Here is a 48,753-nt window from a genome sequence, read left to right on the forward strand (position 1 = left end):
CGCACACCCTTATAGAACATGGACTTAGCTGAACAAATGCCGCTAGATCAACAGGTTACCGATATCGGCAAAAGCAAGATTACCCCTATGATGCAACAATATCTACGCATCAAGGCCGATTACCCCACCATGCTGGTGTTCTACCGCATGGGCGATTTCTACGAGCTGTTCTTCGAGGATGCCGAGAAGGCCTCGCGCGTGCTCGGCATCACGCTGACCGCGCGCGGCAGCTCGGGCGGCAACCCGATCAAGATGGCGGGCGTGCCCTTCCACTCGCTGGACGGCTACCTGGCCAAGCTGGTCAAGCAGGGCGAATCCTGCGCCATCTGCGAACAGATCGGCGACCCAGCCCTGTCCAAGGGGCCGGTCGAGCGCAAGGTGGTGCGGGTGGTCACGCCGGGCACCCTCACCGACAGCGACCTGCTGCCGGAAAAAGCCGAGCGCCCGCTGCTGGCCATGTGCATGCACGGCCAGCGCAAGACCGTCACGGTCGGCATGGCCTGGCTGTCGCTGGCCAGCGGCAACCTGCGCCTGATGGAATTCGCGGGCGACCAGAAAGCGGTCGAAGCGCGCCTGGCACATGAACTCGAACGCATCTCGCCGGCCGAGATCCTGCGCGCCGACTGCGCCGACCTGTTCGAATCCGAACCGGTGGCGCACACCCAGCGCGTGCCGGAGTGGCACTTCGATGTCCTGAAGGGCCACGAGTCGCTGCTCGAGCAGCTCAAGGTCGCCACCCTCACCGGTTTTGGCGCAGACGGCATGGGCGCGGCCTTTGGCGCCGCGGGCGCGCTGCTGCGCTATGCGCAGGCCACGCAAGGCCGCGGCCTGCAGCACGTGAACAGCCTGTCCTGCGAGATGGAGAACGAGTACATCGGGCTGGACGCCGCCACGCGCCGCAACCTCGAACTCACCGAGACCATCCGCGGCCAGGAAGCGCCGACCCTGTTCTCGCTGCTCGACGGGTGCCGCACCGCGATGGGCTCGCGCCTGCTGCGCCACTGGCTGCACCACGCGCGCCGCAACCAGAAGGTGGCCCGCTCGCGCCATGAGGCGATCGAAGCGCTGGCCCAGGCGGATGCGTCGCGCAGCCTGTCCGCTACCCTGGCCAACGTGCCCGACATCGAACGCATCACCACCCGTATCGCCCTGCTGTCGGCGCGTCCGCGCGACCTGTCCTGCCTGCGCGACGGCCTCAAGACCCTGCCGGCCCTGCGCGAGGAAGTGGCGCGTTGCTTCATCCCGGGCGACACCAGCCTGCTGCGCGAAATCCACGACCTGCTGGCGCCGCCCGAGGCCTGCCTCGACCTGCTCACCCGCGCCATCATGGAAGAGCCGAGCGTGATGGTGCGCGACGGCGGCGTGTTCGCACGCGGCTACGATGCGGAGCTCGACGAGCTGCGCGCGCTGTCCGAGAACGCCGGACAGTTCCTGGTCGATCTCGAAACACGCGAGCGCGCCCGCACCGGCATTGCGAACCTGCGCGTCGAGTACAACCGGGTGCACGGCTTCTACATCGAAGTCACCAACGGCCAGGCCGACAAGGTGCCGGAAGACTACCGCCGCCGCCAGACCCTGAAGAACGCCGAGCGCTATATCACGCCCGAACTCAAGGCCTTCGAAGACAAGGCCCTGTCGGCGCAGGACCGGGCGCTGGCGCGCGAGAAGATGCTGTACGACGCCCTGCTGGGCGAGCTGGCGCCTTTCATCAGCGTGCTGCAGTCGGTGGCCAATGGCCTGGCGCAGCTCGACGTGCTGGTGGCCCTCACCAGCCACGCGGTGCGCAACAACTGGTGCGCGCCGCAACTCGTCGACGCCCCCTGCCTGAACATCGTCGAAGGCCGCCACCCGGTGGTGGAAAACCAGATCGAGCGCTTCATCGCCAACGACTGCCGCCTCTCGGACAATCGGCGCCTGCTCCTGATCACCGGCCCGAACATGGGCGGTAAATCGACCTTCATGCGCCAGGTCGCCCTGATCACGCTGCTGGCCTATGTCGGCAGCTACGTGCCGGCCACCAGTGCCACGATCGGCCCGATCGACCGCATCTTCACCCGCATCGGCGCCAGCGACGACCTGGCCAACGGCCGTTCGACCTTCATGGTCGAGATGACCGAATCGGCCGCCATCCTCAATGGCGCCACCGAGCATTCGCTGGTGCTGATGGACGAAGTGGGCCGCGGTACCTCCACGTTCGATGGCCTGGCGCTGGCCTGGGCGATCGCGCGCCACCTGATCGACACCAGCCGCAGCTTCACGCTGTTCGCGACTCACTACTTCGAGCTCACCCAGCTGCCGGACGCGCACCCGAGCGCGGTCAACGTGCACCTGTCGGCGGTCGAGCACAAGGACAGCATCGTGTTCCTGCACGCGGTGCAGGACGGCCCGGCCTCGCAAAGCTACGGCCTGCAGGTGGCCCAGCTTGCGGGCGTGCCCCCGCAAGTAATCCGCGCCGCGCGCAAGCACCTGGCGCGCCTCGAATCGCAGGCCCTCGACGCCACCCCGCAACTCGACCTGTTCGCCGCGCCCAGCCCCGACGTCGACGATGCCGACGAGGCCGCGCCGCAGCACCCGGCGCCCAGCGCCCCGCAGGACGGCTTGCTGCGCGCACTCGACGCCATCGATCCGGACGCCCTGAGCCCGCGCGAAGCCCTCGAGCGGCTCTACGAGCTGAAACGGCTCGCCGCCTGATGCCGGCGCGCCGTCCACTCCTTCTTGCCGTGCTGCTGGCGGCCGCGCTCAGCGCGGCGCCCGGCGCCGCGCGCGACAAGAAGAAGGAGAAGGACAAGGTGGAGGAGCTCGGCGCCCACCACTTCGGCATCGTCGGCCACCGCGCGGCGGACGGCGGCGAAGCGGCGCTGCAAGCCCTGCTCGACGACGCCAAGGACGACAAGCTCGACTTCCTCGTCGTCACCGGCATCAAGGGCGCGGCGGAGCCTTGCGGCGACCGCGTCTACCAGAAGCGGCGCGACCTGTTCGACAAGGCCAAGCGCCCTGTCATCCTGTCGATCACCGGCAGCGACTGGACCGGCTGCCGCAATTCGCTGGGGCGCACAAACGCCATCGAACGCCTGAACCGGCTGCGCGAACTGTTCTACGGCGAGCCGGAATCGCTCGGCAAGGAAAAGCTGCTGGTCTCCCGCCTGTCGAGCAGCCCGCGCTTTCGCAGCTATGCCGAAAACGCCCACTGGCAGGTGGGCAAGGTGCTGTACGCGACCATCAACCTGCCGGCTGCGAACAACAACTACCTGCCCGCGGCCGGACGCAACAGCGAGTACGAAGACCGCGCCGTGGCCAACCGCTTCTGGCTCAACCGCCTGTTCGCGATTGCGAAGCAGGACAAGGTGGACGCCGTGGTGCTGTTCGGCGAAGGAAATATGCAGCCGCTGCTGCAGCCGGCCAACGGCCTGCGCGCGCTGCTGCAGCGTACCCCGACCGGGCATGACGGGTTTGCCAACACGCGCCGCCAGGTGCAGCAGCAGGCGGCCAAGTTCAAGGGACAGGTGCTGGTGGTGGACAGCGCAGGGCTGCCGAAGGAATCCAAGCCGGCGATCGAATGGCGCGGCAACCTGGGCCACTTGTCGGTCGGGACGCACGCGGTGGAGGTGCGGGTGGCGGGCAAGGGGGAGAAGGTGTTTGTGCTGGGTGAGGGGTTGCGTTAGCGGCTGCTCAAATGAAATTGGGTTCCCGCCTGCGCGGGAACCCAAGTTTCGATGCAAGCCCACAGCGCTCATTGAGCGCCGCAGGCGCGAACCATTACTGCAGCGGCTGACTCCGGAAGTGATCACCCTCTTCGCTGTCATCGAGCTCTTCATGGTGGTGCCCATGCGCCCCATGCACGTGGCCGTGGGCGATTTCCTCGTCCGAGGCGGCGCGCACGTCGACCACTTCGAGCTCGAAGCGCAGCGCCATGCCGGCCAGCGGGTGGTTGCCGTCGAGGACGACCTTGTCGTCGGCGATGTCGGTCACGGTGAAGATGGTCGGTTCGTCGTCCACGCCTTCAGCGACGCCTTCGAACTGCATGCCCACTTCGAGCGGCTCCGGCAGCAGCTTGCGGTCTTCGACTTTGACCATGGCGGGATCGTAGTCGCCGAATGCATCGTCCGGCTCGACCTGGATCGTCGATGCGTAGCCGGTTTCCTTGCCGTCGAGTTCTTCTTCGATTTTCGGCAGGGTGTTTTCATAGCCGCCGTGCAGGTACACCATCGGCTGCGAGCCCTCTTCGATCAGGTTGTTCTGTGCATCCGACAGTTTGTAGTTCACCGTCACGACCGTATTCTTCGCAATCTTCATCGCAGATCCTTTCTATGTAAGGTGCGGATTATAACCTCACCCGGCCGTGGGCCCGGCTTGGCTGGTTATAATGGCGTATGAAAAAATTACCGCTTCTTGGGAATATTACTCCCGCTCAGTTCCTGCGCGATTACTGGCACAAGAAACCCCTGCTCATCCGCCAGGCCATCCCGGGCTTCAAGCCGCTGCTCAAGTTCGAGAAGCTGGCCGAGATGGCGCGCCAGAACTACGTCGAGTCGCGCCTGGTCACCCAGCGCGACGGCCAGTGGGACATGCAGCACGGTCCGCTCACCGAGCTGCCCGGGCGCGGCGAACGCGAATGGACCATGCTGGTCCAGGGCGTCAACCTGTACGACGAGCGCGCCGACGAGCTGCTGCGCCAGTTCCGCTTCGTGCCGGACGCGCGCCTCGACGACCTGATGGTCAGCTACGCCAGCGATGGCGGCGGCGTCGGCCCGCACTTCGATTCCTACGACGTGTTCCTGCTGCAGGCCCAGGGCAAGCGCCGCTGGCGCATCAGCGCCCAGCAGGACCTCGACATTGTCGAAGGCATGCCGCTGAAGATCCTGGCCAACTTCGAGGCCGACGAAGAATTCGTGCTCGAGCCGGGCGACATGCTCTACCTGCCGCCCCACTACGCCCACGACGGCGTGGCCGAGGGCGAATGCATGACCTACTCGATCGGTTTCCGCTCGCCGTCGTTCCAGGAACTGGGCGAAGCCTTCCTGCAGTTCATGGCCGATTCCATCGACCTGCCGGGCCGCTACGCCGACCCGAAACTGCAGGAAGCGAAATCCCCGGCCGAGATCCCGCGCGAGATGCTGGCCAGCGTCACCGAAGAACTCAACAAGGTGCGCTGGGACGAAGAAGACGTCACCATCTTCCTGGGCGAGTACCTGTCCGAACCGAAGCACAACGTCTTCTTCACCGGCCCGGAAAAGCCGCTGACCAATGGCCGCTTCATGGAAACGGCGGCGAAGAAGGGCCTGAAGCTCTCGCCCAAGACCCTGATGCTCTACCGCGGCAAGAACGTCTTCATCAACGGCGAGTCGTTCGCCGTGGGCCGGGCCGACAAGGTGGTGCTCGATACGCTGGCCAACGAGCGCCGCCTGGATGGCGAACTGCTGGGCGACGCCACCGACGACGTGCTCGAAGCGCTGTACACCTGGTACCAGGACGGCTGGCTGGAACTGGGATAAACACGGAAGGAACGCCATGCAGGAGCCGGTGACGACGCGTTTCGATTCTCTGGCCGGGTTCGGGGCGCAGTTGCGCGCCTGCCTGGCGGCGGCGCGCGCGCGGATCGACCTGTTCGACCCGGACTGCGCGGTGTTCGCGCTCGGGGCGACGGATGTCGATGCGGCGCTGCGCGCATTCCTGAAGGGTGGCGGCGTGCTGCGCGTGGCGATGCATACGCCGGCGCACATCGAACGCCATTTCCCGCGCTTCCAGCGCCTGCTGCGCGACTACAGCCACGGGGTCGCCTGCCGCGCCACGCCGAGAGCGCTGCATGGGCTGACCGATTCGTTCTGTATCGTGGATGATGTTCACGTGCTGCGGCGTTTCCACAGCGACCACATGCGCGGGGAAGCGGCGTTCGCGTCGCCAGGCGCCGTGGACTTGCCGCGCCATCGTTTTGATGCAATTTGGGAAGAGTCTGCAGTTACTTTACAGCCGACAACTACCGGTCTGTAACGCACTAAAAACAGGCAGCGGCGTAGTTAAATTGTCCACTTTTTCCGGCGGTTGCAACTTGTAACAAACTAAAGCTTATTAAGTCGCAAAATACTTTCGCCATGGCATGTGTTCGCTATTGCGATTCAGTAAATTTGGCTATAATATCAGGTCAGGAAGGTTCCGTTGCCAATCTGGCAGTCTTGCTTTCTATGAAAGCACGAGAATTCCGCTGAGCAATAATTACCGGTAATTATTATTCAAACAAGCAGTACTTACTTTTGAAATATTAAGGAAAATCATGAAAAAATCCCTGCTGATCGTTTCCCTGATGGCTGTTGCTCTGGCTGCTTGCAGCAAGAAAGAAGAAGCTGCTCCTGCTGCACCAGCTGCTGTCGAAGCACCTGCTGCAACCACCGACGCTGCTGTCGTCGCTCCAGCCGCTGACGCAACCGTCGCTGCTGACGCTGCTGCTGCTGCTTCGATGGCCGCTTCGACCGCTGCCGACGCTGCTGCTGCCGCTTCGACCGCTGCTTCGCAAGCTGCTGACGCTGCTGCAACCAAGTAATTCACTTGGTCTGAAAAGACCGGCCTTCGGGTCGGTTTTTTTTCGTCTGGAGGTTTGTAGAGTGTGGTTTGCACGACGAACTTGGGTCCCGGCCTGCGCCGGGACCCAATTTTGCAAGCCATCCACCAGCCCATAAAAAAACCGGCCATCCAGGCCGGTTTCTCATTCAACGCCCGCGCGCCAAGAATTACTTCAACTCTTCGGCCAGCAATTTCAGGATCTTCGCCCCGGTCTCGCCAGTCTCCGACTTGCCGTCATTGGTCTGCACGGTCACCGCGCTCACTGCCGCGCCCTGCTCCGCCTTGACCAGCACGCGATAGCGCTGCGCTTCCTTGGCCTTCTCTTCGGCGCTGCCGAAGGTGAGCAGCTTCTTGAAGAAGCCTTCCTTGTTGGCCGCGTCCGGATCGACGTAGCGCACGAAGTACACGCCCTGCACGCGGTCGCGGTCTTCCACGGTGAAGCCGACGCGGTCCAGCGCCAGGCCGACGCGGCGCCAGGCGCGGTCGAAACCTTCGTCCAGCTGCACGGCATTGCCGACCAGCGTGGCGTGCTGCACGCCCACCGGCGCATTCGCGACCATGGTTTCGGCGCTCTTGGTTTCCTTCACGCCGGTCAGCTGCGCCACCAGGCGGCCCAGGAACTGCGATTCCAGGCCCGGGTCGTTCGGACGCACGGTCCAGGCGGTGGTTTCCTTGCCGGCGCCGGTCAGGACTTCTTCGGCGCCGCGGTGGCTCACGTAGATTTCGGTCGAGCCGTCCGGCAGGCGCTCGAGGCGGGTGCGGAACTTGTCGCGCTCGCCGGTCGAGTAGGCGCTGTCGAACACGCGGCCGATCGCGCGGCGGATGAAGTCCTGCGGGATCTTCGAGCGGTTTTCGACCCAGGTGGTTTCCATGGTGCCGGTCGTGGCCGATTCGGTCTCGATGGCGAAGCCCTGGTTTTCCCAGAACTGGCGCAGCTGCGGCCACAGTTGCTCCGGGGTTTGCTTGACCACCAGCCAGCGCTGGTCGCCGTTGCGCTGGACGCTGACGGCGTCGGTCGAGACCGGGCCGATGGTGTCCATCGAGCCTGCCACCGGGGCCGCGCCCTGGACGGCGCCGGCGCGCGATTGCTGGAAGCCCGATGCGGTGGCCACGCCCTTGCCGTCCGGGACGGCGTAGCGGTTGTCGCGCTGCAGGGCGGTCAGGTCAGGAGGGACATCCAGCGGGGCTGCCTTCTTGGCGCCGCGGTAGTCGACCTTGTCCGATTCGAACACGGTGGTGCAGGCCGCCAGGCTCAGGGCCATCGCGCTCAGCGCCAGGACGCGCACGGCAGCGGGAGCGGAAACCAGGGTCGTCGAGTTCTTTTTGGTGCGAATAGTCATGTCGTTCAATGTCAGTTGCTGTGAACCGGAACCCTTGCGGGTTCAGGACTGGAGAAGGCCGGCCTGGGCCAGTGCGGAACGTACGGTGTCGTGATACGGCGCCGACAGCGGCGCCAGTGGCAGGCGCAGGCCATGCGGGATCCTGCCCATTTCGGCCAGGGCCCATTTCACCGGGACCGGGTTCGGTTCGACGAACAGCCTGGCGTGCAGGTCGAGCAAGCCGTTGTTGATCTCGACGGCGCGGGCGACGTCGCGCGCCATGGCGGCGGCGCACAGTTCGTGCATCGCGCGCGGGGCCACGTTGGCGGTCACCGAGATATTGCCGGCGGCGCCGCAGAACATCAGGGCCATCGCGGTCGGGTCGTCGCCCGAATACACGGCGAAGGATGGGTCGACCATGCGCAGCAGCTCGATGCCGCGGCCGATGTTGCCGGTCGCGTCCTTGATGCCGACGATGTTCTCGATCGGCGCCAGGCGCGCGACGGTGTCATTGGCCATGTCGGCCACGGTACGGCCCGGCACGTTGTACAGGATCACCGGCAGCTCGACCGCTTCGGCGATGGCGCGGAAGTGGCGGTACATGCCTTCCTGGGTCGGGCGGTTGTAGTACGGGACCACCTGCAGCGTGGCGTCGGCGCCGACGTCCTTCGCATGGCGGGTCAGTGCGATGGCCTCGACCGTGGAATTGCCGCCCGCACCGGCGATGACGGGGATGCGGCCTGCGGCGTGGTCCACCGCGATCTTGATCAGTTCGGCATGTTCGTCGGGCGAGACGGTGGCGGATTCGCCCGTGGTGCCGACGATGACGATGCCATCGGTGCCTTCCGCGACGTGCCAGTCGATCAGCTTGCGCAGGGAATCGCGGTCAAGGCTGCCGTCCTCGAACATCGGGGTGACGATTGCTACGATGCTGCCCTTAATCATATGCGTTGGCCATGCCATGGAGTAAATAAAAGCTTGATTGTAGCGGATCGCCCGCCACTATGGTTCATTCGCTGCCACATTATGGTCGAGCTTGGCCTCGGTTTTGGCGAAGGCCGGCCCGGCCGCGCACAGGCGCTGCACCTGCGCCGGGTGCGGATGGTCGACGTGGCCGTCTTCATAGGCCAGCACCTGCAGCCCGCCTGCGCGCGCCAGCGCCAGCAGTTCGCCCGGCGCCAGCAGGAAGTCCGGGTTGGACGGTTTGCCGTACACGGCGTTCCCCTGGGCGAAGGTTTCATACACCAGGATGCCGTCCGGCCGCAGGCTGGCGGCCAGCTGCGCGAACAACGGGCGGTGCAGGTAATTGGTGACCACGATGGCGGCGAAGCGGCCGGGTGCGAACGGCCACGCGGCGCCCTCCTGCTCGAGGTCGTGCTCCATGGTCGTGACCGTCGGCCCGGCCAGCGCGGCCAGCAGTTCGGGATTGCGGTCCAGCGCCAGCACCTGCATGCCGCGCGCCGCGAACAGGCGCGTGTGGCGCCCGCCGCCGCAGGCCAGGTCGAGCACCTCGCCCGGTGGCGCCAGCGGCGCGAAGCGCGCCACCCAGGACGACGCGGGCAGGTTCGGCATCGGCGTCACGTCAGCAGCAGGGTCAGGGGCGAGGCGATCAGCTGCAGCAGCATGCGGCCGAGCATCATCACCGGCGTCACCCAGAAGGTGAGCAGGTTCATGAAGATCAGCCCCAGCACGATGAAGAAGCCGTAGGGCTCGATGCGCGCGAATTTATAGGCGAGGCGGTTGGGCAGCATGCTGGTCAGCACGCGGCCTCCGTCGAGCGGCGGGATCGGCAGCAGGTTGAACGCGAACATCAGCAAGTTGGTAAACAGGCCGGCCTGCGCCACCTTGTGCGGAAATTCCTCGCCCACGCCGAAGGCCACCAGCAGCACCGCGAACACCAGCCACATCAGCGCCATGATGAAGTTCGCGCCGGGACCGGCCAGCGCCACCCAGGCCATGTCGCGCTTGGGGTTGCGCAGGTTGCCGAAGTCGATCGGCACCGGCTTGGCATAGCCGAACACGAAGCCGGTGGTCAGGTAGAGCGCGATGGGAATGACGATGGTGCCAAAGAGATCGATGTGCACCAGCGGGTTGAGTGTCATGCGCCCCGCGGCATAGGCGGTGTTGTCGCCGAAGTAGCGGGCGACGTAGGCGTGGGCAGCTTCATGCAGGGTAATCGCAAAAAGAACGGGTAGCGCATAGACAGCGATGTTACGAATCAGGTCATCCATGGGGGGAATTCTAACAGAGGCAGGATGACCGCCAGTTAAAGGAAACTGAAGGCCTACAATCCAAACGCCGCCGGGTCGCCCCTGCCCTCGCGCACCAGTTCCGGCGCCGGGCCGGTCAGGTCGACCACCGTGGTCGCTTCCAGCGTGCCGGCGCCGCCGTCGATCACCAGTTCGATCTGCTTGCCCAGGCGCTCCAGCACTTCGTCCGGGTCGGACAGCATGTGGTCGTCGCCGGGCAACTGCAAGGTGGTGCCGATGAGCGGCTCGCCCAGTTCTTCGAGCAGGGCCAGCAGGATGTGGTTCTCGGGCACGCGCACGCCGATGGTCTTGCGCGACGGGTGCGACAGGCGGCGCGGCACTTCGCGCGTCGCTTCGAGGATCACGGTGTAGGGCCCCGGCATGGTGGCCTTGAGCAGGCGGTACTGGGTATTGTCGACGCGCGCGAAGTGGGCGATCGCCGACAGGTCGCGCACCAGCAAGGTCAGGTGGTGCTTGTCGTCGACCCCCCGGATGCGGCGCAGCTTCTCGACCGCGGTCTTGTCGTCCAGGCGGCACACCAGTGCATACGCCGAATCGGTGGGCGCGGCAACGATCCCGCCGGCGGTGATGATCTGGGCGGCCTGCTTGATCAGGCGCGCCTGCGGGTTCTCGGGGTGGATCTGGAAGTGTTGGGCCATGGGCGGCAGCTTTCTTGTTGTTAGCGCAGCGACTGCAGCGCGGCGATGCGCTGCTCCATCGGCGGGTGGGTCGAGAACAGCGCGCCCCAGCCGCCGCCGCCACTGCCGGAAATGCCGGAAGCGGCCATCGACGAGGGCAAGGCGCCCGGCGCCAGGCCGCCGAGGCGGGCCAGTGCATGCTGCATCGGCACCGGGGTGCCCATCAGTTTGGCGGCGCCCGCGTCGGCGCGGAATTCGCGCTTGCGCGAGAACCAGGCCACGATGATCGAGGCGACGATGCCAAACAGGATCTCGCAGATGAAGACGGTGATCATGTAGCCGATGCCGGGGCCGCGGCCTTCATTGCGCAGCAATACCTTGTCGACGAAAAAGCCGACCACGCGCGCCAGGAACACGACGAAGGTATTGACCACGCCCTGGATCAGGGTGAGCGTGATCATGTCGCCATTGGCGATGTGCGCCACTTCGTGGCCGAGCACGGCCTCGACTTCGTCCTGGTTCATATTGGCGAGCAAGCCGGTGGACACGGCCACCAGGGCGGAATTCTTGAAGGCGCCGGTGGCGAAGGCGTTCGGCTCGCCGTCGTAGACCGCCACTTCCGGCATGCCGATGCCGGCGCGCTCGGAGAGCTTGCGCACCGTGCTCACCAGCCACTGCTCGGTGCTGTTGGCCGGCTGCTCGATGACGCGCGCACCGGTGGACCACTTGGCCATCGGCTTGCTCAGCAGGAGCGAGATGAAGGAGCCGGTGAAGCCGACCACCAGCGAAAACACCGCCAGCGCGCCGACGTCGATGCCCTGACCCGTGACGGCGCGCCCGACCCCCAGCAGGTTCAGGACGAGCGTCACCACCAGCACGACGGCCAGGTTGGTGGCGAGGAACAGGACGATGCGCTTCATGGAACAGGCCTCCGGGCAGCTTGATGGTGTCAGGCTGACAAGATAGGGCTGAGATGGGAAAATTCAAGGGCTCGGCCGTCACAAGGGCCGATTCAAACCTCTCGGCGCGTTCAGAACCAGTCGTGCCAGACCGGCGTCAAGCCTGCGGGAAGCGCGGGCAGCTCGGCAAATTCCACGCGCGCTTCGCCCGGCGCATGGAAATCGGTCCCGCGCGAGGCCAGGAAGCCGTAGCGCCGCGCCTGCTCGGCATAGATGGCGTACTGGTCCGGCGTATGGCTGCCAGTCACCACCTCGATCGCCGTGCCGCCGAGCTGGCGGAATTCGTCGAACAGCGCGCCCTCGGCGGTGACGCTGAACGGATAGCGCCCCGGGTGGGCGATCACGGCAATCCCGCCCGCCCCACGGATCCAGCCGACCGCCTGGGCCAGCGTGGCCCAGCGGTGCGGCACGTAACCCGGCTTGCCTTCGGTCAGGTATTTGCGGAAGACTTCGGATGGCGAGCCACACACGCCGCGTTCGACCAGGTAGCGCGCGAAGTGGGTGCGCGACATCAGGTCCGGGTTGCCGACGAAGCGCAGCGCGCCTTCGTAGGCGCCCGGAATGCCGGCCTGGTCGAGCTGCGCCGCGATCTCGCGGGCCCGGTCCTGGCGGCCGTTGCGGGTCGCGGCCAGGCCGTCGGTCAGCGCCCGGTTGTCTTCGTCCACCTGCAGGCCGACGATGTGCACCGTCTCGTTGGCCCAGGTGACCGAAATCTCGACGCCGGCGACGAAGCGCATCCCGAGCCGGCCGGCGGCTGCGCGGGCGGCCTTGATGCCGCCGATTTCGTCATGGTCGGTCAGCGCCCACACGTCGACGCCGCCCTTGCGGGCGTAGGCGGCAACGGCCGCCGGGGCGAGCACCCCGTCGGAGACGCTGGAATGGCAGTGGAGATCGACTTTCATGGCGCGGCGGCGGTAACATGGTATGGGCTTTGGAGCCAAGCATTGTACGCGTCAAACGCCCGCCGTGCTGCGGCGCCGGGGAGCGCCTCAGTAGGACTGCAGCATCGACCTGACCGTACCCTCTTTCGCCAGCACGTAGTCATGGCCGGCCAGCACCAGGTTGGTGGCCGGCTGGATCACCTTGATGTTGATGAAGACGGCGTCGCGGGTCTCGGCGTACGAGCCGACCACGACCGCCTGCGCATTGTGGGCATGCGCGACGTCGCCGATTTCGCGCGTAAGCATGAGCTCACCCTGGTTGCGCTTGAGGTAAACGCTGTTGCGCAGCTTCATTTCCAGCATCTTCATGCCGCCCTGCGCCAGGCGGGTCGAGAGCTGTTCCGACACCAGGCGGCCGAGCATCGAGGTCTGTTCGAGCGCGTCGATGTTGACCACGGTGGCCATGATCAACGGCTTGTCGTCGGCCAGCTTGCCGCGCAACTGGGCCGCCAGCACATCGGCCGCGCGGTAGTTGGCGGCGACAAAGGCGTTCGCCGAGACCGAGGTGTAATTGGTGTCTTCCTGCGGCTGCAGGGCGCAGCCGCCCAGCAGCAGCATGGTGGCCAGCGCGGCGGCGCGCAGCATCGTGGTTCGCATGGCGGGCCTTAGTGGTTGCGGACCGCGAAGGTCTTGGTCGGTTGGGAAGCGGCGTCGTACAGCGCGCGGTCGGTGTCCACGGTGTAGTAGACACTGGTCGTGCGCGCATAGTAGCGGCTGTCGTCGGCCAGCGACAGGTTGACGATGATCTCGGTCCTGGGCGTGGCGCCGTTCGCGAACTGCGAGCGGAACCAGGCGTACGCGTCCTGGCCGGCGATCGCGGCGCTGGCCAGCCACAGGGTCGAGTGGTCGATCCCGGTCAGCACCCAGGCGCCGGCCACCAGCGCGGAGCGCTCGCCGGCAAACTTGTACTGGGGGCGATTCGGGGCGAAGCCGACGACCTGGGTGTCGAGTTCGATCCGCAGCGCGTTCGCATCCGGTACCTTGACCAGCACGTAGCCGTCATTGACCAGGGCCGTGACCAGGTGGGCGCTCACGCCCTGGGCGAAGGCGGTCGACTGCTGCGACGTCACATACAGCGGGCGGCGCGCGTTGGCCTTGAGCGACGGCGCCAGCTGGCCGGCCATGTGGCGCGCAATGGCGCCCCAGTGCGCGGCCGCCTGCAGCTTGGCCTGCTGGGTGCTGGGGAAATTCGTGGCTACCGGGGCGGGCGTGTAAGGAACGGCGCAGCCGCTCATCGCTAGGGCGCCGGTGAGCGCGAGGCCGGCTCGAAATCGCATGGGGGTCCTGTGGGGGTGTGTCGTCGGCCGGGGTGGCCGTTCGGCAGGGACTGTAGCACAGGCGTTTCTTTGGAGCAATTCTGATGATCGGGCGTGAGGGGTGCTTACAACGTTGGGTGGGCGCGGCGAACTTGGATTCCCGCCTGCGCGGGAATGACGGCGCTACCGTTGGCCACTAGCTCCAGCACGTCGTTCCCGCGCAGGCGGGAACCCAATTTACGTGATCAGCCCGGAACGTCCGAACCCATCAAAAACCCCTCGATCATCCCCGCCAGCACCTCCGGCTGGTCATGATGCAGCATATGCCCCGCCCCCGGCATCATGCGCGCCGTTACCTGCGCCAGGTGGCTGCGGCGGCGGTCGATCTCCGCCCTGGCCTGCTCCTTCGGCCCCATCCAGCGCCACATCTCGGTCTCCTCGGCCTCGACCCACAGCACCGGCGCCGTGATCTGCGACCAGCACGCCAGCACCTCGTCCGCGTGATACAGCAGCGGCCCGGTCATCTTGTGCGCCGGGTCGCCCAGGATGCGCCACTGGCCATCGGCATCCTGCGCCGACCAGTGCCCGGCCAGGAAAGCGGCGCGCTGCGCCGGCAGGCGCGGGTTGGTCTTCTGCAGGCGCGCCGCCACCTCTTCCAGGCTGGCGTAGCCGCGCATCTCGGGCTTGATGCGCAGTTCGTCGAGCCATTTGGCGAAGCGTCCCGGCGCCTGCGAGGGCCGGCTGGCCGGGAGGCCGAAGCCTTCCAGGTTGATCAGCCTGGCGATGCGCTGCGGCCGCACGCCCGCGTACAGGCTGGCGATATTGCCGCCCATGCTGTGGCCCAGCAGGTTGACGGGCGCGCCGGGCGCGTAATGGTCGAGCACCGCTTCCAGGTCGGCCAGGTAGTCGGGGAACCAGTAGGTGTCTGAGGGTGAGCGCTCGCTCAGGCCGAAACCGCGCCAGTCGAAGGCGATGACGTGCCAATCCTGCTTCAGGCAATCGACCACGAACTGGAACGACGCGGAGACGTCCATCCAGCCGTGCTGCATGAAGATTTTTGGCGCGCCTTCGCGGCCCCAATGGCGGACATGGGTGCGCAGGCCGCGCACGGTGAAAAATTCGGAACGGGAGGGATGCATGCTGTCTCGGCTAGAAAAGAACGACCGTTCGAATTATACCCGGGGCTTCTTGATTTCGCCGGGGGTGGCCCCATTTGCCAGCGACCGGACGATGGCGGGCGCAGGGTTTACAATAGCGGCACTTCACAGCTTCTGCGAGCACATCCATGGCGATTTACCAGCTGGGCGAGATTGCGCCCGAGATTGACGAATCAAGTTTCGTGGCCGATTCGGCAACCCTGATCGGCAAGGTGACGCTCGAGGCGAACGCCTCGGTGTGGTACGGCGCCACGCTGCGCGGCGACAACGAACGCATCACCATCGGCGAAAACAGCAACGTGCAGGAAGGAACGGTGATGCACACCGACATGGCTTCCCCCTCACCCTGGGCAAGAACGTGACGGTCGGCCACCAGGCCATGCTGCACGGCTGCACGGTGGGCGACGGCTCGCTGATCGGCATCCAGGCCGTGATTCTCAACGGCGCGCGCATCGGCAAGGGCTGCCTGGTGGGCGCCGGGGCCCTGGTCACCGAGGGCAAGGAATTCCCGGACGGTTCGCTGATCATCGGTTCGCCCGCCAAGGTAGTGCGCACCCTGACGGAAGAAGACCTGCTGCGCCTGCAGGCCAGCGCCGCGAGCTACGTGGCGCGCGGCCAGCTATTCAAGGCGCAGCTCAAGAAAATCGGATAAAGAATGACGACCCCAGATACCCGCGACACCCTGCAAAAATTCATCTTCGATAACGCTGCCGTGCGCGGTGAGCTGATCGAGATTTCCGACACCTGGCGCGAGATCCAGGCCCGCCACGCCTACCCGAAAGCGGTGCGCTCGGCGCTCGGCGAGATGGTCGCGGCCAGCGCCCTGCTCTCGGCCAACCTGAAGTTCAACGGCTCGATCGTGATGCAGATCTTCGGCGACGGGCCGGTGCGCCTGCTGGTCGTCGAATGCGACGCCGACCTGCGCATCCGCGCCACCGCGAAACTGGCGCCGGACGCCGAGATCGCCGACGACGTCAGCCTCGAGCAGATGTTCAATGTACATGGCAAGGGCCGCTTCGTGATCACGCTCGACCCGGTCGACAAGATGCCCGGCCAGCAGCCCTACCAGGGCATCGTGCCGCTCACCGGCGACACCATGGCCACCGTCATCGAAAACTACATGCTGCGTTCCGAGCAGATGGACACGCGCCTGTGGCTGGCGGCCGACGACCAGGTCTCGCGCGGCCTGCTGCTGCAAAAGCTCCCGCGCCACAGCGGCAAGGACGACCAGCAGAAACAGGCCTCGGAAGAGGAAGACCTGGAAACCTGGAACCGCGCCGTCATGCTGGGCCAGACCCTCAAGCGCGAAGAGCTGCTCAGTACCGGCATCGAAGTGCTGCTCAATCGCCTGTTCTGGGAAGAGACCATCCGCGTGTTCGACCCGCAGCATCCGCAGTTCCACTGCAGCTGCACGCGCGAGAAGGTCGGCAACATGCTCAAGATGCTGGGCCAGCCGGAAGTCGAGTCGGCGCTGGAAGACCTGGGCGAGCTGGGGATCAACTGCGACTTCTGCGGCAAGCACTACGCCTTCGACAAGGTCGACTGCGCGCAGCTGTTCGCGAGCGACGTGCCGGTGGAGAGCATGATTCCGCCGAGCGGCAGCATCAACTAAGGGGGTGGATGGCCGGTTTCGCCGGCCACCTACGGTTTGACGTCGGCGAACTGGTACACCACCAGCGCGTCGTTATCCCAGCTCTTGTCGCGCAGGGGCGCCACGAAACCCGCCCCGCCCCCGTCGAGCGCCAGCTCCATCCGGCGCTCGCCGGACACCACCGTCGCCGACACCAGCTGCTTCGGCGCGCGATACACATAGCCCACCATCGGCAGGTTGCAGATGCCGCCCGCCGCCACCGCGCCCGCCCGGTACAGCAGCGGGATCTCTTCCTTGCGCACCGCCTGCGCCACCTCGCACTCCAGCCGCAGGTCGCCGAGCCGGCGCGCGTTGTCCGGCACGCCGGGCGTGCGCACGCGCGGGCGCCAGCGGATCTGGTCCTTCTTGCGGTTCAGGACCAGGTCGGCGTCGTCCGCATACGCTTCCTGGCTGCGCGGCAGCACGAAGGTCGCATCGGCATCCACCGGCAGCGCGATGTCCACCTTGTCGCCCGCGATGCGCAGCAGCAGGCCGTCCGGCCTGGCCATGTGGCCATCGCTGGTCCACAGCTCGAAACGCAGGCTGGCAAGCGGCGCCAGTGCGCGCTTCTCGTCCCAGGCGTCCAGTCCGCGCACCATGCGGCGGTAGGGCCGCAGCGCAGGATCCTTGATGCTGCTGACCTGGACCTGCTCGGGCGCCGCCTCGGCGGCCGGCGCCGCTTCCTGCGCGTGGACGGTGGTGGCCAGCGCCAGCATGGCAGCCAGCAGGAGGAATCGCTTCATGCCTGTCCTTGATGGTTCGATAACGTCAATACATGGAATTGTAGCGCAAGCCCCACTGCAAAAATGCGCGCATTTTCACCGCCCCGCCAATGAACCGGGACAACAGGACGCCGGTTTTTTGAGGGAGTGCTAAGCTGATGCATCTTTGACAGTGTTGCAATTCCCACACGAACACTGTCGCATCTACCCAAGGAGAAACCGCAATGCACATGGATACCGGAATCAGCGCCGATGACCGCGCCAAGATCGTCGAATCGCTCTCGACCGTGCTGGCCGACGCCTACATGCTCTACCTGAAGACCCACAACTTCCACTGGAACGTCACCGGGCCCATGTTCTCGGCCCTGCACGTCATGTTCGAGCAGCAGTACACCGAGCAGTGGACCGCGCTGGACGACATCGCCGAGCGCATCCGCGCGCTGGGCCACTTCGCCCCTGCGACCTACAAGCGCTATGCGGAACTGTCGAACATCACGGAAGAACCCGAAGTGCTGTCGGCCAAGGAAATGATCCGCCAACTGGTGGACGGCAACGAAATCCTCACCCGCACCCTGCGCGCCGGTGTGAAGGTGGCGGACGAGCTGGACGATTTCCCGACGGCCGACATGCTGACGACGCGGATGGAAGTGCATGAAAAGAATGCGTGGATGCTGCGCTCGTTCCTGGAGCAGGGGGCGGGGGCGAAGCAGGGGGATGCGTCGTCGGATTGAGGTCACACGTCAGTCCAGCCCCTTACGCACGTCGTACGCGCCACTGGCGCCTACGACTTCCGGCGAAGGCCGGAACCCAATTTTGCACGCGTCTCGACTGCTCAAAAAAATTAGGCACCGGCCTTCGCCGGTGCGACGGTTCCGAGGATAGTGGTGCTGATTCAGTTGCGAGACGGCCGGCAGCTACACCCTAGGCGCGGCCTCCCGACATATGCAAGTCCACCACCTTCATGATCTCCAGCGTAAGATCGAGGTTGAATTCTTCCGCCGCAAGCGCGGCTTGCAGGTCTTCTCTTCCCATCCCCACGGCCGCAGCCAGTTCGCCCAATCCAGGCGCCTGCGCGACAGCCTTCATCGCCTGCGAAATAACGGCGCCTTCGCCATCCTCGAACGCATCGGCCAGGCAATCGGCGATGGCGTCGAGCGAGTCGAGGTCGGCGGGGTTCGGTGGGGTGTTTGCTTCAGTCATGCCGGGCTCCTTCGATGGGCGGGAGCGTGCTTCCGCGGTTAACGCTTGGTCTTGTCTTTCGGCTGCGGCGGGGGCGGCGGGACGGTCATGGAGACCGCCGGCTGCTCGTCCTTGCGCAGCACCTGCACGAAGATTTCATTCTGCTTGATCATGCCCAGCTCATAGCGGGCACGTTCTTCGACTGCGCCCAGGCCGTCGCGCAGGTCGCTGACTTCCGATTCCAGCTTGTCGTTGCGCGCCTGGAGCTGTTCGGTCTTCTGGCGGGTGCCGGCGACCTGGTCGCGCATGTCGGCCACGGCCAGCCAGCCGCCCTTCCCCAGCCAGAGCGGGTACTGGATCAGCAGCAGCAGGATCGCGAGGGCGATGGTAATGAGGCGCATGGGTGCGTGGTAGGCGCGTGCAAAGGCCGGCCAGCCCGCAGGGGCAGGCCGGCCTCGTGGCTTACTTCAGGTTGTAGAACGCGTCGCGGCCCGGGTAGCTGGCGACATCGCCCAGGTCTTCCTCGATGCGCAGCAGCTGGTTGTACTTGGCCATGCGGTCCGAACGCGACATCGAGCCGGTCTTGATCTGCAGGGCGTTCAGGCCAACGGCGATGTCGGCGATGGTCGAGTCTTCGGTTTCGCCCGAGCGGTGCGAGATCACGGCGGTGTAGCCGGCGCGCTTGGCCATCTCGATGGCGGCGAAGGTCTCGGTCAGGGTGCCGATCTGGTTGATCTTGATGAGGATCGAGTTGGCGATGCCCTTCTGGATGCCCTCTTTCAGGATCTTGGTGTTGGTGACGAACAAATCGTCGCCGACCAGCTGCACCTTCTTGCCCAGCGCGGCGGTGAGCGTGGCCCAGCCTTCCCAGTCGCCTTCGGCCATGGCGTCTTCGATCGAGATGATCGGGTACTTGTCGCACCAGGTGGCCAGCATGTTGGTGAAGTCGGCTGCCGACAGCGACAGGCCGCCCTCGCCTTCAAGCACGTACTTGCCGTCCTTGTGGAATTCGCTGGCCGCGCAATCCAGGCCCAGCGCGATCTGCGAGCCGGCCACATAGCCTGCCTGCTCGATCGCCAGCATGATCAGCTTGATGGCTTCTTCATGGTTCGCCACCGACGGGGCAAAGCCGCCCTCGTCGCCGACGGCGGTGTTCAGGCCCTTCGAGTGCAGGATCTTCTTGAGGGTGTGGAACACCTCGGCGCCCCAGCGGACCGCTTCCTTAAACGAAGGTGCGCCGACCGGGATGATCATGAATTCCTGGATGTCCAGGTTGTTGTCGGCGTGGGCGCCGCCGTTGATGACGTTCATCATCGGGACCGGCATCTGCATCGCGCCCGAACCGCCGAAGTAGCGGTACAGCGGCAGGCCGGCTTCTTCGGCGGCGGCCTTGGCCACGGCCATCGAGACGGCCAGCATGGCGTTGGCGCCCAGGCGGCTCTTGTTTTCGGTGCCGTCGAGATCGATCAGGGTACGGTCCAGGAAGGCCTGTTCATTGGCGTCCAGGCCCATGATCGCTTCGGAGATCTCGGTGTTGATATTTTCGCAGGCCTGCAGCACGCCCTTGCCGAAGTAACGCTTCGGGTCGCCGTCGCGCAGCTCGATGGCTTCGCGCGAACCGGTCGAGGCGCCGGACGGCACCGCGGCACGGCCCATCACGCCCGATTCCAGCAGCACGTCGCATTCCACGGTCGGATTGCCGCGCGAGTCAATGATTTCGCGGCCGATAATATCAACGATAGCACTCATGTACAGTCTCCGGAGAAGTAAAAAATTGTGTCGTCTTGTGTTCGGTACGCACACGCGCCCTGCCGCGGGGCGCGTGCGGATGAAAAGCTGGTTTTACTTGAAGTCGGCTTCGAGGAAACCGGTCTTCTTGACGATGCGGTCGATCTCGACCAGGGTCGTGAGCAGTTCCTTCATGCGCGCCAGCGGCACCGCGTTCGGGCCGTCCGACATGGCGTTGGCCGGGTCGGGATGGGTTTCCATGAACAGGCCGGCGATACCGGCGGCCACGGCGGCGCGCGAGAGCACCGGGATGTGCTCGCGCTGGCCGCCCGAGGAGGTGCCCTGGCCGCCCGGCAGCTGCACCGAGTGGGTCGCATCGAACACCACCGGGCAGTTCGATTCGCGCATGATGGCGAGCGAGCGCATGTCGGAGACCAGGTTGTTGTAGCCGAACGAGGCGCCGCGTTCGCAGGCCATGAAGTTATCTTCCGGCAGGCCCGCTTCGCGTGCGGCGGCGCGTGCCTTGTCGATCACGTTCTTCATGTCGCCCGGCGCCAGGAACTGGCCCTTCTTGATGTTCACTGGTTTACCCGAACGGGCGCAGGCGTTGATGAAGTCGGTCTGGCGGCACAGGAACGCCGGGGTCTGCAGCACGTCGACGATGCTGGCCACTTCCGGGATCATTTCTTCGTCGTGCACATCGGTGAGCACCGGCACGCCGATGGTGCGGCGCACGTCGGCCAGGATTTCCAGGCCCTTCTCCATGCCAGGGCCGCGGAAGGATTTACCCGACGAGCGGTTGGCCTTGTCGAAGGACGACTTGTAGATGAACGGGATGCCCAGCGCCGCCGTGATTTCCTTGAGGGTGCCGGCGGTGTCCATCGCCATCTGGCGCGATTCGATCACGCAGGTGCCGGCGATCAGGAAGATTGGGTGGTCGAGGCCGACGTCGAATCCGGCGAGTTTCATGCTGCATCTCCTTGAAGTGCTGGCGCCGTCGCGTTGGCCGCCACGTTCGTGTTCGCCGACTGGTGCGCCAGCGCTGCCTGGATGAAGGACGTGAACAGCGGGTGGCCGTTGCGCGGGGTCGACTTGAACTCGGGGTGGAACTGCACGCCCATGTACCACGGGTGCGCGTTGCTGCCTTCGCGCGGCAGTTCCATGATTTCGAGCAGGTCTTCGTTCGGCGTGCGCGCCGAGACGATCAGGCCGGCCGCTTCCACCTTCGGCAGGTAGAAGTTGTTGCCTTCGTAGCGATGACGATGGCGCTCGGTCACGACGTTGCCGTAGATCTCGGCGGCCAGCGTGCCGGGGTTGACGGCACAGGTCTGGGCGCCCAGGCGCATGGTGCCGCCCAGGTCGGAATTGGTGTCGCGCTTCTCGACCTTGCCATCGTGGTTCTGCCACTCGGTGATGAGGGCGACCACCGGCTGGTCGGTTTCCGGGTCGAACTCGGTGGAGTTCGCGTTCGGGAAGCCGGCCATGTGGCGCGCGTATTCGATCAGGGCGACCTGCATGCCCAGGCAGATACCCAGGTAAGGGATCTTGTTTTCACGGGCGTAGCGCGCCGCCATGATCTTGCCTTCCACGCCGCGCTTGCCGAAGCCGCCCGGCACCAGGATGGCGTCGTACTTGGCCAGGTGCTCGCAGCCTTTCGATTCGATTTCTTCCGAATCGAGGTATTCGATGTTGACCCGGCTTTCGGTGTGGATGCCGGCGTGGCGCAGCGCCTCGGTGAGGGACTTGTACGATTCGATCAGGTCGACGTACTTGCCCACCATGCCGATGGTGACTTCGCGCTTCGGGTTTTCCAGGGTGTGGATCAGTTTGGTCCACATCGACAGGTCGGCCTTGGGCGCTTCCAGGCCTAGCGCTTCCAGGATGATGTCGTCCAGGCCCTGGTCATGCAGCACCTGCGGCACCTTGTAGATGGTGTCCACGTCCCATACCGAGATCACGGCCTGCTCTTCGACGTTGGCGAACAGCGAGATCTTGGCGCGCTCGTCGTCCGGGATGCGGCGGTCGGCGCGGCACAGCAGCGCGTTGGGCGAAATGCCGATCTCGCGCAGCTTCTGCACCGAGTGCTGGGTGGGCTTGGTCTTGAGCTCGCCCGCCGAGGCGATCCATGGCACCAGGGTCAGGTGCACGAAGGCCGCGCCCTTGCGGCCCGAGCGCAGCGACAGCTGGCGCGCGGCTTCGAGGAAGGGCAGCGACTCGATGTCGCCCACGGTGCCGCCGATTTCCACCAGCGCCACGTCGACGCCTTCGGCGCCGCGGCGGATGTAATCCTGGATTTCGTTGGTGATGTGCGGGATCACCTGCACGGTCTTGCCGAGGTACTCGCCGCGGCGTTCCTTGCGGATCACCGATTCGTAGATCTGGCCGGTGGTGAAGTTGTTCACCTTCTTCATGCGGGTGCTGATGAAGCGCTCGTAGTGGCCGAGATCCAGGTCGGTCTCGGCGCCGTCGTCGGTGACGAACACTTCGCCGTGCTGGGTCGGGCTCATGGTGCCCGGGTCGACGTTGATGTACGGGTCGAGCTTGAGCATGGTGACTTTGAGGCCGCGCGATTCAAGGATCGCGGCGAGGGAAGCGGCCGCGATCCCTTTACCCAGGGAAGACACGACGCCGCCAGTGACGAATACGAATTTGGTCATTTGTACTGAAGGTGCCGAACGGCACGCGCGGGAAATAGAAATTATACCTTAAACGGCGCCAAACCTCCCGGTCGCCATGCCAGGCTCCCGCCAAAGAAGTGTGTTGCCGAAAAAGAATACAAGCGCCCAATCTGCTGATATTTGATGAAAACACGCCGGAATATGCCCCACAAATTGACCGACAGGCGGGGTGCGCTCCTATACTGCGATTTTTTCTGGCCGATCCATGCATACATTGCCTGACCTTCCCGTCGCGCCTGGCGCGGCTGAGGCGCCACCCCCCGCCGCCCTGCCGCGCACGCTGGCGCTGGGCTTTACCGGCGACGGCAGGGAATATTTCCGCATCTGGGTGGTCAACCTGCTGCTCACGCTGGCCACGCTCGGCATCTACTCGGCCTGGGCCAAGGTGCGTCGGCTCCAGTATTTCGACCGCAACACCGTGCTGGCCGGCGCCACCTTCGACTTCCACGGCAACCCCAGGGCGGTGCTGGTCGGCCGCCTGCTGTCGGTGGTGATGCTGGCCGCCTACCACTACGCCTTCGGTTTTTCCACCACCGTCGGGGCGCTGGTGGTCGCCGGCCTGCTGCTGCTGTTCCCCTACCTGATGCGCGGCGCCCTGCGCTTCCGCCTGGGGAACACCAGCTACCGCGGGCTGCGCCTGGGCTTCGACGGCACGGTGGGACAGGCCTACCTGGCCTGGCTGCCGCCCGCGCTGGTGTTCCTGCTGCCGGGCGTGCTGCTGGCGACGAACCCCGGGAATCCCGTCCTGGCGGCGCTGCCCCTGCCCTTCTACCTCCTGTGGCCGCTGATGCACGCGCGAATCCGCCACTTCCAGCATGCCCACCTGCTGTTCGGCGACCAGCATTCGGAGTACGCCGTGAAAGCGCGCCGCTTCTACCGTCCCTACCTGGTCGGCGGCTCACTGGCGCTGCTGGCGGTCGTGCTGGCCGGCGCGGTGGCCGGTTTCGCGGGCGTGGCCGGCGGCAGCCACCGGACCGCGGTCGTGGCCATCACCCTGGCCACCGGCGTGGTCTTCATGTATGTGGCCTACCTGCTGGTGGGGCCCTACATGGTGGTGCGCGTCTCGAACCTGGCCTGGTCGCATACCGGCTTCCCGGGCGTGCGCTTCCGCTCCACGCTGCCGGTGCGCGCCTTCCTGGCGCTGCAGACGAAGAACGCCCTGCTCACGGTGCTGACCCTGGGCCTGTACCGGCCCTTCGCCGTGGTGAACGTCTACCGCTTCCGGCTGGCGCACGTGCACATCGAAGTGACCGGCGACATCGAGGCCACCGCCGCCCACATGGCGACCCGCGGCGGCGCGGCCGGCGACAGTGCCGCCGACGGCTTCGGCATCGACCTGTCCTGGTAAGCCCATTGAATTCGAGGACAACATGACTGCAGCACACTACTTCGACGGCCGCAGCGCACGCCTGCACGTGGTCGACCTGAGCGCCGCCGACGGCGCCATCATCCTGCGCGGCGAAACCACGCGCAGCTATCCCGCCGCCGGCACCCGCCTGGCCGAGCCCTTCGAGCACGCGCCGTCGGTCCTGTATTTTAACGACGGCACCCATGCCGAAGTGCCGGACCAGGCGATGCGCCCGGTGCTGGAAGCGGCTCTTGGCTACCGCAAGAGCTGGGTGGTGCGCTGGCAGGAGCACGGCGCCGCCGCGCTGGTCGCGCTGGCGCTGCTGGTGGCCCTGATTGCCGCAAGCTGGCACTGGGGCATCCCGGCCGCCGCCGAGCGCCTGGCGGGCCAGGTGCCGGTGGCGGCCGACCATGCCCTCGGCCGCAATGCCTTGTCGCTGCTGCAGCGCCAGGGCATCCTGCAACCCTCGCGCCTGAGCGACGACCGGCTGGCGGCGCTGCAAGGCCTGCTGCAGCGGGTCCAGCCGGCCAGGCCGCGCATCCCGCTGCGGCTGCAGGTGCACCATGCGCCGCAGCTTGGCGCCAATGCGCTGGCCTTCCCGGACGGGACCATCGTGCTCACCGACGACATGGTGCGCACGGTGCTGGGCAAGAACAACGACCTCGATGCCGACGCCGCGGCGGCGCTGGCCGGCGTGCTGGCGCACGAAGTGGGCCACATCGAGATGCGCCACAGCGTGCGCACGATCACGCGCTCGTCGCTGACGGCGGCGCTGTCGGCGACGCTGTTCGGCGATTTCAGCGCGGTCGCCGCCGGCCTGCCGGCGGTGCTGGGCAATATGGAATATTCGCGCGACATGGAGCTGGCCGCCGACGACTACGCGGTGCGCGCGCTGCACGGCCGCGGCATCCCGGCCGGGCCGCTGGCCGGGTTGTTCGACGAGTTCGACAAAAAGGCCGACAAGCTGCCGAAATTCCTGCGCCAGGCGATGTCCTACGCCTCCACCCACCCGGACGGTCTGGCCCGCAGCCAGCGCCTGCTGGAGCAGGAAGAGGCGCTCAAGCAGTGAGCATAGCGTTGTAAATCGTCGATATAAAGCACGGAAAAGGTGCATTTAGGTTTCGGTTGGGCAATAATTGTTTCTTTCAGCCTGCACGAAAGCCAGGCTGGCGCACCCCGGTGGTGCACCAGCCGCCAACCCAACCTATGCGCACCTTCAATAATCTTCCCATCGGCGTGCGGCTTGCCGCCGGCTTCGCCCTGACCCTGATCATGGCCGTCCTCATCGCCGGCACCGGCATGTGGCGCCTGCAACAGGTCGCCACCGCCGCCCAGGTCACCCTGGCCGCACCGCTGGCCAAGGAGCGCCTGATCGCCGAGTGGTACACCCAGATCTTCGCCGCCGTGCGCCGCACCGCCGCCATCGTCAAGAGCAGCGACCCGTCGCTGACCGCCTACTTCAAGGAAGACGCGGCCGCCACCGGCAAGCTGGCGGCCGATCTCGTCAAGCAGATCGAACCGCTGATCGCCGGCGACAAGGAAATCGCGCTGTTCAAGCGGGTCCAGGAACAGCGCAAGCTGTATGGCGCCGCGCGCGACAATGCGGTCAAGGCCAAGTCGGAAGGCAACCAGGAACTGGCAGACAAGATTCTGGATGAATCCTTTACCCCGGTCTCCAAGGCCTACCAGGAATCGGTGCGCGAACTGGTCGCGCTGCAGCGCGACGCGATTGCCGCCACCGCCCAGGACATCGACGCTACCGCCGAGCGCGGCGGCATGATCATCGCCGGCCTCACCGCCGCCGCCGTGATCCTGGGCGCGCTGTTCTCGTGGATGCTCACGCGCGGCATCACGCGCCCGATCCGCGCCGCGGTGCAGGCCGCCGAGCGCGTCGCCGCGGGCGACCTGACCCACCGCATCGACGCCGACAGCAAGGACGAAACCGGCGCCCTGCTGCGCGCGCTGGGCCACATGAACGACAGCCTGGTGAAGATCGTCAGCGAAGTACGCAGCGGCACCGAGACCATCGGCACCGCCTCGGGCGAGATCAGCGCCGGCAGCCTGGACCTCTCGGCACGCACCGAACAGCAGGCCGCCTCGCTGGAAGAAACCGCGGCCTCGATGGAAGAGCTGACCGGCACCGTGCGCCAGAACGCCGACAACGCGCGCCAGGCCAACCAGCTGGCGATTACCGCGTCAAGCGTCGCCACCCAGGCCGGCAGTGTGGTCGAACAGGTGATCACGACCATGGGCTCGATCAACGAATCCTCGCGCAAAATCGTCGACATCATCGGCGTCATCGACGGCATCGCTTTCCAGACCAACATCCTGGCGCTGAACGCGGCGGTGGAAGCGGCGCGCGCCGGCGAACAGGGCCGCGGTTTCGCGGTCGTGGCGTCGGAAGTGCGCACGCTGGCCCAGCGCTCTGCAGCGGCGGCCAAGGAAATCAAGGGCCTGATCGGCGCCTCGGTCGAGAAGGTCGAAGCCGGCACCAGGCTGGTCGACCAGACTGGCGAGACGATGGAGCAGGTGGTCACCTCGATCCGCCGCGTGACCGACATCATGGGCGAGATCTCCTCGGCCAGCCAGGAGCAGATCCACGGCATCGACCAGGTCAACCAGGCCATGGGCCTGATGGACGAAGCGACCCAGCAGAACGCCGCGCTGGTGGAAGAGTCGGCCGCCGCCGCCGGCTCGCTGCAGGACCAGGCCTCGCGCCTGGCGCAGATGGTCAATGTGTTCAGGCTCGATGCCCGGGCCGCCGCGCCGGCGGGCAAGCCGCCGCGCGCGCTGGCTGTGACGGCCAAACCTGCGGCCAGCTATTAAACGCAGGGTGGCCGGCTACGCCGGCCACCCTGCGCCGTCGTGCCGACTGAACGGAGTTACCGCCCTGTCGCGGGCGTTTTTCCTGGCGCCGTCAGTTGGCCACCACGTGCCACACCCCCTCCAGCTTGTCCCCCTTGCGCTCGCCCGGCTTCCCGTCCTTCGCGTACCGGTACAGCGGCTTGCCCTTGTAGGCCAGCTGCCGGCTGCCGTCGTCGCGGGTGACGATGGAATACGGCGATTCGATCCACTCGACCGTCAGCGGCACCGGCGGCCACAGCCTGGCGCAGGGACCATTGCAGCTGCTCTTTCCGGAGCCGGCGACGTCCTTGTCGAAGGTATAGATGGTCATGCCGGCGCCGTCGACCAGCACGCCGCCGGCCACATTCACCGGTTGCGCCAGCGCGCCCCCGGCGCCCAGCAGGAAGGCGGCGCCCAGCGCCGCGAAGACAGGGTGGATCGGTTTCATGGCAGGCTCCCGAAAAAGGACTGTGCTTCTCCAGTATAGGCCGCGGTAGCGCCGGCTGCACCCCTGCACACCGCCTGGCGCTACCTTCGCGCTTGCGGATGCGCCCCGGGCGGCGGGCCTGTACTATCCATCCCGCATTGCAGCACACTCCCGATAACCCGACCGCCACGCCATGAACACAATCACGCTTCCCCTCCGCTGCCTCACCTTGTGCGCCCTCCTGCTGGCCGCGGCGCCGGCCGCCGCAGGCATCCTGGACGAGGTCCCGGACATCGGCGCGGTGACCGACTACCGCCCGAAGATCCCGCTGCGCGTGTACACCGCCGACAAGGTCCTGATCGGCGAATTCGGCGCCGAGCGGCGCGACTTCGTGCCGATCGCGAAGATCCCGCCGCTGATGAAGGCGGCCGTGCTGGCCATCGAGGATGCGCGCTTCTACGAGCACGGCGGCATCGACTGGATCCGCGCCCTGGGCGCGGCCAAGGCCAACCTGGCCAGCCTGGGCAACTTCCGCCAGGGCGCGTCGACCATCACGATGCAGGTGGCGCGCAACTTCTTCCTGTCGCGCGACAAGACCCTGCCGCGCAAGCTGACCGAGGTCGCGCTGGCCTACAAGATCGAGCAAGCCCTGTCGAAGGACCAGATCCTGGAGGTCTACATGAACCAGATCTACCTGGGCCAGCGTTCCTACGGCTTTTCCAGCGCGGCCCGCACCTATTTCGGCAAGCCGCTGGAAAACCTGAGCCTGGCCGAGACCGCGATGCTGGCCGGGCTGCCGCAGAACCCGTCGCGCCACAACCCGGTCGCCAACTTGACGCGCGCGCAGCAGCGCCAGCATGCGGTGCTCAAGCGCATGGCCGAGCTGGGGAAGATCAGCGACGCCCAGTACCGGCGCGCCCTGGCCGAAACCCTGCAGGTCCGGCGCGACGGCGGCGGGCCAGGCGCCGGCGCCGAGTACGTTGCCGAGCTGGCGCGCCAGGCGGCCTTCGCGCGCTTCGGCCAGGCCGCCTACGAGCGCGGCTACAGCGTCACCACCACCATCGTCGCGGCCGAGCAGGACGCGGCCTACGACGCGGTGCGGCGCAACGCCATCGCCTACGACCGCCGCCACGGCTACCGCGGCCCCGAGGCCCGCATCGCGCTGCCGGCGGCGGGCGACAAGCGCGACGAAGCCATCCTTGAAGCCCTGCAGAAGCGTCCGGCGATCGACGGCTTCCTGCCTGCCGTGGTGCTGGCCGCCTCCCCGAAGCGGGTGCGCCTAAGCACCCGCGACGGCGACACCATCGAGATCAGCGGCGCCGGACTCGGTTTCGCCGCCCCAGCCCTGGCCTCGACCGCAAAAGCGGGCGTGCGCCTGTCGCCCGGCGCCGTGGTGCGCATCAGCAGCACCGGCAAGGGAAGCTGGACGATCGCCCAGGTACCGCAGGTAGCCGCCGCTTTCGTCGCGCTGGACGCCCATACCGGCGCCTACCGCGCCATGGTCGGCGGCTTCGACTACCAGCTGCAAAAGCTCAACCACGTCACGCAGGCCTGGCGCCAGCCGGGATCCAGCATCAAGCCTTTCGTGTATTCGGCGGGGCTGGAACGCGGTTTCTTCCCGGGCACGACCATCCTCGACGCGCCGCTCGATTTTTCCGACGACAAGGCCTACGCCAACTGGGCGCCGCGCAACGATGACGGGGTGTTCGAGCGCGTGGTGACGGTGCGCCATGCGCTCACCCATTCGCGCAACGTGCCGACGGTGCGCATGATGCGCACCCTGGACGTCGACTATACGCGCGGCCACCTGGCGCGCTTCGGCTTCGACATGGCGCGCCATCCGAGCAACCTGACCCTGGCCCTGGGCACCGGGACGGTTACGCCGCTGCAGCTGGCCGGCGCCTACGCGGTGATCGCCAACGGCGGCTACCGGGTCGAGCCGCTGCTGATTACCAGCATCCAGGACCGCGACGGCAAGCTGGTGTTCGAGGCCCCGCGTCCGCGCCCGCGCCAGGACAGCGCGCGCGTACTGGACGCCCGCAACGCCTTCCTGGCCGACAGCATGCTGCGCGACGTGGCGCGCCAGGGCACCGGCGCGCAAGCCGGGCGCGAGTTGAAACGCGCCGACATCGGCGGCAAGACCGGCACCACCAGCAATGCCATCGACGGCTGGTTCGCCGGCTATGGCGCCAGCGTCGTCGCGGTGGCCTGGATGGGCTACGACGAACCGCGCTCGCTGGGCGGCCGCGAATTCGGCTCCACGCTGGCGCTGCCGGTGTGGATCGACTACATGCGCGTCGCACTGGCCCGGGTGCCGGAGCGCGCGCCACTGGTGCCCGCGGGCGTGGTGCGGGCGGGCGAGGACTGGGTGTACGAGGAGTTCGCCGCCCAGGCGCCGGTGGAAGAAGCGGCTGCCGCGCAGCAGCCGCGCTAAGGCTGCGCTTACTTCGGCGGCATCGGGAACTGGATGGCCGGGCCGGCCGGCACGCTGCCCGGCGGCAGCCAGGCCGGCGCCGGCTTGCCTGCCGGGCCCAGGTGCTTGACGAAGCGGTAGATGGCGCGCAGGTCTTCCTTTTCCATGTCGTGCAGCGCGAACCAGGGCATCGGTGGGCGCGCCTGCATGGTCTTGGCGGTCTTGATCCAGTCTTCCTCGCCCATCGCATTCATCGACAGGCGCAGGTTGGCCGCGTAGGTCGTTCCCCACGGCCCGCGCCAGCCCAGCTGTTCGCCGGTCAGCCAGTCTTTTTCCGGCACCTTGCCCGCCTTCATCGCGTAGCCCGGCGTATGGCAATCGTTGCAGCCGGTGATGCGGACAAGATAGCGCCCGCGTTCGATGTACTTGCCCTGTTTTGCCGCGCCCGGCGACTGCGCGTGGCCTGCGTCCTGTGCGGCGAGGACCGTGGCTGGGGCGGCAAGGGCCAGCACGACGGCCGCGGCGCACGCGGTGTGGATTGAATTGAACATGCCTGGCTCCGTTCCTGGATATGATTGTCTGGTCGGTGCGCGAGGCCGGTGCACGGTCACGCAGGTCGCCGGCCCAACACCGGACGCCAGGGAAACGATAGCGTACATACAGGCAGCTTGGCAGCCCCACTTTGGGGGGGGATTGTGGGGCTTGCCTTTCCGCCGCGCGGCGGCTACAGCCCCTGCACGCTCCCCTCTTTCGGGTAGTCGATCGTGTAGTCGACATTGAAGCGCGCCGTCTCGTTCGGCTTGAGCCTGCGTTCCCAGCCCACCAGGCCGCGCCGCTGCTCCCACTCCTTCACCGTCGGCTCGGGACTGAAGCCGGTCTTGACGGTGACCTTGTCCGACTGGCTGACCGGCATCGGCTCGAGCAGCAGGATGTCGATCGGCTGGCGGTGGAAACTGGTGACCACGTAGGTGTCGGCGATGCGGCGCTGGTTGTCGCGGTTGAACAAGCCGGCCTGGCCGGACTTCTCGTTGCGGTTCTCCACCGCCACGCGCACCAGCGGGTCGCGCCCGAAGGCCATCGAGAAGCGCTCGCTGGCCTGGGGATCCCAGTGCTGCGCGCCGACGTAGGACCCGTCGCGGCGCAGCTGCACCTGGCCGGCGATCCAGACGCCGTCCGGCCGCGGGGCTTGCGCCGTGAGCACGGCGTCGTTGCTGTTGCGCGGCGCTATGCGCACGCGCTGCTCCACCTTCAGGTCCTGCTTGCTCAGGCCGACCGAGATTTCGCGCCCGTCCGAGGCCAGGCTGACCTTGGCCGGCACCTCGTATTCGGTGCTGAAGCTGCCCTGGGTTTCCACGACCGGTGCAATGTAGTCGTCGGCCTCGGCCTGAGGCGCCGGGCTTGCCATTGGCCTGATGCTGCGCGCGTCCGAGCGCATCTGGATGGAAGGCGCAGGCGCGTACGCGAATTTCGTGACGACTTCCTGGGGCGGGCGCCAGGTCAGCAGCCAGGGCGAGGGATCGGGCGCCAGCACGGACAAAGTGGGCTGCCCGGTCGACAGGCGCAGCTTGACGTTGCTCCAGTCTTCGCCGGTCTTCTGCGAGATGGCCGCCATCCGTTCCAGCTCGACGGTCGACGCGCTGGAGTCGAGCGAGGCGCGGTAGGTCGGCTTCCAGCCGGCGCGGTTGACCTGGTAGGACAGCAGCAGCCGGCCCGGCTGGCGCGCCGCGATGCTCACCGTCATGGTGCGGTTCTCGCGCGAGCCGGCCCTGGCTTTCATGAGCTCGCGGTTGACGACGTCGAGCTGCTTGACCAGCACGCGCTTCCTGACCTCGGCATTGTGCATGCGCTCCAGCGCGTCGCTGCCGCCCTTGCGGATCGCGTCCAGGGTGGCCAGCAGGGTCTTCGCGTCGCCGGGCGCGGCGCGTCCCGCCGCATTGTCGCCGCTGCCCAGGCGCTCCAGGTAGGCATGGGCCAGCTGGGCCGATTTGTAGTCGGCGTCGATGACGGCAATGTGGTCCTGCAGCGCCTGCGCCTTCGCTTCCAGCTCCGCCGCGCGTGGGCTCGGGCTGTCGGCACTGCCCTGGTCGCGCGTGACGACCTGCCCCACCTGGATGCCGGGATCGGCCTGCAGCCGCAGGGTATCGGTGCTGAAGTTGGCCAGCAGGCCGGTGATCTCGACCTGGGTCATGCCGGGCGTGACCTGCACCACCCGCTCGACGGTGGCGCTGCCGGGGTAGAGGGTGACGGCCTGGATCGGGGCTTCGACGGCCGATGCCGATGTGGCGGCCAGCGCCAGGAGGATGGTCCACTGCTGCGTGCGTGCCATTGGGTCTCTTCTCGATGAGGGATGATTTTGCGAGAGTAGCAGACGGCAGCCGGCAAAAACTGTCAAAAAACCACCACGCGCCTGCTCATGTGTAACGAGAGGTTTCAGGGCCGGGACCGCAGGAACGCGTTCACCTGCCCCGGCGCCACCGGTTTGGTGAAATGGCGGTCGAAGCCGGCTTCTTTCGAGCGGGCGAGGTCCTCGCTGGTGCCCCAGCCGGACACGGCGACGAAGCTGGTGCGCTCGAGCGCTTCCATGGCCTTGAGCCGGCGCACCACGTCGTAGCCGCTCATGCCCGGCATGCCGATATCGAGGAACACGATATCGGGACGGAACTGCGCGGCGATCTTCAAGGCGTCAAGGCCATCGTGGGCGGTGCGCAGCTCGTGGCCCTCCATCTCCAGCAGCAGGGCCAGGGTCATGGCCGCATCCACGTTGTCGTCGGTCACGAGGATGCGCAGTGCCTTGCCGGTGGCGGCGGCTGGCGGCGCCTCCGCCTCCAGGCCGGCGGGCGCATTGGCCAGGTCGAGCGGCAGCCGGACGGTGAAGGTACTGCCCCGGCCCACGCCCACGCTGGCGGCGGCGACCGTGCCGCCGTGCAGGCTGACCAGCTGGCGCACCAGCGACAGGCCGATCCCGAGGCCGCCCTGGGCGTGCTCCATGTTGCGTCCGACCTGGCTGAACATGTCGAACACCGATTCCAGCGATTCGGCAGGGATGCCGATGCCGCTATCGATCACCTCGATAACGGCATCGTCGCCATCGCGCTCGACATCGAGCCTGATGGCGCCGCCGTGCGGCGTGTACTTCGCCGCATTCGTCAGGAGGTTGCCGATCACCTGGACGATGCGGGTGGCGTCCACGTTCACCGGCAGCGCCGCCGCAGGCAGCTTCAGGCTGAAAGCGTGGCTGCCTTTTTCGATCACCGGCAGGCTGGCCTCGACGGCGTTGGACACGATGCCTTTCAGGTCGAGCGCTTCCTTGCGGATCTCGACCTTGCCGTTGGTGACGCGGGCGATATCGAGCAGGTCGTTGATCAGGTGCGACAGCTGCCTGACCTGGCGCTCGATGACGCCGCGCACGTGGGTGACGGTATCGGTGCTGTCGGCCCGCAGGCGCATGATTTCCAGCCCGGTCAGGATCGGCGCCAGCGGATTGCGCAGCTCATGCGCAAGCACGGCCAGGAACTCGCTCAGGTTCTTGTGCGACTTGGCGACTTCGTCGAACAGGGCGCGCTGCCTGGCTTCGGCCAGCCGCAGCGCCGCCTCGGTGCGCTTGAAGTCGTCGATGTTGGTGACGATCGACACCTGGCCGGCCGGCAGCCCGGCGCCGCCGGCCAGCGGCACGGCCGCGAGCTGGGTCCAGATACCGGCGCCGCCGTCGCCGGTATAGATGGCTTCGATGCCCGGCACCACCCGTTCGCCGTGCAGGGCGCGCGTGCCGGGGAAGTCGGCGGGCGCATACGAGCGGCCGTCGGGATGCACGGCGTGCCAGCGCTGGCGTACGTCGTCCATCGACGACAGCTCCCCGCCCGGCAGATATTGCTGCATCTCGTGATTGGCCAGCAGCACCTTGCCTGCGTGGTCGACCACCGCCACGCCCACCGGCAGCGCCTCGAACACGGAGGACAGCATGTCCTGGGTCGCGCGCAGCGCCTGTTCCGCGTGCTTGCGGTCGCTGATGTCGAGGACGTTGCCGACATAGCCGCAAAACGTGCCGTCCGCCGCAAAACGCGGGCGGCCGGTGTCGATCACCCAGCGGTAGCTGCCATCCATGTGCAGCAGCCGGTGCTCGAGGCTGAATTCGTGCTTGCGCGCATTCGCATCGATGAAGGCCTGGCTTGCCGCTGCGCGGTCATCGGGATGGATCGCCATGGTCCAGCCGAAGCCGAGGCCCTCTTCCATGCTCTGCCCGGTGAAGGCGTACCAGCCGCGCGACAGGAAGGAACAGGCGCCATCGGGCTCGGTCACCCACAGCATCGCCGGCGCGGCGTCGGCCAGGTGGAGGAAGCGCGCTTCGCTGCGCCGCAGCGCCTGCTCGGCCAGGTGGCGCTGCAGGACCACGGCGGCCTGGTTGGCGGCTACGCCCAGCAACAGGCGCTCGTGCTCCGACGGGAAGCCGGGGCGGCGGGACGCGACCAGCATCGTGCCGATGTCGCTGCCGATCCCGAAGCGCACGACGCTGGTGCGTAGCAGCGTGCCGTCGCGCGGATCGGCGATGCTTGCCTCCGCCCGTTCAAGGGCCGCCCTTGCCGCGGGCAGGAAGGCGGCCGGGTCGCCCGCCTTGCAGCGGATCGCTTCGAGGGCGGCGTAATCAGGCCCGGCCGGGAGCCCGATGCAGGCCAGGTCGAGGTCGAGTGTCTTGAGCAGGACGCCGGCCAGGCTGTTGATGACGCCCTCGGGCGGCAGGGCGCCCCAGACGGCCGGCAGCGCCGACAGCGCGACCAGGTCGCGCGTGGTCTGCCGCAGGCTGTCCAGCTCCATTGCCTCGTTCACCGGTGGATGCATGGATGGCGCCGGCCTATGCCGCCACGGCCGCGTCTTTGCGCGCCGCGATTTCCTGCAGCATCTGCTCGGCCGGGACGAAGAAGGGGTTTTCCTGGAGGATGCCGCCGATGATCACCATCGGGTGGGTGCGCATGATGTCGATCACGACGTCGGCGTCGAACTGGGACAGGTCGTAGGTGCAGATGACCGGATTGTGCTGCGCCGGCAGCGCCTGGTTCAGGCGCGCCTCGTATTCGACGATGTCGTCGACGCCGGGACGGTCTTCGAGCGCCCACTCCATGTTGGCGATGTTGCGCGACATCTTGCCGGGCGGGGCGTTTCCAGGGGCGATCATCTTGAGCAGGGTGTCGATCATGAGGTGCTGGTCGAAGCGGCCATCCTGGAGATAGGTCTGGCGCCAGTCGAGCACCTCGAGCTGCCCCGCCGCCTCCGCGCCGTCGATGTCGACGCCGGCATCGGCCAGGCGCGCCAGGTGGGCGGCGCGATGCTCCGGGCTGACGATATGGAAGGCCTTGTCGCCGCGCTCGAAGCCTTCCATGATGAAGGGCAGCAGCACGCGGTACTCTTCTTCCTTGGTGTGGAAGAAGGCGCAGGCGTGGCAGGAGTGGGTCAGGGCGGAGCCGGCGACGTGCACGGGCTTGGATTCGTTCGACATCGTGTGATCCATCAGGATGGGTAAAGGGAAGTGGCCGCGCCGTTTTCCCGGCGCTGTAGATTATAGAACTAAATCATGTACAGATTTTGATAAAAAAGCGACAACGTCCCTGCCGCCACGTGCCCGTGGTGCGTTCAGCAGAAGTCCCGGCTTTGCGACCTCAGCTTGCCCAGCAGGTGCGACATGTCCACCAGCCGCTTGGCCACCAGGTGGCGCACCTCGCCCTGCTTCTGCCAGACGCCATACACCCCCAGCAGCGGCGCGTTCAGCACTTCGCGCCGCTGCTGCTCCACCAGGGTCGGCCAGATGATGACGTTGATGTTCCCGGTCTCGTCTTCGAGGGTCATGAACAACACGCCCTTGGCGGTGCCGGGGCGCTGGCGCACCGTCACCAGGCCGCAGGCGCGCGCCAGCTGGCCGTCGGCGTAGTCGTTCAGGATGGACGACGGCATGAAGCGCTGGGCCAGCAGCTGTTCGCGCAGCAGGGCCAGCGGATGGCGGCCCAAGGTCAGGCCTTGCGCGCGGTAGTCGCCCACGATCTCGGCCGCTTCGGACGGCGCCGCCAGGGCCGGCATGTCTTCCTGCGGCGTGGTCGGGCGCAGCAAATCTTTATCCGGCACCGCGCCCACCGCCTGCCACAGCGCCTCGCGCCGGTTGCCGGCCAGCGAGCGCAGTGCGTTGGCGCCGGCCAGCACCTGCAGGTCGCCCCGGTCGAGCTGCGCACGGCGCGCCAGGTCGGCCACGCTGTCGAAGGGGCGGATCGCACGCGCATCCTCGATGCGGGCGGCGGCTTCCTGTTTCAGGCCGCGCTGCAGGGACAGCCCAAGGCGCACCGCCGGCTGGCGCGAACGGTCCAGCGGGTCGAATTCTTCCAGCGCCGAATCCCAGCCGCTGATGTTGACGTCCACCGGGCGCACCTCGATGCCATGACGGCGCGCGTCCTGCACCAGTTGCGACGGGCTGTAGAAGCCCATCGGCTGGCTGTTGAGCAGCGCGCACAGGAAGGCCGCCGGCTCGTGGCACTTGAGCCAGGAACTGGCATAGGCCAGCAGCGCGAAGCTGGCTGCGTGCGACTCGGGGAAGCCGTATTCGCCGAAACCCTGGATCTGGCTGAAGATCGCCTCGGCGAATTCGAGCGTGTAGCCGCGTTCCAGCATGCCGTTGACGATGCGCTCGTAGTATTTTTCGAGGCCGCCCTTGCGCTTCCAGGCCGCCATCGCGCGCCGCAGCTGGTCGGCCTCGCCGGGCGTGAAGCCGGCCCCTAAAATCGCCACCTGCATCACCTGCTCCTGGAAGATCGGCACGCCCAGGGTGCGTTCGAGCGCCACTTTCATCTCGGGGCTCGGGTAGACCACCGGTTCGAAGCCCTGGCGCCGCCGCAAATACGGGTGCACCATGCCGCCCTGGATCGGGCCCGGGCGCACCACGGCCACCTCGATCACCAGGTCGTAGAAGCGGCGCGGGCGCATGCGCGGCAGCATGCTCATCTGGGCGCGCGACTCGATCTGGAACACGCCCACGGTGTCGGCCGCGCAGATCATGTCGTAGGTGGGGGTGTCGTCGGGCGGGATGTCCTGCATCTCGAACAGGTTGCCGTAGCGCTGGCCGACCAGCTCCAGCCCTCGGCGCAGCATCGACAGCATGCCCAGCGCCAGCACGTCGACCTTCATCAGGCCCAGTTCTTCCAGGTCGTTCTTGTCCCACTGGATCACGCTGCGCTCCGCCATGGTGGCGTTTTCGATCGGGACCAGGCGCGAGAGCTTGCCGCGCGCGATGACGAAGCCGCCCGGGTGCTGCGACAGGTGGCGCGGGAAGTTCAGCAACTTGTCGGCCAGGGTCGCCCACTGCTGCGCCAGGCGCGACTCGGGATCCAGGCCCGCTTCGGCCAGGCGCCCGAGCAGGTCGGCGCGGCTGTCGAACCAGTGGTGGGTCTTGGCGACCTTTTCGACGATGGCGAGATCGATGCCGAGCGCGCGCCCGCTGTCGCGCAGCGCGCTTTTCGGGCGGTAGCTGATCACCACCGCGGCCAGCGCCGCCCGTTCCCGTCCGTATTTGCCATAGATGTACTGGATGACTTCTTCGCGGCGCTGGTGCTCGAAATCGACGTCGATGTCGGGCGGCTCGTTGCGCTCCTTCGAGATGAAGCGCTCGAACAGCAGGCTGGCGCGGGCCGGGTCGACCTCGGTGATGCCGAGGCAGTAGCACACCGCCGAGTTGGCGGCCGAGCCACGGCCCTGGCACAGGATCTGCTGGGAGCGGGCGAAGCGCACGATGTCGTACACGGTGAGGAAGTAGTGCTCGTACTTCATGTAGGCGATCAGTTCGAGCTCGTGCTCGACCTGGGCCTGGACCTTGGCCGGGATGCCTTCGCGGAAGCGCCGGTGCGCGCCGATATAGGTTTGCTCGCGCAGGAAGCTGGTGGCGTCGTGGCCGGGGGGGACCACTTCGTCCGGATACTCGTAGCGCAGTTCGTCGAGCGAAAAGGTGCACAGGCGCGCGATGCGCACCGTCTCGGCCAGCGCTTCGCGCGAATAGATGTTGGCCAGGCGCAGGCGCGCGCGCAGGTGCTGCTCGGCGTTCTGCGCCAGCCCGTAGCCGCATTCGGCCACCGGTTTCTTCAGGCGGGTGGCGGTGAGCGTGTCCTGCAAGGGCTTACGCGAGCGTACGTGCATCACCACGTGGCCGAGCGCCGTGATCGGCAGGCCGTGCTGCCAGCCCACCTCTTCGATGGTGGCGCGGTGCGCCTCGTCGAAGGCGCGGTGCAACAGCGTCAGGCCGAGCCAGGAGCGGCCCGGGAAGGTCGTGGCCATCCACGCGGCCTGCTGGTGCAGGCGGTCGACGTCCTGCGCTTCGTGCGCGGGATACTGCGGCAGCAGGATCGCCAGGCAGTCGGGCAGGTGCCTCAGGTGGGCGTGGGCCGGCGTGGGGCGGGCCAGGTCGTCGGGCGTGAGGAAGTAAGTACCCTTCTCGCTGCGGGTGCGGCCCAGGGTGATGAACTCGGCCAGGTTGCCATAGCCGTTGCGGTTCTGGGCCAGCAGGACCAGCGACAGCGCCGGGCTGCCGTCCGCATGACGCAGGTGGAAGTGGGCGCCGATTACCAGCGGCAGGCCGGCCTTTTTTGCCTCGGCGTGGGCGCGCACCACGCCGGCCAGCGAGCATTCGTCGGTGAGCGCCAGCGCAAAATAATCGAGCTGTACCGCACGCGCCACCAGCTCTTCCGCGTGCGAAGCGCCTTCGAGGAAGGAGAAATTCGACAGGCAGAACAGCTCCGCATAGGGCGGCAAGACCTGGGGCGGCGGGGAAAACGGATCGGTCATCGGCAAGCGCTTCGCCAGCGGGATACAATGCTAGGCAAAGTCATCATACTGTATAAAAACACAGTATAACCGAGCCGACCCGCACAGCAAGGAAAAGCCATGCACATCCACGCACTGACCTGTTTTGGCCTGCAGGCCGGCGGCGGCAACCCGGCCTTCGTCATCGAGGGCAATACCTCGGACGAGACGGCGCGACGCGCCTTTGCCAGGGCCCGCAACACGACCTGCGTCTACCTCGATGGCGAGGTGGTCGATTTCTATTATCCGCACACGCGCAGCCCGCTGTGCCTGCACGCCACGCTGGCGGTGGCGCAGGTGCTGTTCGCGCGCCATCCCGATGCCGCCACGCTGGCGGTAACGACGGCGATGCGCGGCCAGCGGCTGGAGCTCCTGCGCGATGGGGACGAATTCTTCATCCGCCTGCAGGCACAGGAAGTCGCCCAGCCGGCGCTGGCGCCAGGCCTGCTGGAGCGCCTGCTGGCCGCGCCGGGGCTGGCGCCGGCGTCGCGCCCGCAGGTGGCCTCGGTCGGCAGCCCCAAGCTGCTGGTCGAGGTGCATGACGCCGCCACGCTGCACGGGCTGCATCCCGACCTCGGGGCCATCACCGCATGGGGCAAGGAAGCGGGCGTGAACGGGATCTACGCCTGGTGCCGCCGGCCCGATGGAAGCTTCGAGGGCCGCAACTTCAACCACCTGGATCCGGCGCTCGAAGACCGCGCCACCGGCGTCGCGGCGGGCGCCCTGGCCGCCCTGCTCGGGCACGGGCTCACGCTGCTGCAGGGCGCTGCGAGCGGCCAGTCCTGCGTGATCAGGACGCGGGTCGAGGATGGCGCGATCCTGGTCGGCGGGCGCGCCGAACCGGCCGCCATCGTCGACTCCCAGGCTTAAGCCGGCCGGTGCAGGGTGCCGGCGCCGCGCGTCACATGCAGCATGCGGCTCGGGGCGCGCAGCTTCGCGGTATGCCACACCCCGCGCGGCACCAGCACCGCCCCGCTGCCGTCAAGCGCGATCGTCTCCACCTGGCCGCCGCGCTCGAGCAGCAGGTCGAGCGCGCCGGACAGCAGGTAGACGAACTCGTCGCCCTCCGGGTGCATTTCCCAGTTCGGCCAGTCGGCGCTGAAGGCATATTCGCTGATCACCCAGTCCTGGCCGAGCTGCGCCATGGCAGCCTCGGGCAGCTGCCAGAAGCGCTCGCCGGGGATTTCCTGCGCCACGCCGTCGGGCGCAAGATGGACGTAGGTCTGCTGCGGATCGAGGGACATCGCCGCTCCTGCCTGGATGGAATTCGCCCATCCTAGCATTGCGGCCTGCTGCCGGGGGAAAGCGGCGCCATGCAGTATGGGTGCATCCAGTGCACAATAAGGGTATTGTCCCGATACCGCTGCCCATGCCCCTTCCGCTTCCCGACACCCGCCCCGTAGCCTGCGACGACCCCGGCGTCTACCGTACCCTGCTCGAATCGACCAGGGCCATCCCCTGGCGCATCGACTGGGCGAGCATGCGCTTTACCTACATCGGCCCCCAGATCGAGGAGCTGCTCGGCTGGACGCCATCGAGCTGGCTCAGCGTAAACGACTGGGCCGACCGCATCCACGAGGACGACCGCCAGCAGACGGTCGACTTCTGCGTGGCGCAATCGCAGAAGGGCGTCGATCACGAGGCCGACTACCGCGCCCTGACCCGCGATGGAGACCAGGTCTGGATCCGCGACGTGGTGCATGTGGTGCGGCGCGCGGACGGCAGCGTCGACTCGCTGGTCGGCTTCATGTTCGACATCACGGCGCGCAAGCAGGCCGAGGACAAGATCCTGCAGCTGCAACGCGAGCTCGAAGTGCTGTCCTATCGCGACAGCCTGACCGGCGTGGCCAACCGCCGCATGTTCGACACCCTCTACCCGGTCGAATGGGAAAAGGCGCGTGCCAGCGGCGAGCCCTTGTCGCTGGTGGTGATCGACATCGACTACTTCAAGCAGTACAACGACCATTACGGCCATGTGCAGGGCGACGAATGCCTGCGCCGCGTGGCACAGGCGATGGACGCCGGCGCCTCCGGCCCGCAAGAGCTGTGCGCCCGCCTCGGCGGCGAGGAATTCGTGCTGATGCTGCCCGCCACCGACGCCGACGCCGCCCGCACCGTGGCCGAGCGCTGCCGCAAGCTGCTGCGCCAGCAGGAACTGCCCCACGCCCGCTCCGGCACCGGCCGCACCGTCACCGTCAGCATGGGCGCCGGCACCATCGTCCCGGGCGCCCAGGACGACGCCCTGGTCTTCCTCGACCGCATCGACCGCCGCCTCTACCAGGCCAAATCCGCAGGCCGCGACCGTATCTGCGATACCGAAACCTGAACTTCGGGGTCAGGTCTGACATTTGGACACGACCTCGGCCGTACTGCCAGTATTACGGTTGGGCCCGTGTCTGATTGACAGACCTGACCCCGAAGTTTGTGACCCCGAAATTTGGATAGTAGGGTGGCGTGAATGGCAAACAAAGTTTGGCCATATTCAAATTTTGGCTTGAAACGTTTTGTAGCAATCCTTACCGAACTGCCTCACCTGGGGGCGCCGATGTACGGTTTAATGACCTATCGATTTTCCACCGTGCCACCAGGAGAAGCAGCATGAAAACCAAATTGATCGCATCCGCACTTCTTGCCTTGAGCGTGGCCGCCAGCGGCAGTGCATTCGCCCAGCGCGGTGAGTACGGCAATGACCGCAATGGCCGCAACGATTATTCGCAGCGCCAGGACAGCAACCGCTACGATAATGACCGTGGCGACCGTCATGATCGCTACAACTACGACCGCAATGACCGCGGCCGCTACGACGGCCAGCGCTATGGCCGCAACGATCGCCACGACGACGCCCGCAACTTTTATCGCGACGATCGTCGCGGCGGTGGCCCCCGTCACGACCTGCGCCGCGGGCAGCGCCTGGGGTATGAGTACCGTGATAACCGCTACGTCGTGAACGACTGGCGCGCCCGCCGCCTGAGCGCGCCGCCGCGTGGCCATCACTGGGTCCGCGCCGGCAATGACTATGTGCTGGCGGCGATCGCCACCGGCCTGATCGCCCAGGTCTTGCTCAGCAATTACTAAGGCCTGCGCCTGGAACATGAGCCGCATCCCGGAAACGGGGTGCGGTTTTTTTTCGTGCCTACACCAGCCGCTTGTAGAACACCAGCGTGTCGACCAGGCCGCCGTCCGGCCACATGGCGTAATCGGGAATGGTCCCGCACAGCTCCCAGCCCAGGCGCAGGTAGAGCCGTTCGGCGTCGGAGCTGGCGGTATCGAGCACCAGGAGGGTCTTGCCGGCGGCGCGCGCGGCGCTTTCGGCGGCGCGCATCAGGGCTTCGCCGGCGCCGCTCCTGCGCGCTGCGCGCTGCACCAGCAGCTTGCTGATCTCGGCGCGGTGTGGCTGGTTGTCGGGCTGGGCCAGGACCAGCTGCACGGTGCCGGCCACGGCGCCACCGATCTCGGCGACGAACAGCAGGCGCTCGCCCGCCGCCACGGCGCGCGCGACGCCGCGCCAGAAGGCCTGCGCCTGCTCCGGCGCGAACGGATTCATGAAGCCGACCGAGGCGCCACCGGCCACGCAGTCGCCCAGCACACCGGCCAGGGAGGCCAGCAAGCCCTCGTCAAGACTGTCGATGCGGCGGATCGTCAAGGACATCGCGGCTCCTTCAGGCGGTGGACAGGATCACGACCGCATAGCGGGCAGCGGCGGCGTGCGGGTTGGCATAGGCGACGGGTTGATCAAGGTCGAAGGCCAGGCAATCGCCCTGGGCCAGCGCCCAGGCCTGGCTGCCCACCGCCAGTTCGATCGCGCCGTCCAGCACCCACACCTGCTGGCGGATGGCAGGCAGGTGCTGGGCGGTGTCGTAGGCGATGCGGGCGCCCGGCGGCAGCTCGACCTCGACGATGCGCAATGGGGTGACCGAAGGCGCCGGAGAGACGTTGCGGCGCAGGTAGCCGGATGCGGGGTCGCGCCACACAACCTGGTCGGCGCGGCGCGACAAGGGAGAGGCCCGGGGGCCGGGGTCGTCGAACAGGGCGGCCAGCGGCAGGCCCAGGCCGGTGGCCAGCTTTTCCAGCACCACGGCGGTGGCGTTGCCTTCACCGCGCTCGACCAGCGAAATCGTGGAGCGACTCACGCTGCTGCGCGCGGCCAGCTCGTCGAGCGAGAAGCCGTGCTCCTTGCGCAGCGCCTTCACGCGCGCGGCGATGCGGTCGTTGATGTCCATCCAAACTCCAATATGATGGATAAATATTCCAACACAATGGATTCCTTGTCAAGCGAGCCGCTGGATTCCCGCGGGCAAGCGGTATACACTTCCGCACGCTATTCGAGCCCACCCAATCCGCGCACATGAAACCACACCTCCTTGCCTACGCCCTCCCCTTGATCCTGTTCGGCGCCGCCGCCACCGCGCGCGCCGACGTCGACTACCAGCTGCGCATCACCGACGCCGCCCAGCACCTGGCCGAAGTGCGCGCCAGCTTCCCGGCCACGCCCGGCACCACGCTGGACGTCTCGATGCCGAACTGGCGCACCGGCCGCTACAACATGCTCAACCTGGCCAACGGCGTGCGTCTGTTCAAGGCCTTCGACGCCAAGGGCGCGCCGCTGGCGGTGACCAAGACCGACAAGGGCACCTGGCGCGTCACGACCAAGCCGGGCGACGCGGTGACGGTGCAGTACGAGCTGTACGCGAACACGCTGGGCGAGCGCACCCGCCACATCGACGACACCCATGCCTACCTCGACGCCAGCGGCGTGTTCGTCTACGCCGCCCCGTTTCGCAAGGAGCCGGTGAAAGTGAAGCTGGACGTGCCGCAGGGCTGGCAGTCGCGTTCGGGCATGGAGAGCGGCGCCTGCGGTCACTGCTTCGTGGCGGCCGACTACGATGTGCTGGTCGACGCGCCGATCGAGACCGGCGTGCACGAATTCCATACCGCGCAGGTGGACGGCAAGACGATCGAGCTGGCGCTCTGGGGCCGCGGCAACCACGACGGCAAGCAGATCATGACCGACCTGAAGAAGATCGTCGTCGAGACCGCCAAGCTCTACAAGGGCAAGTACCCGTTCCAGCGCTACCTGTTCATCGTCCACGCCACCGACGGCGTGGGCGGGGCCACCGAGCACGCCAATTCCACCGTGATCCAGACCCCGCGCTGGAATTTCGCGCCGCGCAAGCAGTACCTGAACTTCCTGCGCACCGCCGCGCACGAGTTCTATCACACCTGGAACGTCAAGGCCTACCGCCCGAAAGAGATGGTGCCCTACGACTACCAGAACGAGAACTACAACCGCCTGCTGTGGGTCGCCGAAGGCCACACCTCCTACTTCGAGGAGCTGATCGTGCTGCGCGCCGGGATCGAGAAGCGCGAGGAGTTCATGGAGGAATACGCGAAGCTGATCGACGACTACCAGCACCAGCCCGGCCGCTTCCAGCAAAGCGCGGCCGACGCCAGCTTCGACGAATGGATCGCGGTGGGCGGGGAGCGTGCGCGCAACGCCTCGGTGAACATCTATTCGAAGGGCCAGCTGCTGGCGCTGATGATGGACCTCGAGCTGCGCCGCCAGACCAATAACGCCCGCGGCCTCGAGGACGTGCACCGCATCCTGTTCGAGCAGCATTCCACCGCCCAGGGCGGCTACGACGTGGCGGCCATGCAGGCGGCGCTGCGCGCGGTGAGCGGCCAGGATTGGCGCAGCTGGTGGGCCACCTACGTGGACGGCACCGCCGAGATCCCGTTCGACACCCTGCTGGCCCAGGCCGGCCTGCAGAAACTGGTCGACGTGCCGAAGGACCAGGAACAGAAAACCGAATGGTGGGCCGGCTGGACCCTGCGCGAAGGCAGCGACCCGGCCGTGGTCACCGTCGTCGAGCGCGACGGCCCGGCGTGGAAGGCCGGCGTGGTGGCGGGCGATACGCTGGTGGCGGTCAATGGGCTGCGCGTCTCGGCCAAGGACATCGCAGACAAGATGTCGCTCACCAAGGCCGGCCCCTTCAACGTCCACCTGTTCCGCCGCGATGAACTGGTGCAGCTCCAGCTGGCGCCGACGCAGCAGCCGAAGGGCAAGGCCAAGATCAAGGCCCTGGACAAGCCGGGCGCCGCGCAAAAAGCGCTCAATGCCGCCTGGCTCGGCGTGGCCTGGCCGAAGGAAGAAGCCAGGAAGCCGTAATCGTCCGACCTGTCCCGCGCGCGCTGCCCGTCAGTCGCGCGCGGTGCGCCACACCTGCTGCTTGGCCGGTGTTTCATCGCTCGGGCAGTTGGTCAGCCTGATCTTGCCGTGCATTTCGATCATTTCGATATTGGTCGCCGGTGACCGCTCCGTGACGCAGTAGGTGCGGCGCCCCGTGATGACGCGCGTGCGGCGCGCGCCGTCGCCCGTGTTGTTCACCAGCTCCTCCACCTTCGGCGCTTCCCACAGGCGCGGCGGGGCCAGCGCGTGCGCCTGCTCCATGCTTTCCCTCATGCGGATCTGCGGGCTGTCCGGCGGCGCCACGATGGTCGCCTTGTTCTCCTTGCGCAGCGCGCGGTCGATGCTGCCGACGCTGCGCCGGGCGCTTTCCATGATCTGCTCGACGCTCGGCCTGGCCGGCGCTTCGGTTGCGGGCGCTGCCGGCACAAGCGGCGCTTCGGGTTCAGGCGCCACCGCGGGCGTGGGCGCTGCTGGACGAGAGACGGGCAGCGCGGCGCGCCCGGGCGCCGCACCGGCACGCGGGCGCACCGTTTCCCGCAGCAGCACCTGCGGCTCGATGCGCGGCGGCGGCAGGCGCAGCCACTGGACGGCGGCCTCCGGCGCCTGCACCTGCGGCGGCAAGGTGCGCGCCACCTGCCAGAGCACCACCAGGGCCAGGTGCACGAACACGGTCACGGCAAGGCCGGCCGCGCGGGTGTCGCCTGGAACGGCGGGAATGCGTAAGGGGAAACTGGCCATACGCGGCAGTATAGCCAAGGCCGCATCCCCCTTACTCTCCAATTCTTGCAGCCGCGATTTACCCATCATGGGAATAAACCCCGGTTATACATGCACAACGTTGTGTTAATGCTACAAGGCCTTGGTGCTCACCGAACTGATTGCGTAGTATGCAATCTTTCCCTCGGAGAAATCTGTGCTCACACTCAAACGCCTTCCCCAGTCGGTCCTGCTCGCCCTGTACGGCGGCGCCGCTTTTGCCTCCCTGATTCCTGCCGCCTACGCACAGAGCGAGGCCCCGGCCGCCGCGCAAGGGGACGTCATTCCCAGCGTGAGCATTGTCGGCTCGCGCCGCGTCGGCGCCGCCTCCTCCACCGACACCGCGGTGCCGGTCGACTTCATCCCGATGACGAAAGCTACCGAACAGGGCGGCCAGTTCGACCTGGCGCAAGTGCTGAACAACGTCTCGCCCTCGTTCAATTCCACACGCCAGACCGGCGCCGACGGCGCCGACCTGGTGGACTCCGCCGCCCTGCGCGGCCTGGGGTCGGACCAGACCCTGGTGCTGGTCAACGGGAAGCGCCGCCACACCACGGCCCTGGTCAACCTGTTCGGTGCGCGCAACCGCGGCAACACCGGCACCGACATGAACGCGCTGCCGCTGATGGCCATCCGTAATGTGCAGGTGCTGCGCGACGGCGCCGCCGCCCAATACGGCTCGGACGCGATCGCCGGCGTGATCAACATCGAACTGAAGAAAAGCCTGGGCTGCGAATCGGTGCTCGGCTACGGCCAGTACAGCGAAGGCGACGGCGAGAACTGGCTGGCCTCGGCCTACTGCGGCGTGGCCGTCGGCGGCGGCGTGCTGGGCATCACCGGCGAATACTACGACCGCGGCCGCTCCAACCGCGCCGAGGAAGGCAACCCGCGCATCATCGGCGACACCAAGGCCCAGAACAAGACCCTGTACGTGAACGGCGAGTTCCCGGTCGGCAGCGGCAAGCTGTACGTCACCGCCGGCGCCCAGACCCGCGACGCCTCGTCGGCGGCGTTTGCCCGCGGCGGCCTGGGTTCGGACGACATCCCGTCGCGCAATTCGGCCGCGATGTACCCGGGCGGTTTCGTCCCCTTCATCAACGGCGACGTCGACGACCGCTGGGGCACCGTGGGCTACCGCTGGCGCGCCGGCGAATGGAATGCCGACCTGTCGCAGACCTACGGCTACAACCGCCTGAAGTACAACATCGCCAACACCCTCAACGCCTCGATCGCCAACCTCGATTTGTCGCGCGGCGGGCGCGGGATCAGCCCAAGCAGCTTCGATGCGGGCGGCTTCTCGTTCCGCCAGGCCACCACCAACCTGGACGTCTCGCGCTTCTACAACGGCGTGGCCAACGGCATGAACCTGGCCTTCGGCCTCGAGCACCGCCGCGAAAACTACCAGATCTTCGCCGGCGAAACCGGCTCCTGGATCGACGCCGACGGCGTGGGTATAGGGGGCAACGCCGGCAGCCAGGGCTTCCCGGGCTTCCAGCCGGGCGACCAGACCGACGCCGACCGCCATTCCAGCGCCGGCTACCTCGACGTCGAGGTCGACCTCACCGACCGCTTCAAGCTGCAGGCCGCGCTGCGCCACGAGCGCTATTCGGACTTTGGCTCGACCACCACCGGCAAGCTGGCCGGCGCATACAGGATCAACCCAAGTGTGCTGCTGCGCGGTTCGGCCAGCACCGGCTTCCGCGCGCCCTCGCTGCAGCAGGTGTACTTCTCGTCGACCTTCACCGACTTCGTCAGCGGCCAGCCGCTTGACGTGGTGCTGGCGCCCAACGGCGGCCCGGTGGCCAATGCAGCCGGCATTCCGCAACTGAAAGACGAGCAATCGAAGAGCTACACGCTGGGCCTGACCTGGTCGCCGGGCCAGGGCACCTCGCTCACCGCCGACCTGTACCGCATCAACATCGACGACCGCATCGTGCTGTCCGGGCGTTTTGATGCCGACAACTACCCGGCCCTGGGCGCCACCCTGCAGCGCCTGGGCGTGGGCCAGGCCCAGTTCTTCGTCAACTCGGTCGACACCAAGACCCAGGGCCTGGACCTGACGCTGTCGAACCGCACCGATGTCGGCAACGGCAAACTCAATACCTACCTGGCCCTGAACTTCAGCAAGACCGAAGTGACCGGCGTGCACGCGCCGAGCGCGCTCGCCGGCTTCGAGGACGTGCTGCTGGAAGCGCGCGAGCGCCTCTTCATCGAGGAAGGCGCGCCGCGCCGCAAGGCCACGCTGGGCTTCGACTACACCCTGGGCCAACTGGAAACGGCGCTGCGCATCGTGCACTTCGGCCCGCAGACCCTGGGCACCTTCTCGGGCCCGCCGGTGCCGGACCAGTACTACAAGGCCAAGACCTCGGCCGACCTGTCGTTCACCTGGGCGTTTACCGAGAAAACCAAGTTCACGGTGGGCGGCACCAACATCTTCAACGTCAAGCCGACGGTGCAGGATGCGAACGAGACCGACAATGGCTTCAAGTATGAAAGCGTGCAGTTCGGCCTGAACGGCGCGGCGCTGTTCGCGCGCCTGTCGCACCGGTTCTGACCCGGTAACATTGCGCCGCCAAGGGCCCTTTCCGGGGTAATGCCGTTCAGTTAAGACTGAACGGCATTTTTATTTTGTCGTTGTAAACGTTCCGCATCGCTGTTAACCTTCGTCGCCATGTTCGACGACACCCTCCATTTCCTGGCAAATCAACTCGAGTCTCCCGATTGGGCAAGGCTGGGCGAGCATTTGCCGTATGAATGGGTCGAGCAGGCGGTCCTGAGCACGGAAGCGACGAGCATCCGACATCGACGCTTGCCTGCCGAGCAGGTGGTATGGCTTATGGTGGCCCTAGCTTTGTACAGGCACAAATCGATCAGCGAAGTGCTGGACGATCTCGGCTTGGCGATACCGGATTCACAGACGCCATTCGTCAGCAAGAGCGCTGCG

Annotated in this window: 44 protein-coding genes and 1 pseudogene; 18 read left to right on the top strand and 27 right to left on the bottom strand. The window is 66.8% G+C overall.

Features of this window, described 5'->3' with window-relative positions:
• The first annotated feature begins 87 nt into the window (after positions 1 to 87).
• On the top strand, positions 88 to 2,691 hold the full coding sequence (gene mutS / locus BM031_RS22105) for a DNA mismatch repair protein MutS (protein WP_091876708.1): 2,604 nt from the start codon (positions 88 to 90) through the stop codon (positions 2,689 to 2,691).
• On the top strand, positions 2,691 to 3,662 hold the full coding sequence (locus tag BM031_RS22110) for a hypothetical protein (RefSeq protein ID WP_091876709.1): 972 nt from the start codon (positions 2,691 to 2,693) through the stop codon (positions 3,660 to 3,662). Before mutS ends, BM031_RS22110 begins: the two co-directional genes overlap by 1 nt.
• A 94-nt stretch (positions 3,663 to 3,756) precedes the next feature.
• Here BM031_RS22110 and BM031_RS22115 read toward each other — a convergent pair whose 3' ends face one another.
• On the bottom strand, positions 3,757 to 4,293 hold the full coding sequence (locus BM031_RS22115) for an FKBP-type peptidyl-prolyl cis-trans isomerase (protein WP_091876710.1): 537 nt from the start codon (positions 4,291 to 4,293) through the stop codon (positions 3,757 to 3,759).
• A 77-nt stretch (positions 4,294 to 4,370) separates the two neighbouring features.
• Here BM031_RS22115 and BM031_RS22120 point away from each other — a divergent pair, with 77 nt between their 5' ends.
• From BM031_RS22120 to BM031_RS22130, 3 genes are all read left to right on the top strand, one after another.
• On the top strand, positions 4,371 to 5,492 hold the full coding sequence (locus tag BM031_RS22120; protein ID WP_091876711.1) for a ribosomal protein uL16 3-hydroxylase: 1,122 nt from the start codon (positions 4,371 to 4,373) through the stop codon (positions 5,490 to 5,492).
• 16 nt (positions 5,493 to 5,508) lie between these two features.
• Positions 5,509 to 5,988, top strand: a complete 480-nt coding sequence (locus BM031_RS22125; protein ID WP_091876712.1) for a DUF7931 domain-containing protein — start codon at positions 5,509 to 5,511, stop codon at positions 5,986 to 5,988.
• A 280-nt stretch (positions 5,989 to 6,268) separates the two neighbouring features.
• Positions 6,269 to 6,535, top strand: coding sequence for a hypothetical protein (locus BM031_RS22130; protein ID WP_091876713.1), 267 nt, complete (start codon positions 6,269 to 6,271; stop codon positions 6,533 to 6,535).
• A gap of 187 nt (positions 6,536 to 6,722) precedes the next feature.
• Here the strand turns inward: BM031_RS22130 and bamC are convergent, their stop codons facing one another.
• The 10 genes from bamC to BM031_RS22180 all read right to left on the bottom strand — a co-directional run bounded on the left by bamC (position 6,723) and on the right by BM031_RS22180 (position 15,056).
• Positions 6,723 to 7,895, bottom strand: a complete 1,173-nt coding sequence (bamC, locus tag BM031_RS22135) for an NlpB/DapX family lipoprotein (RefSeq protein ID WP_091876714.1) — start codon at positions 7,893 to 7,895, stop codon at positions 6,723 to 6,725.
• 42 nt (positions 7,896 to 7,937) lie between these two features.
• Positions 7,938 to 8,819, bottom strand: a complete 882-nt coding sequence (gene dapA / locus BM031_RS22140; RefSeq protein ID WP_091876715.1) for a 4-hydroxy-tetrahydrodipicolinate synthase — start codon at positions 8,817 to 8,819, stop codon at positions 7,938 to 7,940.
• Positions 8,820 to 8,876: 57 nt separating this feature from the next.
• Complete coding sequence (locus tag BM031_RS22145; protein WP_091876716.1) at positions 8,877 to 9,446, bottom strand: class I SAM-dependent methyltransferase; 570 nt, start codon at positions 9,444 to 9,446, stop codon at positions 8,877 to 8,879.
• Positions 9,447 to 9,451: 5 nt separating this feature from the next.
• Entirely contained in the window at positions 9,452 to 10,105 is a 654-nt protein-coding gene (locus BM031_RS22150) for a site-2 protease family protein (protein WP_091876717.1), read from the bottom strand.
• A 53-nt stretch (positions 10,106 to 10,158) separates the two neighbouring features.
• Entirely contained in the window at positions 10,159 to 10,782 is a 624-nt protein-coding gene (locus BM031_RS22155) for an L-threonylcarbamoyladenylate synthase (RefSeq protein WP_091876718.1), read from the bottom strand.
• Positions 10,783 to 10,802: 20 nt separating this feature from the next.
• The gene (htpX, locus tag BM031_RS22160) at positions 10,803 to 11,681 is read right to left on the bottom strand and encodes a protease HtpX (RefSeq protein WP_091876719.1); all 879 of its coding nucleotides are present in this window, start codon (positions 11,679 to 11,681) and stop codon (positions 10,803 to 10,805) included.
• A 110-nt stretch (positions 11,682 to 11,791) separates the two neighbouring features.
• Positions 11,792 to 12,622, bottom strand: coding sequence for a 3',5'-nucleoside bisphosphate phosphatase (locus BM031_RS22165; RefSeq protein WP_091876720.1), 831 nt, complete (start codon positions 12,620 to 12,622; stop codon positions 11,792 to 11,794).
• Between the two features lie 87 nt (positions 12,623 to 12,709).
• A complete protein-coding gene (locus BM031_RS22170; RefSeq protein ID WP_091876721.1) occupies positions 12,710 to 13,258 on the bottom strand; it encodes a FlgO family outer membrane protein in 549 nt (182 codons plus the stop codon).
• A gap of 8 nt (positions 13,259 to 13,266) precedes the next feature.
• Entirely contained in the window at positions 13,267 to 13,938 is a 672-nt protein-coding gene (locus BM031_RS22175; RefSeq protein ID WP_091876722.1) for a hypothetical protein, read from the bottom strand.
• A 224-nt stretch (positions 13,939 to 14,162) separates the two neighbouring features.
• Positions 14,163 to 15,056, bottom strand: a complete 894-nt coding sequence (locus tag BM031_RS22180; protein ID WP_091876723.1) for an alpha/beta fold hydrolase — start codon at positions 15,054 to 15,056, stop codon at positions 14,163 to 14,165.
• 146 nt (positions 15,057 to 15,202) lie between these two features.
• Here BM031_RS22180 and BM031_RS22185 point away from each other — a divergent pair.
• Both BM031_RS22185 and hslO read left to right on the top strand, forming a co-directional pair.
• Positions 15,203 to 15,726, top strand: a pseudogene (locus tag BM031_RS22185) (gamma carbonic anhydrase family protein).
• Between the two features lie 3 nt (positions 15,727 to 15,729).
• Positions 15,730 to 16,686 carry an Hsp33 family molecular chaperone HslO gene (gene hslO, locus BM031_RS22190; RefSeq protein ID WP_091876724.1) on the top strand — a complete coding sequence of 319 codons (957 nt, stop codon included), beginning with the start codon at positions 15,730 to 15,732 and terminating at the stop codon, positions 16,684 to 16,686.
• A 29-nt stretch (positions 16,687 to 16,715) separates the two neighbouring features.
• Here the strand turns inward: hslO and BM031_RS22195 are convergent, their stop codons facing one another.
• A complete protein-coding gene (locus tag BM031_RS22195) occupies positions 16,716 to 17,447 on the bottom strand; it encodes a hypothetical protein (protein ID WP_091876725.1) in 732 nt (243 codons plus the stop codon).
• A gap of 203 nt (positions 17,448 to 17,650) precedes the next feature.
• Here BM031_RS22195 and BM031_RS22200 point away from each other — a divergent pair, with 203 nt between their 5' ends.
• Entirely contained in the window at positions 17,651 to 18,157 is a 507-nt protein-coding gene (locus BM031_RS22200; RefSeq protein WP_091876726.1) for a Dps family protein, read from the top strand.
• 190 nt (positions 18,158 to 18,347) lie between these two features.
• Here the strand turns inward: BM031_RS22200 and BM031_RS22205 are convergent, their stop codons facing one another.
• The 5 genes from BM031_RS22205 to pyrG form a co-directional block, all read right to left on the bottom strand.
• Positions 18,348 to 18,626, bottom strand: a complete 279-nt coding sequence (locus tag BM031_RS22205; protein ID WP_091876727.1) for a helix-turn-helix domain-containing transcriptional regulator — start codon at positions 18,624 to 18,626, stop codon at positions 18,348 to 18,350.
• A gap of 38 nt (positions 18,627 to 18,664) precedes the next feature.
• A complete protein-coding gene (ftsB, locus tag BM031_RS22210; protein ID WP_091876728.1) occupies positions 18,665 to 19,006 on the bottom strand; it encodes a cell division protein FtsB in 342 nt (113 codons plus the stop codon).
• Between the two features lie 61 nt (positions 19,007 to 19,067).
• Positions 19,068 to 20,354 (bottom strand): phosphopyruvate hydratase, encoded by a 1,287-nt coding sequence (gene eno, locus BM031_RS22215; RefSeq protein WP_091876729.1) that lies wholly within the window; start codon positions 20,352 to 20,354, stop codon positions 19,068 to 19,070.
• Between the two features lie 93 nt (positions 20,355 to 20,447).
• Positions 20,448 to 21,302 carry a 3-deoxy-8-phosphooctulonate synthase gene (kdsA, locus tag BM031_RS22220; protein ID WP_091876730.1) on the bottom strand — a complete coding sequence of 285 codons (855 nt, stop codon included), beginning with the start codon at positions 21,300 to 21,302 and terminating at the stop codon, positions 20,448 to 20,450.
• Positions 21,299 to 22,990 (bottom strand): CTP synthase, encoded by a 1,692-nt coding sequence (gene pyrG, locus BM031_RS22225; protein WP_091876731.1) that lies wholly within the window; start codon positions 22,988 to 22,990, stop codon positions 21,299 to 21,301. Before pyrG ends, kdsA begins: the two co-directional genes overlap by 4 nt.
• A gap of 226 nt (positions 22,991 to 23,216) precedes the next feature.
• Between pyrG and BM031_RS22230 the strand changes: the two genes are divergently transcribed.
• The 3 genes from BM031_RS22230 (at position 23,217) to BM031_RS22240 (ending at position 27,185) form a co-directional block, all read left to right on the top strand.
• Positions 23,217 to 24,359, top strand: coding sequence for a YjgN family protein (locus tag BM031_RS22230; protein ID WP_091876732.1), 1,143 nt, complete (start codon positions 23,217 to 23,219; stop codon positions 24,357 to 24,359).
• Positions 24,360 to 24,381: 22 nt separating this feature from the next.
• Positions 24,382 to 25,428, top strand: a complete 1,047-nt coding sequence (locus tag BM031_RS22235; protein ID WP_091876733.1) for a M48 family metallopeptidase — start codon at positions 24,382 to 24,384, stop codon at positions 25,426 to 25,428.
• A 137-nt stretch (positions 25,429 to 25,565) separates the two neighbouring features.
• On the top strand, positions 25,566 to 27,185 hold the full coding sequence (locus tag BM031_RS22240) for a methyl-accepting chemotaxis protein (protein WP_091876734.1): 1,620 nt from the start codon (positions 25,566 to 25,568) through the stop codon (positions 27,183 to 27,185).
• 91 nt (positions 27,186 to 27,276) lie between these two features.
• On the opposite strand, the gene BM031_RS22245 is transcribed toward BM031_RS22240, so the two are convergent.
• Positions 27,277 to 27,651: a COG4315 family predicted lipoprotein gene (locus BM031_RS22245; protein WP_091876735.1), complete on the bottom strand. Its 375-nt coding sequence runs from the start codon at positions 27,649 to 27,651 to the stop codon at positions 27,277 to 27,279.
• Positions 27,652 to 27,823: 172 nt separating this feature from the next.
• On the opposite strand from BM031_RS22245, the gene BM031_RS22250 reads away from it, so the two are divergent.
• Positions 27,824 to 30,064 carry a penicillin-binding protein 1A gene (locus BM031_RS22250; RefSeq protein WP_091876736.1) on the top strand — a complete coding sequence of 747 codons (2,241 nt, stop codon included), beginning with the start codon at positions 27,824 to 27,826 and terminating at the stop codon, positions 30,062 to 30,064.
• An 8-nt stretch (positions 30,065 to 30,072) separates the two neighbouring features.
• Here the strand turns inward: BM031_RS22250 and BM031_RS22255 are convergent, their stop codons facing one another.
• The 5 genes from BM031_RS22255 to BM031_RS22275 all read right to left on the bottom strand — a co-directional run bounded on the left by BM031_RS22255 (position 30,073) and on the right by BM031_RS22275 (position 38,848).
• Positions 30,073 to 30,594: a c-type cytochrome gene (locus tag BM031_RS22255; protein ID WP_091876737.1), complete on the bottom strand. Its 522-nt coding sequence runs from the start codon at positions 30,592 to 30,594 to the stop codon at positions 30,073 to 30,075.
• 173 nt (positions 30,595 to 30,767) lie between these two features.
• A complete protein-coding gene (locus BM031_RS22260; RefSeq protein ID WP_091876738.1) occupies positions 30,768 to 32,369 on the bottom strand; it encodes a DUF4139 domain-containing protein in 1,602 nt (533 codons plus the stop codon).
• 104 nt (positions 32,370 to 32,473) lie between these two features.
• Positions 32,474 to 34,876, bottom strand: coding sequence for a hybrid sensor histidine kinase/response regulator (locus BM031_RS22265; protein ID WP_091876739.1), 2,403 nt, complete (start codon positions 34,874 to 34,876; stop codon positions 32,474 to 32,476).
• A gap of 13 nt (positions 34,877 to 34,889) precedes the next feature.
• On the bottom strand, positions 34,890 to 35,531 hold the full coding sequence (locus BM031_RS22270; protein WP_091876740.1) for an MEDS domain-containing protein: 642 nt from the start codon (positions 35,529 to 35,531) through the stop codon (positions 34,890 to 34,892).
• Between the two features lie 134 nt (positions 35,532 to 35,665).
• Positions 35,666 to 38,848, bottom strand: a complete 3,183-nt coding sequence (locus BM031_RS22275; protein WP_091876741.1) for an error-prone DNA polymerase — start codon at positions 38,846 to 38,848, stop codon at positions 35,666 to 35,668.
• Between the two features lie 99 nt (positions 38,849 to 38,947).
• Between BM031_RS22275 and BM031_RS22280 the strand changes: the two genes are divergently transcribed.
• Positions 38,948 to 39,736, top strand: coding sequence for a PhzF family phenazine biosynthesis protein (locus BM031_RS22280; protein WP_091876742.1), 789 nt, complete (start codon positions 38,948 to 38,950; stop codon positions 39,734 to 39,736).
• Here BM031_RS22280 and BM031_RS22285 read toward each other — a convergent pair.
• The gene (locus BM031_RS22285; RefSeq protein WP_091876743.1) at positions 39,733 to 40,110 is read right to left on the bottom strand and encodes a cupin; all 378 of its coding nucleotides are present in this window, start codon (positions 40,108 to 40,110) and stop codon (positions 39,733 to 39,735) included. The genes BM031_RS22280 and BM031_RS22285 overlap by 4 nt on opposite strands.
• Positions 40,111 to 40,235: 125 nt before the next feature.
• Between BM031_RS22285 and BM031_RS22290 the strand changes: the two genes are divergently transcribed.
• Both BM031_RS22290 and BM031_RS22295 read left to right on the top strand, forming a co-directional pair.
• Positions 40,236 to 41,192 carry a sensor domain-containing diguanylate cyclase gene (locus BM031_RS22290; protein WP_091876744.1) on the top strand — a complete coding sequence of 319 codons (957 nt, stop codon included), beginning with the start codon at positions 40,236 to 40,238 and terminating at the stop codon, positions 41,190 to 41,192.
• Between the two features lie 272 nt (positions 41,193 to 41,464).
• Positions 41,465 to 41,941, top strand: coding sequence for an RcnB family protein (locus BM031_RS22295; protein ID WP_091876745.1), 477 nt, complete (start codon positions 41,465 to 41,467; stop codon positions 41,939 to 41,941).
• 58 nt (positions 41,942 to 41,999) lie between these two features.
• Here BM031_RS22295 and BM031_RS22300 read toward each other — a convergent pair whose 3' ends face one another.
• Together BM031_RS22300 and BM031_RS22305 are read right to left on the bottom strand one after the other, a co-directional pair.
• Positions 42,000 to 42,515, bottom strand: coding sequence for a GNAT family N-acetyltransferase (locus BM031_RS22300; RefSeq protein ID WP_091876746.1), 516 nt, complete (start codon positions 42,513 to 42,515; stop codon positions 42,000 to 42,002).
• 10 nt (positions 42,516 to 42,525) lie between these two features.
• Positions 42,526 to 43,086, bottom strand: coding sequence for a helix-turn-helix domain-containing protein (locus BM031_RS22305; protein WP_091876747.1), 561 nt, complete (start codon positions 43,084 to 43,086; stop codon positions 42,526 to 42,528).
• Positions 43,087 to 43,211: 125 nt separating this feature from the next.
• Between BM031_RS22305 and BM031_RS22310 the strand changes: the two genes are divergently transcribed.
• Entirely contained in the window at positions 43,212 to 45,032 is a 1,821-nt protein-coding gene (locus BM031_RS22310) for a M61 family metallopeptidase (protein ID WP_091876748.1), read from the top strand.
• 30 nt (positions 45,033 to 45,062) lie between these two features.
• Here BM031_RS22310 and BM031_RS25695 read toward each other — a convergent pair whose 3' ends face one another.
• Positions 45,063 to 45,791: a hypothetical protein gene (locus BM031_RS25695; RefSeq protein WP_091876749.1), complete on the bottom strand. Its 729-nt coding sequence runs from the start codon at positions 45,789 to 45,791 to the stop codon at positions 45,063 to 45,065.
• Between the two features lie 175 nt (positions 45,792 to 45,966).
• Here BM031_RS25695 and BM031_RS22320 point away from each other — a divergent pair, with 175 nt between their 5' ends.
• Positions 45,967 to 48,363: a TonB-dependent receptor plug domain-containing protein gene (locus BM031_RS22320; protein WP_091876750.1), complete on the top strand. Its 2,397-nt coding sequence runs from the start codon at positions 45,967 to 45,969 to the stop codon at positions 48,361 to 48,363.
• 117 nt (positions 48,364 to 48,480) lie between these two features.
• Positions 48,481 to 48,753: transposase domain-containing protein (locus BM031_RS22325; protein ID WP_177207855.1), on the top strand; the 273-nt coding region annotated here is incomplete at its 3' end.

The organism is Massilia yuzhufengensis (genome assembly GCF_900112225.1).
Taxonomy (GTDB): domain Bacteria; phylum Pseudomonadota; class Gammaproteobacteria; order Burkholderiales; family Burkholderiaceae_D; genus Telluria; species Telluria yuzhufengensis.

What these genes read in the sequence shown, in the direction of transcription:
- mutS (WP_091876708.1), top strand. Translation starts at nt 88, where the DNA reads ATGATGCAACAATATCTACGCATCAAGGCCGATTACCCCACCATGCTG.
- BM031_RS22110 (WP_091876709.1), top strand. Translation starts at nt 2,691, where the DNA reads ATGCCGGCGCGCCGTCCACTCCTTCTTGCCGTGCTGCTGGCGGCCGCG.
- BM031_RS22115 (WP_091876710.1), bottom strand. Translation starts at nt 4,293, where the DNA reads ATGAAGATTGCGAAGAATACGGTCGTGACGGTGAACTACAAACTGTCG.
- BM031_RS22120 (WP_091876711.1), top strand. Translation starts at nt 4,371, where the DNA reads ATGAAAAAATTACCGCTTCTTGGGAATATTACTCCCGCTCAGTTCCTG.
- BM031_RS22125 (WP_091876712.1), top strand. Translation starts at nt 5,509, where the DNA reads ATGCAGGAGCCGGTGACGACGCGTTTCGATTCTCTGGCCGGGTTCGGG.
- BM031_RS22130 (WP_091876713.1), top strand. Translation starts at nt 6,269, where the DNA reads ATGAAAAAATCCCTGCTGATCGTTTCCCTGATGGCTGTTGCTCTGGCT.
- bamC (WP_091876714.1), bottom strand. Translation starts at nt 7,895, where the DNA reads ATGACTATTCGCACCAAAAAGAACTCGACGACCCTGGTTTCCGCTCCC.
- dapA (WP_091876715.1), bottom strand. Translation starts at nt 8,819, where the DNA reads ATGATTAAGGGCAGCATCGTAGCAATCGTCACCCCGATGTTCGAGGAC.
- BM031_RS22145 (WP_091876716.1), bottom strand. Translation starts at nt 9,446, where the DNA reads ATGCCGAACCTGCCCGCGTCGTCCTGGGTGGCGCGCTTCGCGCCGCTG.
- BM031_RS22150 (WP_091876717.1), bottom strand. Translation starts at nt 10,105, where the DNA reads ATGGATGACCTGATTCGTAACATCGCTGTCTATGCGCTACCCGTTCTT.
- BM031_RS22155 (WP_091876718.1), bottom strand. Translation starts at nt 10,782, where the DNA reads ATGGCCCAACACTTCCAGATCCACCCCGAGAACCCGCAGGCGCGCCTG.
- htpX (WP_091876719.1), bottom strand. Translation starts at nt 11,681, where the DNA reads ATGAAGCGCATCGTCCTGTTCCTCGCCACCAACCTGGCCGTCGTGCTG.
- BM031_RS22165 (WP_091876720.1), bottom strand. Translation starts at nt 12,622, where the DNA reads ATGAAAGTCGATCTCCACTGCCATTCCAGCGTCTCCGACGGGGTGCTC.
- BM031_RS22170 (WP_091876721.1), bottom strand. Translation starts at nt 13,258, where the DNA reads ATGCGAACCACGATGCTGCGCGCCGCCGCGCTGGCCACCATGCTGCTG.
- BM031_RS22175 (WP_091876722.1), bottom strand. Translation starts at nt 13,938, where the DNA reads ATGCGATTTCGAGCCGGCCTCGCGCTCACCGGCGCCCTAGCGATGAGC.
- BM031_RS22180 (WP_091876723.1), bottom strand. Translation starts at nt 15,056, where the DNA reads ATGCATCCCTCCCGTTCCGAATTTTTCACCGTGCGCGGCCTGCGCACC.
- hslO (WP_091876724.1), top strand. Translation starts at nt 15,730, where the DNA reads ATGACGACCCCAGATACCCGCGACACCCTGCAAAAATTCATCTTCGAT.
- BM031_RS22195 (WP_091876725.1), bottom strand. Translation starts at nt 17,447, where the DNA reads ATGAAGCGATTCCTCCTGCTGGCTGCCATGCTGGCGCTGGCCACCACC.
- BM031_RS22200 (WP_091876726.1), top strand. Translation starts at nt 17,651, where the DNA reads ATGCACATGGATACCGGAATCAGCGCCGATGACCGCGCCAAGATCGTC.
- BM031_RS22205 (WP_091876727.1), bottom strand. Translation starts at nt 18,626, where the DNA reads ATGACTGAAGCAAACACCCCACCGAACCCCGCCGACCTCGACTCGCTC.
- ftsB (WP_091876728.1), bottom strand. Translation starts at nt 19,006, where the DNA reads ATGCGCCTCATTACCATCGCCCTCGCGATCCTGCTGCTGCTGATCCAG.
- eno (WP_091876729.1), bottom strand. Translation starts at nt 20,354, where the DNA reads ATGAGTGCTATCGTTGATATTATCGGCCGCGAAATCATTGACTCGCGC.
- kdsA (WP_091876730.1), bottom strand. Translation starts at nt 21,302, where the DNA reads ATGAAACTCGCCGGATTCGACGTCGGCCTCGACCACCCAATCTTCCTG.
- pyrG (WP_091876731.1), bottom strand. Translation starts at nt 22,990, where the DNA reads ATGACCAAATTCGTATTCGTCACTGGCGGCGTCGTGTCTTCCCTGGGT.
- BM031_RS22230 (WP_091876732.1), top strand. Translation starts at nt 23,217, where the DNA reads ATGCATACATTGCCTGACCTTCCCGTCGCGCCTGGCGCGGCTGAGGCG.
- BM031_RS22235 (WP_091876733.1), top strand. Translation starts at nt 24,382, where the DNA reads ATGACTGCAGCACACTACTTCGACGGCCGCAGCGCACGCCTGCACGTG.
- BM031_RS22240 (WP_091876734.1), top strand. Translation starts at nt 25,566, where the DNA reads ATGCGCACCTTCAATAATCTTCCCATCGGCGTGCGGCTTGCCGCCGGC.
- BM031_RS22245 (WP_091876735.1), bottom strand. Translation starts at nt 27,651, where the DNA reads ATGAAACCGATCCACCCTGTCTTCGCGGCGCTGGGCGCCGCCTTCCTG.
- BM031_RS22250 (WP_091876736.1), top strand. Translation starts at nt 27,824, where the DNA reads ATGAACACAATCACGCTTCCCCTCCGCTGCCTCACCTTGTGCGCCCTC.
- BM031_RS22255 (WP_091876737.1), bottom strand. Translation starts at nt 30,594, where the DNA reads ATGTTCAATTCAATCCACACCGCGTGCGCCGCGGCCGTCGTGCTGGCC.
- BM031_RS22260 (WP_091876738.1), bottom strand. Translation starts at nt 32,369, where the DNA reads ATGGCACGCACGCAGCAGTGGACCATCCTCCTGGCGCTGGCCGCCACA.
- BM031_RS22265 (WP_091876739.1), bottom strand. Translation starts at nt 34,876, where the DNA reads ATGCATCCACCGGTGAACGAGGCAATGGAGCTGGACAGCCTGCGGCAG.
- BM031_RS22270 (WP_091876740.1), bottom strand. Translation starts at nt 35,531, where the DNA reads ATGTCGAACGAATCCAAGCCCGTGCACGTCGCCGGCTCCGCCCTGACC.
- BM031_RS22275 (WP_091876741.1), bottom strand. Translation starts at nt 38,848, where the DNA reads ATGACCGATCCGTTTTCCCCGCCGCCCCAGGTCTTGCCGCCCTATGCG.
- BM031_RS22280 (WP_091876742.1), top strand. Translation starts at nt 38,948, where the DNA reads ATGCACATCCACGCACTGACCTGTTTTGGCCTGCAGGCCGGCGGCGGC.
- BM031_RS22285 (WP_091876743.1), bottom strand. Translation starts at nt 40,110, where the DNA reads ATGTCCCTCGATCCGCAGCAGACCTACGTCCATCTTGCGCCCGACGGC.
- BM031_RS22290 (WP_091876744.1), top strand. Translation starts at nt 40,236, where the DNA reads ATGCCCCTTCCGCTTCCCGACACCCGCCCCGTAGCCTGCGACGACCCC.
- BM031_RS22295 (WP_091876745.1), top strand. Translation starts at nt 41,465, where the DNA reads ATGAAAACCAAATTGATCGCATCCGCACTTCTTGCCTTGAGCGTGGCC.
- BM031_RS22300 (WP_091876746.1), bottom strand. Translation starts at nt 42,515, where the DNA reads ATGTCCTTGACGATCCGCCGCATCGACAGTCTTGACGAGGGCTTGCTG.
- BM031_RS22305 (WP_091876747.1), bottom strand. Translation starts at nt 43,086, where the DNA reads ATGGACATCAACGACCGCATCGCCGCGCGCGTGAAGGCGCTGCGCAAG.
- BM031_RS22310 (WP_091876748.1), top strand. Translation starts at nt 43,212, where the DNA reads ATGAAACCACACCTCCTTGCCTACGCCCTCCCCTTGATCCTGTTCGGC.
- BM031_RS25695 (WP_091876749.1), bottom strand. Translation starts at nt 45,791, where the DNA reads ATGGCCAGTTTCCCCTTACGCATTCCCGCCGTTCCAGGCGACACCCGC.